A 56,681-nucleotide genomic window follows, 5' to 3' on the forward strand; every position below is an offset into this window, starting at 1 on the left:
CAACCGAGGTGGCCCGCCAGCTGGTCGAGGACTACTGCGCCGCCATGCCCGACGTCGCCGCCCGCCTGCACTGAGCCTGTCTCTGCCCCGATGAGGGGGCGGGTGGGGGTGGGCACAACAGCGCCCCGCCCAGCGGTGAGCAGCGGTCGACCGGACGCGCCGCAGCACGGTTCATCCGCGACGACGTCGCGCGTCGTCACAGGGCAAGGAACCCAGGATCCTCGTCGAGCATCTCGACGCGGGTGCTGAGGCCGGTGACGTCGAAGAGGAAGCGCACGAGCTCGTTCGGCCCGATGACGCGGACCGGTGAGGCCACCGCGAGCGTGAAGATGAGAGCGAGGACGGAGGAGTCCATGAAGGTGATGTTCCGGACGTCGAGATCGATCGGAAGGTCGTAGCTCTTGGCGTCCCGGCACGCCTCCTCGACCTCGGCGAGACACATGAGGTCGACCTCGCCGGCCAGGGCGAGGCGCACGCGGGCGGCGGAGAACAGGACAGCTGCCGTGCCGGATGCAGGCGTGTTCGATGACATCGGCCCTCCTCTACTGTGGGACAGAGCGGGAGTTTACACTGTACGCGCACGCCCGTTTACATCGTAAAGTGTCCTGGCAGTGCCGTCCAGCGCGTGGCACCGAGGCCCTCCGGCCGTCAGTCGCCGGGAGCGCCCCGTCAGGCCGCGCGCGATTTGCCGCAATAGTCTGAGCTGCGCGAGCGTAGGTGACCAGGAGATAGGGGTGAGCGATGGGCGGCACGGCAGACACACCAAGACGGGGCAACCTCGACCGCGATCTTGTTGTCGCGACGGCGATCGAGCTCGTCGGCGCGGAGGGGCTCAACGCGCTGAGCATGCGTCGTCTCGGTGCGGCGATCGGTGTGGAGGCGATGGCGCTGTACCGCTACGTCGACGGCCGGGAGGACCTCCTGGAGAGCATCGTCGAGGAAGTCACCAAGAAGGTCGAGCGTGCAGCCGACATGGACATCGGCCCTCACGGGGGCTGGCAGGCCTACCTGCAGCACGTCGCCCACGCGGTGCGGGACATCGCGTCCGACCACCCGCAGGTTTTTCCCCTCGTGGCCACCCGCCACCCCGCCGCGCCGTGGCTCCGTCCACCGCTCCGTAACCTCGCGGTCGTCGAGGACTTCTTGCGCACCCTGACATCGGCGGGCTTCAGCGAGGAGCAGGCGGTCACCGCCTACCGTGCGTTCACCAGCTTCTTGCTCGGCCAGCTGCTCCTCACCGTGACACAGCGGGGTGCGCAGGCGGCCACCGAGGAGGTCCTGGACGAAGGTGGGGCGACCGTCGCCCACAGCGACATCTCCATCGATGACTTCCCCACGATCGCGCGCCTGCAGCCCAAGCTCTCCATCGACCGCTCCGACGAAGAGTTCGAAGAGGCGCTGGAGCAGCTGCTCACCCGCATCGACGCCATGGTCAGCCAGTGACCCGCGCACGGCTGCACCGGGCAGGCGCCGCGGCATGCTCGACGGCACGGACGCCGTGACGTCCTCGACCAGCCCGCGAACCTGAGCGGACGCGGGGCTCCGGACGCGAGGTGCAGACCCGTGGTCGCACCCACTCAGGGACGATCGTGACCGCAGGCGGAGTGGGTCCCGGACAACGGAAATGGCCCGGCACGCCGTAGCGTGCCGGGCCCTGGGCGCGGGCCGTCATGCGCGTGGCAGTGACGCGTTGCGCACGACCGCGCGCGGCCCGATACCCGCCCAGCGTCCCTGACGACCCCGCAGGACGCGGGTGGCCGGACGGCGCTGGAGGTGGACGTAGTCCGCGAGCGGCATTCCCATGGCACTGGCGGACATGTCGCCGAGCATGAGGGAGGACATGGCTTACCCCTGACTCTTCTTGTGGGTGGAGTCCCCGGACGAGGGGACGACGGCATGGCCCGGCGCCCGGGCAGGGATCGCGACCTCGTCGTCGGGATCCCTTCGGCGACGAGGCCTGCTACGCGAGCAGATGCTTGGCCATGACCAGAACCCTGCCAGGGGCAGTGTCAGGGGCGCCACTCATTTATCGGCGGCGGTCACCCGGCCCGGTGCGCGGCATCTTCGCGGCGCGCCGCCGGCGACGCAGCCGGCGCGGGAGCAGCGGGACCGGCCGCTGCTGGAGATAGACGATGTCTGCCAGGGGGATGTTCATGCTGCGGGCGAAGTCGTCGCCGAGCATCCTCTGCATGGTGGTACCACGTCCCTTCATCAGGCCCGCCGGGTGGGCGGGCGCACCTGAGCACGGCCTCGTGGGCCGGGCTGCCGTGTGGGGGAGACGTCCTGCTGAGGACGTCCTCGCCACCAGATTCACCACCATTGTCTCACATCGTGGTCACTCAGCCGGGGGCGTCGTCGCCTCGGTGAGCCGCCTGCCGAAGTGCGCGAGGGCGCTCACCACCTCCTCTCCCCCGCTCACCGTCCACGTCACCTCGGGCGGGATCCACGCCGGACCGTAGACGAGGTCGGCGAACGAGCGACCGCCCACCGGCCAGTCGGTGCCGCCCGACTCGTTGGGCGCCGCACCAGTCGCCCACACCCCGAAGTGCTTGCGCATCTCCTCCAGGTCCAGGTCGAGGTGGACCACCGCCTCCAGCGGGTAGCTCCGACTGTCCGTGTCGGTCGCGAGGATCAGCTCCGCGGGGTCGTCCACCGGCAGCTCCCGCGGGGCGGTCCGCACCCCGGTGCGCAACAGCCCGGAGAGGCGGTCGAGGCGGAAGGTGCGCCAGTCCTCCCGGTCCAGGTCCCAGCACACGAGGTACCAGCGCAGCCCGTTGGACACGAGCGTGTGCGGCTCGACGTGACGGGCGGCCTCCCCGTCGAGGGCGGTGACGTAGCGGAAGCGGACCCGCTCGTGGTCACGGCAGGCGAGCGCCAGCTCGGCGACGACGTCCGGGTCCACGGTGCGGCCGCGCCGACCGGCCGGCACGGCGTACTCCTGGAGGGCGGCCACCCGCCGGCGCAGGTGCGGGGCGAGCATCTGCTCGAGCTTGACGAGCGCGCTCAGCGCGGTGTGCTCACCCAGTCCCTGGACGGCCGCCACCCGAAGCCCGACGGCGATCGCCACGGCCTCGTCGTCGTCGAGGAGCAGCGGGGGCAGGCGACCACCCGCCTCGAGCCGGTACCCGCCGTCGAGGCCGGGACGGGCGCTGACCTCGTAGCCGAGCTCGCGCAGCCGATCGACGTCGCGGCGCAGGGTGCGGGCGCTGACGCCGAGGCGGTCGCGCAGCTCCCGGCCGGACCACGAGCGGTGGGTCTGGAGCAGGGAGAGCAGGCGCAGGGCACGGGCGGTGGGATCGGCCATGGCCGAAATCTACCGATCGATGCGGTCAAGATCTGGCCGCATTGACTCGTAGTGTCCTCGCCATGACTCCGATCATCAGCACCAAGGGGCTCACCAAGACCTTCCACCGCAAGGGCGGTGAGGAGGTTGTCGCGGTCAGCGACCTCACGATGGACGTCGAGCCGGGCACCCTCACGGCCTTCCTCGGGCCCAACGGGGCCGGTAAGTCCACCTCCCTGCGCATGCTCACCACGCTCCTGCCGCCCACGAGCGGCAGCGCGACCGTCTGCGGCTTCGACATCAGCCGGCAGCAGGCCGACGTGCGCCGGTCGATCGGCTACATCGGCCAGAAGAACGGCGCGGCCCAGTACTACCGGGTGCGGGACGAGCTCGTCTCCCAGGGTGCCTTCTACGGGCTGGGCCGCGTCGAGCGACGCCGTCGCGCGGACGAGCTCATGGAGATCCTCGGCCTCACCGAGCTCGCCACCCGCACGACGATGACCCTCTCCGGCGGCCAGCGCCGGCGCGTGGACATCGCCCTCGGCCTCGTCCCCGCCCCGCAGCTCCTCTTCCTCGACGAGCCGTCCACCGGCCTGGACCCGCAGTCCCGCTCCCACCTGTGGGACCACATCCTCACCCTGCGCGAGCGCTACGGGATGACCCTGCTCCTCACCACCCACTACCTCGACGAGGCCGACCGCTTCGCCGAGCGGGTGATGATCGTCGACCAGGGCCGGCTCATCGCCGACGACACCTCCGCCGGGCTCAAGGCGAACCTCGCCGGGGACCGCATCCTCCTCACCCTGCGTGGCACCGGCCCTGACGACGGCGCCCTCGCCACCCTGCGGCGCGTCGCCGCCCGCGGTGACGACGTCGAGCGGACCGCCGTCACGGTGCCGGAGGGGCCGGCGGTGCGGTACGCCGTCGTCGTCGACCACGGCGACCGGGTGCTCCCCGGGCTGCTCGCCGACCTCGCCGCCGGCGGCCACCGGGTCCTCGCCGCGGAGCTCCACCAGCCCACCCTCGACGACGTCTTCCTCCGGCTCACCGGCCGCAGCCTGCGCGAGGAGCAGGCCACCGCCGGCGCCGACACCCCCGCCCAGCCCGCCCTCACCCCCGGAGGCCCTCAGTGAGCACCGTCGTCACCGACACCCGCAACGTCCTCGTCCGCGAGCTGTGGCCGGTCCTGCGCGACCCGTTCAGCGTCATCTTCTCCCTGCTCCAACCCCTCGTCTTCCTCGCGTTCTTCGGCCCGCTGCTCAGCGGCATGACCGGCCTGCCGCTGGCGGAGTCCTTCCAGTGGTTCGTCCCGGGCATCATCGTCATGAGCACCCTGTTCGGCACCGCGATGGCCGGGTCCAACCTCCTCTTCGAGCTCCAGTCCGGCTCCCACGAGCGGATGCTCGTCACGCCCGTGGCCCGCTCGGCCCTCATGGTGGGGCGCGCGCTGAAGGAGATGGTGCCGCTGGCCGTCCAGGCGGTGGTCATCACGCTCGTGGCCGCGATCTTCGGCTTCCGCCCGCACCTGCCCGGCATGGCGCTGGGGCTCGTCGTCCTCGCGGCCTTTGGGATCGGGCTCGGGGCGCTCAGCTACTCCCTGGGGATCGCCGCGCGGGAACGGGACTGGATGTTCTGGGCGGTCCAGCAGGCGCTCATCTTCCCGCTCATGATCCTGTCCGGGATGCTCCTGCCCCTGGAGGCGGCGCCGCGCTGGATGCAGGTGCTGTCCCAGCTCAACCCGCTCACCTACCTCGTCGAGGCAGAGCGGGCGCTGTTCAACGGGCAGCTCACCGAGCCGGCGGTGTGGCAGGGCGCCCTGGCCGCCGTCGTGCTCGCGGCGGTCGGGCTCACGGTGGGGATCAGGATGATGCGGCGCAGCATCTGAGTGTCACAGGCCGCGGTTACCGTAGGCGGGTGGACCTGACCGAGAACGACGTGCGGGCGCTGCAGAACCTCACGCTCCCGGACGACGCCACCCTCGCGCGGTGGTTCGACCACGGCACGGTGGAGCGCGGCACCGACTACGCGCGGCGCGGGATGGTCCAGCGGCTCCACGTCGACCCCGACGAGCGGGCCCTGTTCGCCACCGTCCGCGGTAGCGGGGCCGGCTCCTACCAGTGCTTCGTCGTCCTCTACCCCGGCGCGCAGGTCTCGGTCCACTGCACCTGCCCGGTGAAGCTGGGCTGCAAGCACGGCGTGGCAGTGGTCGTCGCGGCCCGGGAGGCGAGCATCACCGGCGTCCGTCCCGCCTGGGAACGCGCCCTGGACGACGCCGTCACCGACGCCGCCTCCGGCAGCGGGGACCCGCTCGGGCTCCAGCTCGAGCGGGTCGTCGCGCGCGGGGCGGCCGCGGCGGCGGCCGGGCGCAGCGCCGCCCGCATCCGCATGGCGCCGGTGACGCCCGGCGCCAAGGGTCAGTGGGTGCGCACCGGCGTGAGCTGGCAGACCGTGCGCTGGACGTGGAGCCGCTACGTCCCCGCCCACGCCGAGGCGCTGCGCGCGCTCATCGCCGCCCACCCCCACGCCTACGGCACCCACGTCTTCCTCGACGAGCTCGGCCCGGCCGTGTGGCCGCTCCTGCGACAGGTGGTGGACGCCGGCGTCGCGCTCGTGCCCCACCGCAGCGTCAAGGGCGAGGTCACCCTCAGCAGCACACCCGCCGACGTCACCCTCGACGTCACCACCCACCCCATCCACGACGGCGTGCGCGTGGCCCCGTCGGTGCGCGTGGCCGGCCGCGCGGCCGGGGCCCACGCCGTCGCCTTCGTCGGCCACCCCGTGCACGGGGTGGCCGTGAGCGACGACGGCCTCGTCCTCGCGCCGCTGGCCCGCCCGCTGCCACTCGGCGCCTCCGAGCTCGTCACCGGCGAGCCCCTCCACATCCCGCCCGACGGCGTCGACCGCTTCCGCCGCGACTTCTACCCGCGCCTGCGCTTGCTCCTGCCGGTGCGCTCCTCCGACGACGCCGTCGACCTCCCCGAGGTCCTCGCCCCTGTCCTCGTTCTCGCCGTGGAGCACCTGCCCGAGTTCGTCGTCCGCCTCGCCTGGTCCTTCCGCTACCAGTCCGGCGAGACCGTCGCCGACCTGCCCGTCGGCGCCGACGACGACGTCGCACCGGCAGCCGACTGGGTGCGCGACCACGCGGCCGAACGGCGCCTGCTCGACGGTCTCGACCTGCCGGCCGAGCTGCCCCGCCACGTCTCCGGGCGCGGGCCCGCGCCCGTCGCCGAGCTGCGCCGGCTCGACGCCGCCCGCTTCACCGAGGACGGCCTGGACCAGGTGCGCCGGGCCAACCCCGCCGTCGTCGTCGAGGTGAGCGGTGAGGTGCCCGACTACAAGCACGTCGACGTCGCCCCCACCATCTCGCTCACGGCCACCGACACCCCGCAGGGTGACTGGTTCGACCTCGAGGTGGCCGTCGAGCTCGAGGGCGAGCCGGTGCCCTTCGGCCACCTCTTCCGCGCGCTGGCCACGGGTGAGCCGCACCTGTTCCTGCCCTCCGGCACCTACGTCACCCTCGACCGTCCCGAGCTCGACCAGCTGCGCCAGCTCATCGCCGAGGCCGGCGGGCTCCACGACGAGGAGTCCGGCACGCTGCGGGTCACCGCCTACCAGGCCGACCTGTGGCAGGAGCTCGTCGCCCTCGGCGTCGTCGCCGAGCAGAGCGAGCGGTGGCGGCGCACCGTCGACGCGCTCGTCTCCGGTCCGCCGCCCGGTCAGGTCGACGTGCCCGCCGGCCTGCGCGCCGAGCTGCGCTCCTACCAGCGCGAGGGCTACGAGTGGATCTCCACGCTGTGGGAGGCCGGGCTCGGCGGGATCCTCGCCGACGACATGGGCCTGGGCAAGACCCTTCAGACCCTTGCCGCCGTCCTGCGCGCGAAGGAGACCGGCCGGCTCACCGCGCCGGTGCTCGTCGTCGCGCCCACGTCCGTCGTGGGCGGCTGGGCGAGCGAGGCGGCCCGCTTTACCCCCGACCTCACGGTGCAGACCGTCGAGCAGACCGCCGCCAAGGCGCGCGTGCCGCTCGCCGAGCACGTCGCGGGGGCCGACGTCGTCGTCACGTCCTACGCGCTGCTGCGCCTGGACTTCGCGTCCTACGACGCGCTGGACTGGTCGGTGCTCGTCCTCGACGAGGCGCAGATGGTGAAGAACCACCAGGCCAAGACGCACGTGTGCGCGCGGAAGATCGCCGCCCCGGTCAAGCTCGCGATCTCCGGCACACCGCTGGAGAACAGCCTCATGGACCTGTGGGCGCTGCTGTCCATCACCGCACCTGGCCTCTTCCCCGACCCCCGGGACTTCACGGTCGCCTACCGCAACCCGATCGAGCGGGAGCACGACTCCGCGGCGCTGGACCGGCTGCGCCGCCGCACCCGGCCCTTCATCCGCCGCCGCACCAAGGAGGAGGTGGCCCGCGAGCTGCCGCCCAAGCAGGAGCAGGTGCTCACCGTCCCGCTGACGGCGCGCCACCGGAAGATCTACGACACCCACCTGGCGCGGGAGCGGCGCAAGATCCTCGGTCTCGTGGACGACATGGACAAGAACCGCTTCACGATCTTCCGCTCCCTCACCCTCCTGCGGCAGCTGGCCCTGGCGCCCGCGCTGGTCGACCCGGAGTACGAGGGCGTGGGGTCGAGCAAGGCCGAGGCCTTCCTCGAGCAGCTCGCCGAGCTCGTCTCCGAGGGCCACCGGGCGCTGGTGTTCAGCCAGTTCACCGGCTACCTCGGGCTGGTGCGGGAGCGGCTCGAGCAGCAGGGCATCGACTACTGCTACCTCGACGGCAGCACGCGGGGCCGCGCGGCCCGCATCCGGGAGTTCAAGGAGGGGCAGGCACCGGTCTTCCTCATCAGCCTCAAGGCCGGCGGGGTGGGGCTCAACCTCACCGAGGCCGACTACTGCTTCATGCTCGACCCCTGGTGGAACCCCGCCGTCGAGGAGCAGGCGATCGACCGCACGCACCGCATCGGGCAGGACCGCACCGTCATGGTCTACCGGATGGTCGCCGAGGGGACGATCGAGGAGAAGGTCATGGCGCTGGCCGACCGCAAGCGTGAGCTCGCCGGGCGCGTCCTCGCCGGCGGGACCACGGCCGCCTCGGCCCCGCTGTCCGCGGACGACATCCGCGAGCTGCTGGGCTGAGCCGGCTCAGAGCCGGGCGGAGCTCAGCACATGCGGCACATGGGCGCTGTGGCCGGCCTCGCGCAGCGCCGCACGCAGGCGCTCCGCCGCGGCGTCGAGCTCCTCGGGCGGGACGTCGTCGCGGGCCCGGTCCAGGCGCAGGGCGGCCTCGTCCCAGGCCGGCAGGACGTGGACGTGCAGGTGCGGGACCTCGAAGCCGGCCACCATGACGGCGGCGCGTGGCGCGTCCCACGCCGCGCGCTGCGCGCGCCCGATCGTGGCCGCCACGACGGCCAGGTGGGCGACGAGATCGTCGGGCGCATCGGTCAGCTGGTCGACCTCGACCCGCGGAACGACAAGGACATGGCCGTCCGTGACGGGGGCGATGGTGGCGAAGGCGACGCACTCGTCGTCGGCCCAGACGAAACGTCCCGGGATCTCCCCGGCGATGATCCTGCTGAAGACGGTGCTCATGGCGCCAGGGTATCGACGACTACGATCGGTGGGACGAAAGGGACGAGGTGCCAGGACAGGACGAGCGTGCAGTGTCCACCCGGACGGCCGCCGAGGCGTGGGAGGAGCTCTTCCGGGCCCAGGTGACCCTCATGCGACGCTTCGAGGCCGGTGACGACTTCGCCCCGCTCACCTCGCGCGAGTACGACGTCCTGTTCCAGCTGAGCCTCGGGGAGGGCCGGGCGATGCGCATGCGGGACCTCACCGCGCTCATCCTCCTGTCCCAGCCGAGCCTCAGCCGCATGGTCGACCGCCTCAGCGCCCGCGGGCTCCTCGAGCGGCGCGCCGCCCCGGGCGACGCACGCGGCGTCGTCGTCGCCCTCACCGAGGAGGGGCTGCGCCTGCAGCGCGAGATCGGCCGCCACCACGTGCGATCGATCCGCCGCTACGTCGGCGGCGCGCTCGACGAGGACGAGCTGCGCACCCTGCAGCACCTGGCGCACAAGCTGCGTACCGCCCAGCGCCACCTGTGAGGGGTCAGGCGGTGACCCACACCGCCGCGACGGCGGGGTCCCCGAGCTCGACGGGCTCCCCGGCGGACTCCCCAGGAGGGGTGACGGTGAAGAGGGTCGTGCCGACGTAGGGCCGGGCCTCGAGGACGGCCACGTGTGTGTCCAGCCGCACCCCGACGTCGGCGAGGTGGCGCAGCACCTGCGGCTCGGCGTCGGAGATCCGTACGACCCGGCCGCCTTCCCCCGCGGGCGTCTGTGCCAGCGGGCGGGTGGGCGGCACGGTGACCTCCCCGCCGGCCGTGGGAATGGGGTCCCCGTGCGGGTCGCGGACGGGGTGGCCGAGGAGCCGGTCGATGCGCTCGACGAGGAGGTCGGAGACGGCGTGCTCGAGGACCTCCGCCTCGTCGTGGACCTCGTCCCACTCGTAGCCCAGGTGCTCGACGAGAAGCGTCTCGATGAGCCGGTGGCGGCGCACCATCGCCAGCGCCGCCTGCCGACCGCGGCCGGTGAGGGAGATGCCCCCGTAACGCTCGTGGTGGACCAGGCCCTCGTCCGCCAGGCGTCGGACGGTCTCCGAGGCGGTCGACGCCGAGACCCCCATCCGGGCCGCCAGCGCGCTGACGCTCGTGGCGGGCCCGCCCCACTCCACCGCGGCGTAGATCGCCTTGAGGTAGTCCTGGGTGACGTTCGAGGTGGGCAGCTGGCTCACAGGATCAGCATCCACTGGTCCCAGAAGACGACGGCGATGAGGAGGAGGACGACGGCGTACCAGACCGTGATGACCAGGGCGCGGTCCTGGACGAGGAAGCGCCGCAGCCCCTCGGGGGCCGGCAGGTGGCGGCCCTGGAAGCCGCGGGCGAGGACGTTGACGACGATCGGGATCGTCACCGCCCACACGACGAGGCAGTAGGGGCACAGGCCGCGGAGGCTGGTGAAGGCCTGGTACTGGAACCACGAGATCCACACGGCCGCGAGCACCGAGCCGGCCATGAGCAGGACCCAGTACACGCGCGGGAGCCGTCCCCCGCCGAGGAGCGCGACGCCGGTGGCGGTGACGATCGCGAAGCCGATCGTGCCGAGGACGGCGTTGGGCGGGCCGAGCACCGAGGCCTGCCACGACAGGACGAACTTGCCGCAGCCGATGAGCGGGTTGATGTCGCAGCCGAGGGCGGCGTTCGGGTCACGAAGCAGCTTCTGCGTCGACAGGATGAGCATGACCGAGGCCCAGGTGCCGAGCGCGCCACCGATGGTGAGGAGCCAGCCCAGGCCGCGGGTACCGCCGCCGGCGAGCTGGTGCTCGGTGGGGCGGGCGGGGTCGAGGGCCGCGAGGGCCTCCTCCTCGGCGAGCAGCTCCTCGTCGGTCAGGGCGTCCTCGTCCGCGGTGACGTCCCCGGCCCGCTGCTGCTGGCTCATCTGCGCTCCGTTCCCGCGGACGACTCCGCGTCGGTCGGGTCCCCGCTGGGCCCGCCGCTCTCAGTATCACCGCTCGTCGGCGCCGAGTCAGCAGGGTCCGGGAACCGGTACCAGCGCCCCAGCTGGACGGTCGTGTCGGTGCCGACCGTCACCACCCGGTAGTCGAGCGGGCGGCCGCTGGCGGAGTCGACGCGCAGCACGGTCATCTCCGCGGGCCCGTTGAGCGGGCCGACCGTCGCACCGCCCGACGCGCCGGCGGTGCTCGAGCTGACGTACCGAGTGCCGGCGCCGTGGACCTCCGGCCCCTCGCGCCGGTGCCAGTGACCCGACAGCGCGAGCGGCACACACCCCTGCTCGAGTGCCGGGAGCGCGGCGCGCGGGTTGTGGACGAGCACGACGTCGGCCCGGTCGGTGGAGCACGCCTCCTCGGCAAGGCGCTCCCCCATCTCCGGCACGGTCTCGTCGCGCTCCGGCCGGGTGCCCTCGCCGACGGCGGTGAGCGTCGGGTCGGTGTCGCCGATGATCCGCACGCCGTCGACCTCGACGACGCTCCCGCCGAGGACGACGTACCCGGCGTCGCGCATCTGCTCCGCGGTGGTGACGGAGTCGTGGTTGCCGGTGGACACGATCAGCGGGAGGTCGTCGGCGATCTCCCCGGCGAAGGCGTTGACGCAGTAGGACTCCACGGCCGTCCCGCTCATCACGGTGTCGCCCGCGTCGAGGACGGCACTCGCCCCGCTCAGGCGGGCTGCGCCGGCGATGACGGACGCCATCCCCACGTTGCAGTGGAGGTCGCTGACGAGGAGGAAGGTCACCGGCTCCACCCGCGCGGGCGCCTCGGTGGCCGCCTCCGACGCGGCCGCGACACCGTCGTCCGGTGAGCCGGTGGCCTCGGGCGAGGCGGCGCCGTCGTCGGCCGGGGCTGTGGCGTCGTCGACAGGCGCCGTGGCGTCGTCGGCCGGCGGGGCGACGCCGTCAGTGGCGGTGTCTGTGGGCGCGGGGCTGACGACGGGGATGCCGGGCGGGCGGGACGGGGCACGATCCTGCGCGTAGGCCGCCTCCAGGTTCTCGTTGACCGAGGCATAGAAGGCCTCGTTCTCCTCGTAGGCCTCCACGAGGTAGCCCCCGTAGGTGTCGATGAGCTGGGCCATCCGGCCGGTCATCCGCAGGTCCTCCATCGGCGTGCCCGCCAGCGCGCTGATGGTCCGGCCGGGCGCGGGACGATCACGCACGGTCAGGGCCGTGGGCACCGCCACGAGCGTGACGACGACGACGGCGGCGAGCGGCACCACGCCGGGGCGCCGCGCCGCGTGAGCCACCTCGCGGCGCAGCAGCCCGCGGGAGGCGAGCCGCGCGCCGGCGACGACGAGGAGGACGGACCCGGCGACCATCGCCGCGCGGCCCAGGGCGTCGCGGACCAGCGCGCTGACGGCGTCGGCGACGACGGCGTCGGGGTGGGCCACGACCTGCGCGTACGCGGCGACGTCACCGGCCAGGCCGGTGACCGGGCTGGCCTGCACGGCCGTCAGCTCGGCCGGGATCTCCTGGACGACGACCTCCACGCCCAGCGGCCAGGGCATCGGGGAGTCGAGGAGGACCGTGCCGAGCGGACCGAGGTCGACGACGATCTCGTGCTGCGCGGTCACCTCGTAGTGCGCGACGTGCGGGCCCAGGGAGGAGTCGGTCGAGGCGGTGAGCACACCGACGACGCCGGAGACCAGCAGCGTGACGAGGAGTAGGAGGCCGGTGCGGATGAGGCGCCGCGTCGTCGTCGTCTGCCGGTGCCACCACGGCCAGCGCCGTCGCGGCGCGTCGTCCTGCTCGTCGTCCACCATCGCCACCATTGTCGCCCACCCGGGCGCGCGTGCCGAGCGGTGCGTGATGTGGTTCGCTCACCAGCGAGTCGAGAGAAGGAGCAGGCGTGGGTGAGGACATCTCCGGGACGACGTTCACGCGCGCGGACCACGCGAAGTACCGCGCGAAGATCCGCCGGTGCCTGGACACGCTGGAGGCGATGCTCGACGCGGGCGTCTTCGTCGAGGACGAGTGGCGCACGGGCCTGGAGATCGAGCTCGGGCTCGCCGGCGCGGACATGCGTCCGTTCCACCGCAACGCCGAGGTGCTCGAGCGCATCGCCGACCCGCTGTACCAAACCGAGCTGGGCAAGTTCACCATCGAGCTCAACGTCGAGCCGCGGCGCATCGACGGCCAGTCCCTCGAGCAGCTCGAGGCGGCGCTGCGCCACAACCTCAACCGAGCGCGGGACCGCGCAGGGGACGCCGGCGCCGAGCTCGTCATGGTGGGAATCCTGCCGACCCTGCCGGCGCCCCCGGCCGGGCGCAGCTGGTTCACCGAGAGCGACCGCTACGTCGCGCTGGACGAGGCCATCATGAACTCGCGGCGCGAGGACATCACGCTGCGCATCAACGGTCCCGAGCCGCTCTCGCTGACGATGGACTCGATCATCGCCGAGGCCGCGTGCACCTCCACCCAGCTCCACCTCCAGGTCACGCCCCGGCGCTACGCCGACTACTGGAACGCCTCGCAGCTGCTCGCCGGGCCCCAGCTCGTCATGGGCGCCAACTCCCCCTACCTCTTCGGCCACCACCTGCAGGCCGAGACGCGCGTGGAGACCTTCCTCCAGGCGACCGACACCCGGTCGGTCGAGCTGCGCAACCAGGGCGTGCGGCCGCGGGTGTTCTTCGGGGACCGGTGGATCACCTCGATCTTCGACCTCTTCGAGGAGAACGTCCGCTACTTCCCCGCGCTGCTGCCGGTGAGCAGCGACGAGGACCCGGCCGCGGTGCTCGCTGCCGGCGACACGCCGTCGCTGGCCGAGCTGCGGCTGCACAACGGCACCGTCTACCGCTGGAACCGGCCGATCTACGACGTCCAGGACGGTCGCCCGCACCTGCGGGTGGAGAACCGGGTGCTGCCCGCCGGGCCGAGCGTCCTCGACACCCTCGCCAACGCGGCCTTCTTCTACGGGATGGTCGTCGAGCTCGTCACCGACGAGCGGCCGCTGTGGTCCCGGATGTCCTTCGACGGGGCACGCGAGAACTTCCACGCCGCCGCGCGGTACGGGATCGACGCCCGGCTGTACTGGCCCGGCCTCGGTGAGGTGTCGGGCACCGAGCTCGTCCTCGACACGCTGCTGCCGATGGCGGCGCGCGGCCTCGAGCGGCTGGGCGTGGACGCCCCGGTCGCGGGGAAGTACCTCGACATCATCGAGGCCCGTGCCCGGCTGCGCCGCAACGGCGCCACGTGGCAGGTGGCCGCCGTCGAGGCCTACGAGGGGCGCGGCAAGGACCGCCGCGACGCCCTCCACCTCATGCTCGCCGACTACGTGAGAAACATGAACGGCGGAGACCCTGTCCACACCTGGAACGTCCCCACCTGACCCCAACACCCGCATATGCGGGAAATCTGCGGCTCCCCATGCGGATCGGCTGCAGGTTTCCCGCATATGCGGGTGTGGGGGCGGGGCTTACAGGCGGGGCTGGGTCTCTAGCGTCTCCAGGTAGCTCTGGAGCTCGTCGTAGGCGCCCAGGAGGTGGGCGGCCCGGGCTCGCAGGCCGGAGTACGTGAGGCGGTCGGCCTCGGAGACGCCGATCGGGTCGGCAACCTCGCCGGCGGGGCTGAGCAGCTCGAGGCCGGCGGCCAGCGAGTCGACCTGCCCGGTGGCGTACAGCGCGAGAATCGCCGAGCCGAGCGCGGAGCCCTCGGCGTCGTCGGTCGGGACGAGGGGGCGGCCGATCGTCGCCGCCATGACCTGGCGCCACAGGTCCGCGCGGAAGACCCCGCCGGTGCAGCGCACCTCGGTGACGGGAGTGACCGTGTCGAGGACGTCGACGAGGCTGGACATCTGCAGCGCCACCCCCTCGATCGCCGCGCGGATGAAGTGCCCGCGGCCGTGGGCGTGCCGCACGCCGAGGTAGGACCCGGTGAGCTCGGGATCCCACAGCGGCGCCCGCTCACCGAGGAGGTAGGGCAGCATGATGAGCCCGTCGCTGCCGGCGGGCACGGCGCCGGCCATCGCCATCACCTGGAGGTCGCGCAGCGGCCCGGCGGGAACGTCCGGCGCGTAGACCTCACCGGCCCAGCGGGCCACGACTCCGCCGTTGCTGATCGCCGCGCCGACCACCCAGGCGTCGTCGGCGAGGGCGTAGCAGAACAGGCGCCCGTCGGCGTCGAGCTTGGGCGCGTCGACGACCGTCCGCACCGCGCCGCTCGTGCCCATCGACAGCCCCGCGATCCCGGGCTCGATCGCCCCGGTGCCGAGGTTGCCGAGCGGCCCGTCGGTCGCACCCGCGTTGACGGGGATGCCCCCGGGCAGTCCCACGCGCAGGCCCGCCTCACGGGAGAGGTCGAGCAGCGCCGTCGTCGCAAGCACCTCGGGCAGCTGCTCGCGGCGCACCCCGGCCAGCGCCAGGGAGGAGTCGGCCCAGGTGCGGGTGGACAGGTCGAGCAGCCCCGAGGCCGAGGCCGTGGACAGCTCGGTGACGAGGCGCCCGGTGAGGTGGAGCAGGACGAGGTCCTTGAGCCCGATCCAGCGGTGCGCACGGGCTGCCGTGACGGTGTCGTGGCGGGCGAACCACATGAGCTTGACGAGCGGGCTCATCGGGTGGACCGGAGTGCCGGACAGGTGGAGGAGCTCGCGTGCCCGCCCGGCGGCCCGCAGCTCGGCGGCCTCGGCGTGCGCACGCGTGTCCGCCCACGTGATGATGTCGGTGACCGGGTGCAGGTCCTCGTCGAGACCGACGAGCCCGTGCATCGCGGAGCCAACCCCGATGACGTCGATCGCGCGGCCGGCGCAGGCCGCGACGACCTCCGCCAGGGCGCCGTCGACGGCGTCGAGCACCATCCGCGGGCTCTGCACCTGCCAGCGGGGTTGCGGCTCCGCGAGCCGGTACTCACGGAAGGCGGCCATCCGCCAGCCGGAGGTCGCGTCGACGGCGATGACCTTGGTGGTCGTCGTGCCGACGTCGATACCGAGGACGACGCCCATGCTCAGCGCCCCGTGCCCGACTCGAAGGACCGGAGCTGGTCGACGACGGCGGAGCGCAGCTCGGCGTCGTCGGCGAGGTCGGGGGCGAGCTCGCCGAGCACGGTGCGCACGGCCTGTTCCTCGTCCCCGGCCGCCAGCTGCTGCCAGCGCTCGGCCGCGACGTCCTTGACCGGCACGCCCGCCCCGCGCAGGTGGGCGACCCAGGCGGCGACGGCGACGACGGCGCCGTGGGGCAGCCGCCCGGCACCGCGCTCGGTGCGCAGCACCGGGACGTGGCGCACGGGCAGCTTCTGCGAGCCGTCGGCGGCGATGCGGCCGAGGATGTCACGCATGCGGGGGTTGGCGAAGCGCTCACGCAGCGCCTCGCGGTAGGCGGCGACGTCCTCCGCGGGGACGTCGAGGCTCGCCTCGGCGTCGTCCCACAGGCGCTCGACCCACGCGCGGAGCTGCTCGTCGGCAAAGGCCTCGTCCACGGTCTCGTGGCCGAGGATCGGCCCGGCGTAGGCCATGAGGGAGTGCGCGCCGTTGAGGAGGAGGAGCTTGCGGCGCTCGTAGGGCTCGACGTCCTCGACCAGCGTGACGCCGGCGGCCTCCCACTGCGGCCGGCCGGCCGGGAAGCGCCCGGCGATGACCCACTCGGTGAAGGGCTCGGTCGCGACGGGCGCGGCGTCGACGACGCCGAGCTCGCGCTCGACGAGCTCGGCGGTCTCCGGGCCGACGGCCGGGGTGATCCGGTCGACCATCGAGCTGGCGAAGTCGACGTTCTCCTCGATCCACGGCAGCAGGTCCGGGTCGATGAGCCCGCCGAGGTCGCGCACGACGCGGCCCACGACCTCACCGTTGCCGGGCAGGTTGTCGCACGGCAGCACCGTGATGGCACCACCGTCGGCCGCCTGGCGGGCGATGAGCCCGGCGACGAGCTTGCCGGGCACCGTGGTGACGGGCGCGACCGGGTCGCGGCGCAGGGTCTCGACGTCGGCGAGGACGTCGGGGTTGTCCCGGTCCAGCCCGCCGTCGGAGCCGCGCAGGTAGCCCGCCTCGGTGACGGTCGCCGTGACGACGGCGACGGCGGGGTCGCGCAGGTACCCGAGCCAGGCCGCGTGGTCGGCGGCGGCGTGGACGGCGCTCACCGAGGTGACGACCTCGAGCTCGTCGCCCTCCGCGCCGCGCACGACGAGCGTGTACAGCCCGTCCTGCGGGGCGAGGGCGCGGGCGGCGTCCGGGCGGCGGCCGGTGAAGGCCGCGATGCCCCACTGAGCGCCGTCGGCGGCGTGCATCGTGTACCAGGCCTGGTGGGCGCGGAAGAAGTTGCCCAGGCCGAGGTGCGCGATGCGGACGGGCGGCGCCACCTGGTCGGGGCCGCGGCTGAGTCGCTCGCTCACAGCTTGAACACCTTCTTCGGGATCGTCGTGACGAGGTCGAGGGCGGTGGCCAGGGCCTCGTCCTCGGTGAGGCGGTGCTGCGCGACCAACTCTGCCAGGTACGCGGCGTCCAGTCGCCGGGACATGTCGTGTCGCGTGGGGATGGACAGGAACGCCCGGGTGTCGTCGATGAAACCCGAGGTCCGGTAGAAGCCGGCGGTCTCCGTCACCGCGCCGCGGAAGCGGCGGATCGCCTCCGGGGCGTCGATGAACCACCACGGCACGCCCACGTGCATCGATCGGTAGAACCCCGCCATGGGGGCCAGCTCACGGGAGTAGACGGTCTCGTCGATGGTGAAGACGACGAGGGTGAGGTTCGGGTGGTTGCCGTAGCGGGCGAGCAGCGGCTGCAGCGCCTTGGTGAACTCGACGCTCACGGGGATGTCCGAGCCGGCGTCGGCGCCGTAGCGCTCGAGGTTGTCGGTGTCGTGGTTGCGGTAGACGGCCGGGTGCAGCGTCATGACCAGACCGTCCTCGGTGGCCATGCGCGCGGTCTCGCTCATCATGTGGCGGTGGAAGGCGCGTCCCTCCTCGACAGTGGCCTCCCCGCGCAGCGCGGCGGCGTAGATCCGCTCGGCCTCCGCGAGCTCGAGCGGCTCGGTCCCGGCGTCGGCGTGCGAGTGGTCGGAGGAGACGGCGCCGTGCTCCTTGAAGTAGCGGCGGCGGCTCTCGAGGGCCGCGATGTAGCCGGCGTAGTCACCGGTGTCGACGCCGGAGACCTCGCCGAGCTGACGGGCGAGGTCGGCCCAGCCCGGGCGGGCGAGCTCGAGGAAGCGGTCGGGGCGGAAGGTCGGGATGACGCGCCCGGTGAAGGTGGGGTCCTCGGCCAGCGCCCGGTGCGGGGCGAGGTCGTCCAGGGGGTCGTCGGTGGTGGCGAGCACCGAGATCCCGAAGCGCTCGAAGAGCGCGCGTGGGAGGAACTCGGGCCGGGTGAGCGCCTCGGCGATCTGGTCGTAGATCGCGTCGGCCGTCTCGGCGCTGGGGACCTGGGTGATGCCGAAGACCTCGACGAAGGTCGTGTCGAACCAGTACTTCACGGGCGTGCCGCGGAAGAGGTGGTAGTTCTCGCACAGGATCCGCCAGGCCTTGCGGGCGGCGGCCTCGTCCAGCTCGACCGGGCCGTCCGGCCCGCGCCCGAGGTCGCTGAGCTCGGCGCCGCCCGCGTGGAGCATGCGCAGCACGTAGTGGTCGGGCGACAGGAGCAGCGACACCGGGTCCGCGAAGGGCTTGTTGTCCACGAGCCACTGCGGGGGCACGTGGCTGTGCGGGGAGATGATCGGAAGGTCCTTGGTCGCGGCGTAGAGCCGGCGAGCCACGTCCCGCACCTCCGGCTGCGTCGGGAGGAGGCGGTCGGGATGGACGTCGAGGGACGCCTGCGTGTCAGCGCTCATGGCGCCATCGTCCCGATACCCTCCGCCGTCGGCAATGAAGTTGCCAGCCCTTGCCACTCGGTTGCCAGCGGTTGCCGCCGCACCCCGGTTTCTGCGCCTCCCCACCTGACTGCACGCCACCGCAGGGCTACGGTCGAGCCATGACGTGGTTCAAGGAGGAGGCCCGGTTCATCTCGCGGCCCCAGATCGAGGCGATGTGCGACCGGCTGCTGGACGAGGCGAAGGAGCGGCTCGGCATCGCCGAGTACCGGCGGGTGCTGCTCCTGCCCCCGGACCTCACCCGGGCGCACTCGGGCACCGGCTGGATGACCGAGTACCTCTACCACCGCCTCGACGCGGCCGGTACCGAGGTGCACGTCATCCCCACGCTCGGGCAGCACGTCCCGCACACCCGTGAGGACAACGAGTGGATGTTCGGCTCGATCCCCGAGGAGCGCATCCACGCCCACGACTGGAAGAACGGCGTGACGAACGTCGGCACAATCCCCGCGGAGTTCGTCCGCGAGCAGACCGGTGGTGCGGTCGACTGGGAGATGCCGGTCGACCTCAACACGATGCTCGTCACCGAGCAGTGGGACCTCATCATCAACGTCGGGCACGTCGTGCCCCACGAGGTGCTGGGCTTCGCCAACCACAACAAGAACTACTTCATCGGGCTCGGCGGCAAGCGCCTGCTCGGCGCCTCGCACATGGCCTCGGCCGTGTACGGCATCGAGAACAACCTCGGCAACCTCCTCACCCCCGTGCGGGCCTGCTTCAACTACGCCGAGGAGCACTTCCTCGGCCACCTCCCCGACGTCTACCTCCAGGTCGTCATGGACTACGACGACGACGGGAAGCTCGCCCACACCGGCGTCTACGTGGGGGACGACCTCGAGACGTACTACGACGCCGCGCGCGCCTCCCGGGAGCAGAACTTCACGCTCTTCGACGAGCCGGCCGACAAGGTCGTCGCCGTCATGCAGGCCGACGAGTTCCGCGCGACGTGGGTGGCCAACAAGGCGGTCTACCGCACGCGCATGGCGATCGCCGACGGCGGTGAGCTGCTCGTCATCGCCCCCGGCGTCGAGCGCTTCGGCGAGCAGCCGGAGGTCGACGAGCTCATCCGCAGGTACGGCTACCTGTCCCAGGCCGAGGTCATCGACCTCTACCGGACGCAGGCCGACATGCAGGACATCCCGCACGGCACCGCGCACCTCGTCCACGGCTCCAGCGAGGGCCGCTTCACGATCACCTACGCGCCCGGGCACCTGGGCAAGGAGGAGATCGAGTCGGTCGGCTACCAGTACATGGACGTCGAGGAGGCCCAGCGCCGCTACGACCCGGCCGTCATGAAGGACGGCTGGAACACCATGCCCGACGGCGAGCGGGTCTTCTACATCTCCACGCCGTCCGCGGGCCTGTGGTCCACGCGGGAGAAGCTCGAGAACCGCGACACCGAGCTCCACACCGCCTGACCCACCACTTCGCCGACAGCTGACTTATACCGACTAGCGGGATTGTTTACACGCACCGGCCCCGCCATGGTCGCCCCTCCGGGTGACCATGGCGGGGCCAACTTCTACTTGGCTGAGCAATCCGGCAGCTGCACGCGTCCATCACTGACCAGGCCGTCCGGATCGTCACGTTGCCGAGAAGATTCCCGCTCTCGCGGACGATCCCTCTCTCGCGTGTAGTCCCGCTGTCGGTGACGGATGACGAAGGGCCCGCCAGCGGGTGCTGGCGGGCCCTCCTGACCTCAGGTCAGTGGCGGTCGAGCGAGGGTGCTCAGGCCCCGTTCGTCGTCGCTCGGCGACGGATGGCCACGAAGGCACCACCGAGCGCGAGCAGTGCCACGACGGCCAGGACGACCCAGCTGCCGATCTCGGCACCGGTCGAGGGCAGCGAGCCACCCGGAACCGCGGCGTCGTCCGAACCATCGTCGGTCGGGTCCGTGGCGCCGTTGTCGTCGCCGTCACCGGCGCCGTCCTCGTCACCGGAACCGTCGCCGTCGTCGTCCGGGGTTGTCGGCTCGGGGGCCGGCGTCGTCGGCTCGGGCCCGGGCGTCGTCGGCTCCTCGACGTCGTCGGCGTAGGTGAGGCCGTAGCCGAAGGGGTACAGGGCCCCGTCGGTGGTCTCGTCGTAGCCGGGGGTGTCGCTCTGCTGCTCGATGATCGCCTCGCGGGTACCCGCCAGGGCAAAGGGCATCTTGCCCTGCGGCGCGTAGTCCCCGGACAGGACGTCGAGCAGCGCGGTGTCGCTCATGCCGAAGCCGGCCAGGATGGCGCCGGCGTCACGCAGGCCGCTCGCCTCGTCCAGCACGTAGGGCTGGCGGAAGTAGACGTGGAGGATGACCTTGCTCGGGTCGTCGACCTCGGACATGACCTGCTGGATGGTGTCCAGCGAGGGCACGACCTCCCACGACTCTGCCCCCTCCATGCCGGAGAAGTCAAGGATGCTCGACTCCCACGGGTAGGAGCCGCCGAAGCGCAGGCCGTTGTCGGTGCAGGAGGGGTTCTCCGCGCCGGCAGCGTTGTGGACGCACGCGTCCGCCGCGCCCCACAGGCTCTCGCCGTCGAGGCCCGGGATCCCGTCGATGGCGCTCGGGTTGACGCCGTGCTCGGGGTTGAGGCCGGACTCCGCACTGTTGCTCACGTAGTCGCCGGCACTCGTGCGGGCCGTCATCGAGATGAGGACGTAGTCGCTGTCCTCGGCGCTCGGGCGGGTCTCGCCCTCCTCGACGTTGCCGTTGGTGACGCCGTAGCCGCGGGCGGCGACCGTCTCCTCGTTGAAGTCACCGAGGATGTAGACGTCGGAGCCGTCGGCGAGGGGCAGCACCGGGCCCTCCTCGGTCTCCGCGTTCTCGAGCAGGACGAGCGACTTGCGCTGCAGGTCCAGGCCCACCTCGCGGTTGGCCTCCGAGCCGATCGTCGCGGTGGCGACGTCCGGGTCGACGTAGGGGTTCTCGAAGAGGCCCATGAGGAACATCGGCTCGAGCAGACGCTCGGCGGCGAGGTCGATGCGCTCCTCGCTCACCAGGCCGTCGTCGACCAGGTCGATGATCGTCTGGACGTTGTTGAAGCCCGACAGCGTGTCGGTGCCACCGTTGACGGCCGCGGCGACGCGCTCGGAGACGCTGGCGCCCTCGAGGCCCCAGGCGCGGTCGTTGATGATGCCGGTGTCGGAGTTCACGTAGCCGCCGAAGCCGAGCTGCTCGCGCAGCAGGCCGTTGACGATGGAGTCGGAGAAGGCGAAGCCGGTGAGCGGGTAGTCGCCCGCGCCGCCAACCTCCGGGACGTCCACGGGCACGCCGTAGTACGGCATGATCGAGGAGACGCCGGCGTCGATCGCGGCCTGGAAGGGCAGCATGTGCTCCTCGAAGAAGCCGCCGGGGTAGACCTGGGCCTTGCCGAAGGAGTAGTGCGGGTCCAGACCCAGCTCCTGCGGGCCGCCACCCGGGAAGTGCTTGAGGGTGAGGGCGACGCGGGTCTCGGGGGTCAGCGCCAGGCCGTTGTCGTTGTTGTCGACGAGCGGGCCCTGGAGCGTCTGGACGAGGGTCTCCATGATCGCGGCCGCGTGCTCGGCGTCCTCGGTGAAGGTTTCGTGGGTGCGGTACCAGCGCGGCTCGGTGGAGAGGTCGGCCATGTAGCCGTACATGCCGCGCAGGCCGATGGAGGCCCACTCCTCGCCCATGACGCCGGCGAAGTCCTCGACGACGGCCATGTCACCCGTCGTGGGGACCTCGCCCGTCGCGAGGGACTCCTCCCCCAGCGCCGCGGCCGCGATGCCGGCCTCCTTGGGGAAGGCGCTGAAGGCGCCGGCCGACTCGTTGATGCCGGCGCGCGCGTCCGGGTCGATGTGGTTGCGCGCGTTGGACTTGAACAGCGCCGGGATGCCGAGGCGGGTGGCCTCGCTCATCTCCTGCACCGAGTTGGTGAAGCCGGCAGCCTCGGCGGGCGTCACCGACGTGGAGGCCTGGAACCCGCCGGCGGAGGCGCCGCACTGAGCGTCGTCCGGGCCCGTCACCGTGTTGCGGAAGACGAAGCGGTGCATGTGCTGGGTGTTGACGAAGTTGTCGGCGGAGGGCGGGACCGTGCCCCGGATGCCGTCCTCGCACGCCGCGTTGAGCGTGTCGATGAGCATGAGCCCGGCCTTCTCGTCCAGCTCCATCTGCGCGACCAGGTCGGCGACGCGCTCGTCGACGGGCAGGCGCCAGTCCTCGTAGGCGTCGAGCTCACCGTCCTTGCTGAGGTCGCGGAACTCGTAGCCGTCGACCTCGATGATGTCCGTGACCCGGCTCTCGAGCACGGGCTGGTCGAGCTCGGGCGCCGGGACGGTCGCCGCACCGGCGCCGACCGTGAGCGTCAGTGCCAGTGGCGCCGCCGCGGCGACGGCCACGGCGGTCCGCAGCCCCACACGTGGGCTTCGAGACATTCTTCCTCCTCATGTTCACGTCGTCGTTGACGATGTCGTCAGCGACGGGACGTCGCGCAGCTGCGCGACCCGGCCGACGGCGGCGCGTCCCCGCGCCCCCCGGCCATCGCTCGATCGTCGCTGTGGCCCGCGCCACCCGACGAGGAGTTGCCGGATGTTGCCGCCTGTTCAGACCAGCTCAGTGGCGGGATGCCGACGGCCCCGCCGAGCCGGGGCTCGACGGGGCCGTGAGGAGGGCCAGAGAGAGCGCGGGGCTAGGCCTGCGCGGTCTCGCTGCGGTCCCCGGACCACTCGGTGTGGAACGTCCCGGGACGGTCGACGCGGTTGTAGGTGTGCGCGCCGAAGAAGTCGCGCAGCCCCTGGACGAGGGACGCCGGCAGACGCTCGGCCCGCACGGTGTCGTAGTAGGCCAGGGCGGCGGAGAAGCCGGGGACCGGAACACCCGCCGCGACGGCGTGGGTGACCGCCGCACGCCATCCCTGCTGGCTCGACTCGAGCCCGGCGGCCACCGACGGGGCCTCGAGCAGGGTGGTGAGGTTGCCCGCGGCGTACTCGGAGCGGATGCGCTCGAGGAGACGGGCACGGATGATGCAGCCGCCGCGCCAGATCTTGGCGACCTCGGCGATGTCGATGTCCCAGCCGAACTCCTCGGAGGCGGTCCGGATCTGGTCCAGGCCCTGGGCGTAGGCGACGACCTTCGAGGCCCACAGGGCCTGGCGGACGTTCTCCACGAGCTCGGCGCGGACACCGGTGTCGACGGCGGAGCGGGCGGGGCCCTGCAGGGCGGCGCGGGAGGCCTCGCGCAGCGCGGTGTGGCCGGAGGTGGACCGGGCGAAGACGGACTCGGCGATCGTGTTGACCGGCACCCCGAGCTGGAGCGCGATCTGCACGGTCCACTGCCCGGTGCCCTTCTGGGCGGCGGCGTCGGCGACGACGTCGACGAACGGGCGGCCGGTCTCGGCGTCGACGTGACGGAGCACCTCGGCGGTGATCTCGATGAGGTAGGAGTCCAGGTCACCGGTGTTCCACTCGGTGAAGACCTCGGCGAGCTGCCCGGCCTCGAGGCCGGCGGACCGCAGGACGTCGTAGGCCTCGGCGATGAACTGCATGTCGGCGTACTCGATGCCGTTGTGCACCATCTTGACGAAGTGGCCGGCGCCGTCGGGGCCGATGTGGACGCAGCAGGGCTCGCCGTCGACCTTCGCGGAGATGTCCTCGAGGATCGGGCCGAGGGTGACGTAGGACTCCGCAGGGCCGCCGGGCATGATGCTCGGACCGTTGAGCGCGCCCTCCTCACCACCGGAGATGCCGGCGCCGACGAAGTGCAGGCCCTTGTCGCGGAGGTAGGACTCGCGGCGGCGGGTGTCCTCGTAGTGGGCGTTGCCGCCGTCCACGATGATGTCCCCCTCCTCGAGGAGCGGGATGAGGGACTCGATGACGGCGTCGGTCGGGCCGCCGGCCTTGACCATGATGATCATCTTGCGGGGGCGCTCGAGGCTGGCGACGAAGTCCGCCAGCTGCTCCGACGCGACGAAGGTGCCCTCGTCGCCGTAGGCCGAGACGAGCTCCTCGGTCTTGGCGAAGGTGCGGTTGTACAGCGCCACGGTGTAGCCGTGACGTGCCAGGTTGCGGGCGAGGTTGCTGCCCATGACGGCGAGTCCGATGACTCCGATCTGCGCGGAGGCAGTCGCCTTGTTGTCAGTCACGTGCTGGTCCTTTCATCGGCGGCTTTGTGACGCTACGGCCCCCAGTATGGCGGCAGGCCCGCGCCCGGCCGCAGTGGTGTCCATGAGTTGCCACGGCTCTCAGGACCGCATGAGCCGGCCCCTGCCGGCGCGGGCGGTGGAGTCCCGCGCGACGAGCTTGACCGGCAGCACGACGGGCTGCTCGCTCGAGCGCGCCCCTCCGATGATCGCGATGAGGTTGCGCACCGCCGTGGCGCCCTGGAGCGACAGCGGCGATGCGACGGAGGTGAGGGCCGGGACGGTGAGCGCGCCGGTGCGGCTGTTGTCGAAGCCGACGACGCTCACGTCGCCGGGCACCGACACCCCCAGGGCGCGCAGCCCGCGGACGAAGCCGACGGCCATGATGTCGTTGAAGGCGACGACGGCGGTGCTCGGGTTCTGCGCCCACCGCCGGGCTGCCTTGGCCCCGCCCTCGACCGTCGGGGAGTTCGGGCCGATCCGGCGCACCCGCAGCTCCAGCTCCAGTCCCGCCTCCTCCAGGCCGCGCCACCGCACGCCGTCGGCCCACGAGGCCTCGGGCCCGGCGACGTAGGTGATCTCCCGGTGCCCGAGCTGCCCGAGGTGCTCGGCCGCGCGCCGCACCCCGCGCGCGCCGTCGGTGAGCACGCTGGGCAGCCCGCTGACAACCCGGTTGAGGACGATGACCGGCCGCTGCTTGGCGATGGCCCGGATGCCGGAGTCGGAGAGCCGCGGACTGGTGAGGACGAGCCCGTCGACGGCGCCGAGGAACGTCGAGGCGGCCTCCCGCTCACGCAGGTAGGACTCCTGGGCGTCGAAGAGCAGCATCGTGTAGCCGGCCGCTTCCGCCGCGGCGGAGGCCCCGCGGATGACGTCGACGAAGAGCGGGTTGCCGATGTCCGCGACGACCATGGCGAGGAGCCGTGTGTTGACCGCGCTGAGCACGGGAGCCACCGAGGAGCGCCGATAGCCCAGCGTGGCGGCCGCGGCGCGGACCTTCTCGGCCGTCGCCGCGCTCACGCGCCCCGGCCGGGCCAGGGCTCGCGACACCGTGGACGGCGCGACCCCCGCGGCCTTCGCGACGTCGTAGATCGTCGGGGCCCGGCCAGAGTCGGTCTCTCCCTCGCTGTCCATACCGGCCAACGGTAAGGTCACAGGGCAACCGGTGGCAACGAGTTGCCACGCCGCCTCCCGGCTCGCACACACTGGAAGCTCACGTGCACGAAGGAGCAGATCCATGACGACGACGACGGCGGTACCCGGCCTGAGCGGACCGGCGGCACAAGCCGCGACGGCGGTCGGGCAGCTGCTCGCCGGCCACGCGCCCCTGGGCGTGGCGTACTCCGGCGGCGTGGACTCTGCGACGCTCCTCGCCCTGGCGGTGCGCACGCTCGGGCCGACGAACGTCGTCGCCGTGCTCGGCGTCTCCCCCAGCCTCGCCACCGACGAGCGGGCCAGGGCCCACGAGACCGCCGCCGTCATCGGCGCGCGCGTCGTCGAGATCGAGACCCACGAGGGCGAGTCGGAGGCCTACCGCGCCAACGGACCCGACCGCTGCTTCCACTGCAAGGACGAGCTCTTCGCGCGCATCGACGACGAGCTCGTCGCCGAGCTCGGACTCGCCGCCGTCGCCTACGGCGAGAACGCCGACGACGCCGAGCGGCCCGACCGGCCCGGTGCCCAGGCCGCGACGAACCACAGCGTGCTGCGCCCGATGGCCGAGGCGGGGATGACGAAGGCGATGGTGCGGGAGGTCGCGCGGGCCCTCGCGGTGCCGGTCGCCGACAAGCCCGCCGCACCGTGCCTCGCCTCGCGGATCCCGCACTTCGAGGAGGTCACCCCGGAGAAGCTGCGGCAGGTGGACCGCGCCGAGGGGGCGCTGCGCCGCCTCGGGTTCACCGACTGCCGCGTGCGTCACCACGGTGACGTCGCCCGGATCGAGCTGCTGCCCGATGAGCTCCTCACCGCCGTCCAGCGCCGCGAGGAGGTGGACCGCGCCGTGCGCGACGCCGGCTTCCGCTTCGCCGCGCTCGACCTGCGCGGCATCCAGTCGGGGGCCTTCACCCTGCCCCTGGTGTCCGTCCGTGGCTGAGGGCTGGGAGCCGGGCCCCGAGCTCGCGCGCGTCGCGCACCTCGACCACGACCGCGCCGCCCGGCGCGGCTACCCCGAGGCCGTGCTGTGCGAGCCGAAGAGCGTCGAGCAGGTCGCGCTCATCGCCGCGGAGGTCGCCGGGGCGGGCACGCCGACCCTCTTCACCCGCGCGACGCCCGAGCAGGCGGCCGCCGTCCTCGCCGCGCTGCCCGACGCGCACCACGACCCGGTCGCCCGGGTGGTGGCTTGGCCCGCCGCGGCGCCCGAGCCCACCGGGGGCCTCGTCGTCGTCGTCAGTGCGGGCACCTCCGACCTACCCGTGGCCCGCGAGTCCGAGCTCACCGCCCGCTACCTCGGCCGGCGGACCGAGCTCGTCGTCGACGTCGGCGTGGCCGGCCTGCACCGGGTGCTGGGGCACCTCGACCTCCTCCGCTCGGCGCGTGTCGTCGTCGTGGCCGCCGGGATGGACGGCGCCCTGCCGAGCGTCGTCGCCGGGCTGGTGAGCGCACCGGTCGTGGCCGTGCCGACGTCCGTCGGGTACGGCGCCGCCTTCGGTGGCGTCGCGCCGCTGCTGTCGATGCTCAACGCCTGCGCCCCCGGGGTCGCCGTCGTCAACATCGACAACGGCTACGGCGGTGGCCACCTGGCCGCTCAGATCGCCTCCTCCTGAAAGGCGCACGAAGCACGCCGATAGGCGAGAATCAACCAACAGATGGGCATGTGTGCCCGGGGGGAGGCACCCATGTCCCGACGAGCCACCGCCGCCGCCGCAGGCCTGACGCTGGTCGCGCTGGCCGCGTGCAGCGCCTCGCTCGAACCCGGCACCAACGACGGTGACGTGCTCCACCTCGCCCTCAACCAGACCGAGTCCCACCCCTCCTACATCGCGCTCAACGCCTGGGGCGAGTACATGGAGGAGCAGACCGAGGGCCGCTGGACCATCGACGTCTACCCCAACGAGACGCTCGGCGCCCAGGCCGAGGCGATGCAGCTCGTCTCCGACGGCTCGGTCGAGATGGCGATCGTCTCGGGCCCGCAGCTGGAGAACCTCAACCGCGACTTCATCGCCCTCAACCTCCCGACGACCTTCGACGACATCGACCACCAGATGCGCGTGGTCCACGACCCCACGATCGTCGGGGACCTGTACGCCTCCCTGGAGGAGACGAACAACTTCACCGTCCTCGGCGGCTTCACCCAGGGCTCACGCAGTGTCTACACGACCTTCGGGCGCGTCGAGACGCCCGAGGACCTCGCCGGGCAGAAGCTGCGCGTGCAGGAGTCCGAGCTCAACGTGGCGATGGCGCAGGCGCTGGGCGCCTCAGCCACACCGATGGCCTACGGCGAGCTGTACACGGGCCTGCAGTCCGGCGTCGTGGACGCCGCGGAGAACAACGAGGTCTCCTACGCCTCGCAGCGGCACTTCGAGGTGGCACCGTACTGGAGCTACACCAACCACCTCGTGGGCCTGGACTACCTGATCATCAATACCGACATGCTCGCCTCGATGACCGAGGAGGACAGGGCGGTCTTCGACGAGGGCTGGGAGCTCGCCCGGGCCGAGCACGTCGAGCTGTGGCTGCAGGCCACGCAGGACGCGGTCGCCACCGCGGAGGCCGGCGGTGCCACCTTCTACGAGGTCGACGACCAGGTCTTCTTCGAGGCGCTCGAGCCGCTGGCCGACCGCTTCCTCACGACCGACGACCAGTGGGCGATCTACGACGCGGCCCGGGCCGCCTCGACGGAGTCCGCAGGCTGATGGTGCCGGTCCCGACACGGCGAGGTGACGGACGGCAACTGGTGGCAACCGTTGCGGCCCTGGCCCCCGGACCTGAGTGAATGAGGCAACCCGAACGGGACCCCCGTCGGACGGCACGCCTCGTGACGAGGCACGGCACCGCCGCCCAGCCGCGAGGCTGGACCCCTCCCCCCACTGCACGGCGCAGCGCCGCACCACCGGACGACGAGGTCACTCACGACCGAAGGACGGAACACACCATGAGGCACCGGAAGAACACCGTGGTCATCGCTGGAGCGACCGCTGCGACCCTGCTCCTCGCCGCCTGCGGCGGCGGTGACGAGGGCGGCGCGTCCGCCGGTGGCGGCGAGGGCAAGACCATGCGCGTGGCCCTCAACCAGACCGAGGAGCACCCCTCGTACATCGCGCTCGACAACTTCGGTACCTACCTGGAGGAGAACACCGAGGGCTGGGACCTGGACGTCTTCCCGAACGAGACGCTCGGCGCCCAGGCCGAGGCCCTCCAGCTCGTCTCCGACGGCTCGGTCGACATGGCCATCGTCTCGGGCACGCAGCTGGAGAACCTCAACCAGGACTTCGTCGTCTTCAACCTGCCGAAGGTCTTCGACGACGTCGAGCACCAGATGCAGGTCATCAACGATCCCGAGATCACCGGCGACCTCTACTCCTCGCTCGAGGAGTCGAACAAGATCACCGTTCTGGGCGGCTTCACCCAGGGTGCCCGCTCGGTCTACAGCGACGCCCCGATCGAGACCCCCGCCGACCTCGCCGGCAAGAAGATCCGCGTCCAGGAGTCCGAGCTGCACATCGCGATGGCCGAGGCCCTCGGCGGCGCCGGCACCCCCATGGCATACGGCGAGCTCTACACCGGGCTGCAGTCCGGCGTCGTCGACGCGGCCGAGAACAACGAGGTCTCCTACTTCACCCAGCGCCACTACGAGGTCGCTCCCTACTGGAGCTACACGAACCACCTCGTGGGCCTGGACTACATGATCATCAACACCGACCTCCTCGACAGCATGTCCGAGGAGGACCGCGCGGCCTTCGACGCCGGCTGGACCGCTGCCCACGAGGAGCACACCCAGCTCTGGGCGGAGGCCACCCAGGAGGCCATCGACGGCGCCACGGCCGGTGGCGCCACGTTCTCCGAGGTCGACGACGCCGCCTTCGCCGAGCCCCTCGAGGCCCTGGCCGCGGAGTTCATCACCACGGATTCCCAGCAGGCGCTCTTCGACGCGGCGCGCGCCGCAGCGAACTGATGGACCGGCCGAGCCACACACAACTGGAGGTGAACCGTGGATAGCGCCAAGAAGGTCCTCGACACGGTCCTGTACTGGATCACCGTCGTCCTCTTCGCGCTGCTCGTCGTCATCGTGGTCTGGCAGATCTTCAGCCGCCAGGTCCTGGGCGACCCGAGCACGTGGACCGAGGAGGGGGCCCGGCTCACCTTCGTGTGGCTCGGCCTGTTCGCCTCTGCGTTCGTCTTCGGCGAGCGCGGGCACATCGCGGTCGAATTCGTCGCCCGCAAGCTCCCCACCGGCGGGGAGAAGGTGCTGGCGATCCTCGTCCAGCTCGTCGTCCTCGCCTTCGCCGTCATCGTCCTCGTCTGGGGCGGCTGGCGGGCGGCGGACAACGCGTGGCTCCAGAACCTCTCGGCGCTGCCGTTCACTCTCGGCCAGATGTATCTCGCGCTGCCGATCTCCGGTGTGCTCATCGCCTTCTACTCGCTGTACTACATCCAGGCGGTCGCCCGCGGCACACAGGCGCCCTACGGGGACCACAGCGACGAGGAGGACGGCGCCGCCGCCGGCAGCGAGCCGGAGGCCCTGCGCGCCGCGAACCTCGAGGTGGACAGCATCCTCCTCAAGCCCGACGACACCCCCGGTGACCGCCGGACCGACTCGAAGGAGGCGTGATGGACCCGGCAACGATCGCAGGTCTCATCCTGCTCGGCGGCATCGCCATCGGCATCGTCTGTTCCCTGCCGATCGCCATCGTGATCGGTACGGCCTCCTTCCTCGCAGCCATCCCGCTGCTCGGCCTCGAGCAGGCCGTGCTCGTCACCGCCCAGCGCATGTTCACGGGCATCAACTCCTTCCCGCTGCTTGCGATCCCGCTCTTTGTGCTCGCCGGCGTCATCATGAACAACGGCGGCATCGCCGGCCGACTGGTCGACGCCGCCAAGGTGCTCACCGGCCGTATGCCGGCGTCCCTGGCCCAGACGAACATCGTGGCCAACGCAATGTTCGGCGCCGTCTCAGGCGCCGCGGTCGCGGCAGCCGCCGCGGTGGGCAACGTCATGAACGAGCGCATGGTCAAGGAGGGCTACGACCGCCGCTTCGCGGCGGCCGTCAACGTCGCCTCCGCGCCCTCGGGCATGCTCATCCCGCCGTCGAACACCTTCATCGTGTACTCGCTCGTCTCGAGCACTTCGATCGCGGCACTGTTCATGGCCGGTGCGATCCCGGGCATCATGTGGGCTCTGGCCTGCATGGTCATCGTCTACGTCTATGCCAGGAAGCAGCCTGGAAAGCTCCGCTCCGCGGACCGGATCACCCCCAGGCAGGGAGTGCTCGTCATCTGGCGCGCCGTGCCCTCGCTGCTCATGATCATCATCGTCGTCGGCGGCATCCTCGGCGGCTACTTCACGGCCACCGAGTCCGCGTCCATCGCGGTGGTCTACTGCCTCGTCCTCTCGGCTGCCTACCGGAGCATCAAGGTTCGCGAGCTGCCCGGCATCCTCGTCGACGCGGGTCGCACGACGGCGATCGTCATGCTGCTCGTCGCGGTCTCCACAGCTCTGTCCTTCGTCATGAGCTTTGCCCGGATCCCGGACCTCATCTCCGACGCGGTGCTGAACTTCACCGACTCCGGCACCGTCGTGCTCATCATCATGATGATCATCCTGCTCATCGTCGGGACGTTCATGGACCCGACCCCGGCCATCCTCATCTTCGTGCCGATCTTCTTGCCGATCGTCACGCAGTTCGGGATCGACCCCGTGCACTTCGGAGCCATGGTCGTGATGAACCTGTCGGTCGGCGTCATCACGCCACCGGTCGGTAACGTCCTGTTCGTTGGGGCGCGCATCGCCCGGCTCCGCATCGAGCCGGTCATCACGAAGCTGTGGCCCTTCCTCGTGGCCATCATCCTCACGCTGTTCCTCGTGGTCTTCATCCCGCAGCTGTCGCTGTGGCTGCCCACCACGATGGGCCTCATGTAGCACCGACCGGTTCGGCCGGACACCCCGCTGTGGCCGGGAGGGCGCCCGCCCTCCCGGCCACAGCACCGTCCCGGTCCCGCCCGTAGACTTCCCGCCAGCGCCGCGTCCAGCCCGAGAGAGGCTCCTGCCCATGCCCACCCCGTCCACCACCCGCCGCGGTCCCGTCGGCGCGTACCGCGAGAAGCTGGGCAACGAGACGTTCGCGGGGATGGTGCTGCTCGTCGGCGCGCTCGTCGCGCTCGTGTGGGCCAACTCCCCGTGGCGCGAGGCCTACGCCTCGCTGTCGGAGACCACGGTCGGCCCGGCGGCGCTGCACCTCGACCTCACCCTGGCCGCATGGGCCTCGGACGGCCTGCTCGCCATCTTCTTCTTCGCCGTCGGCCTGGAGCTCAAGCAGGAGTTCGTCACCGGCTCGCTGCGCGACGCGCGCACGGCTGCCGTGCCCGTCATCGCCGCCTTCTTCGGGGTGCTGGGGCCCGTCGCGGTCTACCTCCTCGTCCAGGCGGTCACCGGCTCGGGGGTCTGGGACGGCTGGCCGGTGCCCGTCGCGACGGACATCGCCTTCGCCGTCGCCCTCCTGGGCATCTTCGGCCGGGGGTTCCCTCCCGCGCTGCGGCTCTTCCTCCTCACCCTCGCCGTCGTCGACGACCTCATCGGCATCGCCCTCATCGCCGTCGTCTTCGCCGACGGTCTCAACTACCTCCTGCTCGCCGCCGCGTTCCTCGCCGTCGCCGTCTTCGCGGTGCTCGTCCGTCGTCGCATCACCGCCTGGTGGGTGCTCATCCCCGTCGGCGTCGTCGCCTGGGCGCTCATGCACGCCTCCGGGGTCCACGCGACGATCGCGGGCGTGCTCCTCGGCATGGTGGTCCCCGCCGTCGCCCGTCCCGGTGAGGACGAGGACCTGTCCCACCAGTTCGAGCACAAGGTCAGCTGGGTCTCCTCCGGCGTCGTCCTGCCGGTCTTCGCCTTCTTCGCCGCCGGCGTCAACGTCGTCGACTCCGGTGGCCTGCTCGGCATCGTCACCGACCCGGTGTCCGTCGGGATCTCCCTCGGCCTGCCGCTCGGCAAGCTCATCGGCATCTGGGGCGGTACCGCGCTCCTCGTCACGCTCACCCCGCTCGCCCTCGGCAAGGGCCTCAACCTCAAGGACATGGTGGGGATGAGCCTGCTCGCGGGCGTGGGCTTCACCGTCTCCCTGCTCATCGCCCAGCTGGCCTTCGAGCCCGGCTCCGTCGAGAGCAGCCACGCCCGCGTGGGCGTCCTCCTCGGCTCACTGCTCTCGGCGGCGCTGGGCGGGATCGCGCTGCGGATCCGCGCACGCACCCGCGACGACATCGAGACCTGAGCCAGCCGGCTCAGTACATGAGCCGCCCGATCCAGCCCGCGATCGCGACGATGAAGGCGTAGACCCCGACGGCGAGCGCGGCGACGGCCGGCCAGCGCGGCAGGGCGCGCTGGGCGAGTGCGACGATGCCGAGGACGAGGGAGCCCACCGCGAGCACGAGGACGAGCATGAGCCCGATGGACTCGTAGGTGTCCCTGTTCGCCACGCTCTCCACGGTGATCGCGTAGACGATCTGCCAGGCCGTGAGCAGCCCCGCGACGGTGATGGCGATCCACCCCAGCCGGTTGCGGTCCGCCCGCTGCGGCTTGCGCGCCCCCCTGCCCGAGCTCCCCTGCGAGCCACCGGGTGTGGTGCCCTGTGGCGTCGTGCTTCCCGGCTCACGTGCGGCCATGTCGCATCTCCTCCCGAGACGGCACCGCGCCGCCTCCACCCAAGCCTGCCACCCCCGGCGGGTGATACCACTGGAGCATGACGACCTCTTCCCAGCCCCGCCGCACCCGCACCGCCTCCGTCGCCGTCACCGGTGGCTACGTCGTCCCCGTGGACGGTGAGCCCATCGAGAACGGCACCGTCCTCGTCGTCGACGGCGTCATCGCAGCCGTCGGGTCCGACGTCGAGGTTCCCGACGGCGTGCGCGTCGTCGACGCGACCGGCTCGTGGGTGCTGCCCGGCTTCGTCGAGTCCCACGCCCACATGGGCGTCCACGAGGAGGGCGAGGGCTGGGCCGGGGCGGACGTCAACGAGATGACCGACCCCATCGGCGCCGGGCTGCGCGCCCTGGACGCGATCAACATCGAGGAGGAGGGCTTCCGCGACGCCCTTGTCGGCGGGGTGACCTCCGCCGTCGTCAAGCCCGGCTCGGGCAACCCCATCGGCGGCCAGACGGTCGCGATCAAGACGTGGGGCGGGCGCACCGTGGACGAGCAGCTCCTCCGCGAGCGGGTCTCGGTGAAGTCCGCGCTCGGGGAGAACCCCAAGCGGGTCTACGGGGACAAGAAGGCGCTGCCCTCCACGCGGCTGGGCGTGGCCAAGGTGATCCGCGACGGCTTCGTCAAGGCGCAGAACTACGCCGCCACGCGCGACCACGCACTGGCCGAGGGCAAGCCGGTGGAGCGCGACCTCACCCTCGAGACGCTGGTCGCGGTGCTGGACGGCGAGCTCATCTGGGACCAGCACACCCACCGCCACGACGACATCGCCACCGCGATCCGGCTCGCCGAGGAGTTCGGCTACCGGCTCGTCGTCAACCACGGCACCGACGGTGCGCGCGTGGCCGACGTGCTCGCCGAGAAGGGCGTGCCGGTGATCTTCGGGCCGCTGTTCACCAGCCGCTCCAAGGTCGAGCTGCGCGACCGCGACATCGCCAGCCTCGCCCGCCTCGCCGAGGCCGGGGTGAAGGTCGCGATCACGACGGATCATCCTGTCGTCCCGATCAACTTCCTCGTCCACCAGGCGTCGCTCGCGGTCAAGGAGGGGCTGGACCGGGAGGTCGCGCTGCGGGCGCTGACGATCAACCCGGCCGAGATCCTCGGGCTCGACGACCGCGTGGGAGCGCTGCGCCCCGGGCTCGACGGCGACGTCGTCGTCTGGTCCGGCGACCCGCTCGACGTCTTCTCCCGCGTCCAGCGCGTCCTCATCACCGGCGCCGAGGTGTACTCCGCCGAGCACGGCGTCCACGAGCGCAGCGAGCGCTTCTGAGGCAGGGCGGCCGAGCCCGGGCCAGACTCGCCCGCCGCACCTTCCTTGCGTCGTACTTTTCACTCACCGCAGGGTGACGGAAAGGGCGACGCGTGATCGGGAAGGGCGACGCAACGAGGTGGGGGTTACGGTCGAGGGCATGGACGACGCGCACTCGACAGCCGGCAGCTACGTGGCCTCCGGGCAGGAGTTCACGCGGGACACGAACTACATCACCACCCGCATCACCCGCGACGCCGCGGACGGCTACCCGGTGGAGCCCGGCCGCTACCGGCTCGTCGCGGCGCGCGCCTGCCCGTGGGCGAACCGGACGATCATCGTGCGCCGCCTGCTCGGCCTGGAGGACGCGATCTCCCTCGGCCTGCCCGGCCCGACGCACGACGCCCGATCGTGGACCTTCGACCTCGACCCCGGCGGCCGCGACCCGGTGCTCGGCATCGAGCGGATCCAGGAGGCGTACCTCGCGCGCTTCCCGGACTACGCCCGCGGCATCACCGTGCCGGCGATCGTCGACGTCCCCACCGGGCAGGTGGTGACCAACGACTACGCCCAGATCACCCTCGACCTCTCCGCGGAGTGGCGCGAGCACCACCGCGAGGGGGCGCCGGACCTCTACCCCGAGCACCTGCGCGAGGAGATCGACACCGTCAACCGCCGCGTCTTCACCGAGGTGAACAACGGCGTGTACCGCTGCGGCTTCGCCGGCTCGCAGGAGGCCTACGAGAAGGCGTACGACCGGCTCTGGACGGCGCTGGACTGGCTGGAGGAGCGGCTCACGCACCAGCGCTACCTCGTGGGCGACACGATCACCGAGGCAGACGTCCGGCTGTTCACCACGCTCGTGCGCTTCGACCCCGTCTACCACGGACACTTCAAGTGCAACCGCAACAAGCTGAGCGAGATGCCGGCGCTCTGGGGCTATGCCCGCGACCTCTTCCAGACCCCCGGTTTCGGCGACACGATCGACTTCGAGCAGATCAAGCAGCACTACTACGTCGTCCACACCGACCTCAACCCCACCCAGATCGTGCCCGTCGGCCCGGACCTGTCCGGCTGGACCACCCCGCACGGCCGCGAGGTGCTCGGCGGGCGGCCCTTCGGCGACGGCACCCCGCCCGGGCCGGTGCGCGAGGGTGAGCGGGTGGACCCCGCCCACACGCCGCTGCGCTGAGGTAGCACCCGTCCGCCCGATCCCTCCCGACGGTCTCCCTCGCCAGGACCCGGCTCGCCTCCCTCCCTACGCGCCGGCATACCACACCTCCCGCCGGGCGACTGATGCACGTGCGTACCCAGACTGTCTACCTAGACAACCTGACTAGTTAGTGCCACCATCTAGTCATGAGCGCGAGACCCTCACGCAGCGAGTGGCTCCGCGGAGTCCTCGAGCTCTGCGTGCTCCGCACGCTGTCCCACGGGCCCACGTACGGGTACGCCATCGCCGCCGACCTCGCCGTGGCAGGCTTCGGCGACATCAAGGGCGGCACCCTCTACCCCCTGCTGGGGCGGCTGGAGAAGAACGCGCTCGTCACCGTCGAGTGGCGCGCGGGTGAGGGCGGCCCCGGGCGCAAGTACTTCGCCCTCACCGACGCCGGGCGCGAGGCGCTCGAGCAGGGCACCGCCCAGTGGCACGCCTTCGCGGCAACCGTGGCCGCGCACCTGTCGTGCGCGCCCGTCCCGACCACCTGACCCACGACTACACAGGAGACGACATGAGCAGCACGCCGAGCAGCGCCGCCGCCGAGGTGTGGCAGCGGCCCTTCGTCCGCGCCCACCAGCACTGGTGCGACGACTTCGTCCTCGAGCTTCGGATGCGTGACGTCCCGGGCCCGGTCATCGGAGACCGGCTCGCCGAGGTCGAGGCGCACTGCGTCGACAGCGGGGACAGCCCCGAGGAGACCTTTGGCAACCCCACCGAGTACGCCCGCCGGCTCGACCAGGACCGCTCACCGGAGCTCGTGGCGGGCGTGTGGCGGGTGGCGATCATCGCCGCGGTGCAGGTCGTCGCCCTCCTCGTCGGCACCTCCGCCGCGTCCGCGTGGGCGCGGGGCGAGGCGCTGTCCTACAACGCCGTCCAGCTCGGCGCCGTGGTCCTCCTCGGGGCCGTCCTGCTCGCCCTGCCCGTCCTCCTGCGCCCGCTCGTCGCGCGACCGTGGGCAGTGGGGGTGCCGCTGGCGCTTCTCACGACGACGGCGGGCGTCGGCGCGGCCGTGGCCGGACGGCTGGACCTGCCGGCGCTCGTCACGCTGCCGCCCGCAGCAGTCGCCGTCGCGCTCTTCGTCGTCGTCGTGGTCCTCGCCGTCCTCGAGCACCGCGAGCTGACGAGCGACGACGACACAGTCACCTCGCCGCTCCCGCCGGCGGACGCGCCCGCGGCACCGCGCCGCGGCCGCTTCGCCGCCCTAATGCCCCCCGTGCTCGTCCCGCTCGCCTACGTGGTCTTCGCTGCCCTTCCGTGGGTGCTGCACTGAGCTACTGGTAGGTGATGAAGTGGGGCACGGGGTCGACCTGGGAGATGGTCTGCTCCGGGGTGAGCATCGGGGAGTCCTCGTCGTAGAAGTTCTTCCAACCCCACCACTGGATGTCCGGGCCGTGCTCGTGGAGCGTGCGCCACGTGTCCTGCTTGGCGCCCTGGCCGCCCTGGCCGTCGGCGTGGACGAGGACGGCGAGCTCGCTGCGTGAGAGGTCCACCTCGGGCACGGTCTGGATCATCCGCACCTGGAACTGGTGGAGGACGAGCATCTTCTGCGGCAGGTCACGCTCGCGGGTGAAGTCGGCCAGCCAGTCGACCACCTCGTTGACCTCCTCGGCTGTCACCGAGCCGATGCGGACCATGTGCTGCTCGTCGGGCCCGAGGTTCCACTCCGGGTCCAGCGCCAGGCCGACGTGGGGCAGCTCGAGGAGCTCGGCGTAGAGCTGGGCCTGCTCGAGGAAGGAGGAGCGGCCGGGCTGGAGGTCGAGGACGACGTACTGGCCGGCCTCCCCCGCCGCCTCGACGAGCGGGCGCAGGTCCTCCGCGGGCCACTCGTTGGAGTAGTTGCCGTCGTCGCCCGCACTGGAGGAGGCGACCGTCGCGATGATCTCCAGGGCCGGGACGACGGTGTCGTCCACGAGCTCCTCGTAGGGCTGCGCGTGCTCCTGCGCGCGGGCGATCGTCTCCTCGGGGGCCTGCTCGCCCAGCACCCCGAGGGCGGGCGTCACCGGGCTGCCGTACAGCGCGACGTAGCGCTTGCCGGGGAAGACGAGCTGCCCGCCGCCGGGCAGCTCGACGCCGGTCACCGCGGTCGCGGCGCGCCAGGCGAGGGTCTCGTCGTCACCGAAGGCGTCCCCGAGCCCGACGACGTGCTCCGGTGCCGCCTCGCTCAGCGCGGTCACCGACTCGCTCGTGGCCCGCGGGTCCCCGCCGGGCACGACGGCGACGTCCGCACCGGCAGCGCGTGCGGTCGCCGTGGCCAGCAGCTCCCCGGGCGCGCCGGTCGTGAGGGCGAGGGTCCCGGTCACGGGCTCGGGCAGCTCGGTCGCCGGCAGCTCCTCGCCGTCGGCGGCCGGCTCGGACGTCGCCTCGGCGGCGGTCGCCTGTTCGGCGGTCGCGTCGTCCGCCGTCTGCTCGTCGGCGTCGTCCGTCGCGTCTGCTGCGGGGGCGAGCGGGGTGAGCGTCCCGCGCTCGAGCCCGACGACGGCGGCCACCTCCCCGCCGTCGGCCACCTCCACCGGCTCTCCCGCCTCAAGGCCGAGATGCTCGGCGAGCGCGGCGTCGTCGGCCGGGGCGGGGACGGCGACGACGTCGCCCAGCTCCTCGGGCAGGGTGGCGTCACCGACGGTGAGCACCCAGCCCGCGTCGAGGCGGTCGAGCTCCTCGGCGAGGGCGGCGGCGTCGTCGTCGAGGAGGACGGGGGCGCCGAGGGCGAGGCTCGCGCTGCCCGCCCGCAGCCGGGAGGCCGGGTCGGCGTCGTCGGCGAGGACGACGACGGGCGCGTGGGCGAAGAAGGTGCGGCTCGCGGCGAGGGCGAGCTCGCCGTCGGCGCCGGGAAGGACGTCGGTGGGGGCCGGCTGCTGGACCGACCCTCGCTCGGGGGTCGGCTCGGCGGTCGGGGACTCGGCGTCGTCGGAGCCGTCCTCGCTCGAGCAGGCGGCAAGGACGAGGCACACGCTCACGGCGAGGGCCGCGGCGCGGGTCGGACGTCGGCTCACGGGGAGGCCTCCAGGGGTCGGGTGCCCGACCACCCTACGTGGGGCACCCGGCCGCGGCGCGAGGCCGCTGGAGGCTCCGTAGAATCGGCGGGTGACCTCCTCCTCCCTCACCGCGGACGCACTCGGACTGTCCGGGCCGCTCGGTGAGCGGGCGACCCTGCTCCAGATCTCCTCGGGGTTCTGCGCGCCGTGCCGGGCCGCGCGCGGCCTGCTCGCGCGGGTGGCGGAGACGACGCCGGGGGTGCGCCACCTGGACATCGACGTCGCCCACGACACCGACCTCGCGGCGCGCCTCGAGATCACCCAGACCCCCACCGTCGTTGTCCTCGACGCGGGCGGCACCGTCGTCACGCGCTACGAGGGGGTCCCGCGACTGGCCGCTGTGCGCGAGCTGCTCGACCGGCTCGCGCCCGCTGGAGCCTAGGCACGTCGGACAGCGCCCGCGCCCAGGTCAGCGACATGGCAGCAGAGTAGAACAGGCTGAGTCTGCGCGATGTATTGACACGTAACACACTGTGTTGCCACAATCAAGCCAACACCCTCTCCCGATGGAGGCCCGCCGTGATCGTCGATGCCCTCGCACTTCTCGCCCTGGGCGCTCTCGCGGTGCTGGCGCCGGCGAGCCCCCGCTTCCGCTCCCACCTCACCCGCCGCCTCGCCACCCAGACCGGCGGCAGCGTCCCGGCGCAGTACGCCCCGGCGCTCGAGGCACGCATGACCCGCCGGGCCCGGGCCGTCGGCTCGGGCATCCTGCTCGCCGGGGCGGCCCTCGTCATCCTCGCCCTCCTGTGGCCGGCCGGCGCCGACGCGCCGTCCGGGGGCTACGTCGTCGTGTCGCTCGCCTTCGTCTTCGGCGCGGCGGGTCTGGCCGTGGTGGAGATCGCCCGGCCCGGCACCGTCGGGGACGCTCCCCGCACCGCCCGCGCCACCGCGCCGACGATGAGCGACTACGTCCCACCCGCGGATCGTGCGCTGTGCTGGGCCTTCGCCGGCGTCGGCCTCCTCGTCCTCGTCATCACCCTCGCGCTCGGTGGTGGCCGCTGGTTCGACGCGGACACGCTGTGGCGCAGCCCGCTGCCGGTGCTGGCCGTCGCGCTGCCCGTCCTCACCGCCCTGTCGGAGCTGGCCATCCGCCGCGTGCTCGACGCCCCGCAACCCAGCCGGGGCCGGACCGAGCTCTACTGGCAGGACGCCGTGCGCGCCAGCACGCTGTCCTCGCTCATGGCGCCGCCGGCTCTCGTCGGCCTCCTCGCGCTCGTCGTCACCGGCGCGGTGCTCGACGACGCCGCCTCCGTCGCCGCCGTGGCCACCGGCGAGGTGGGCCCGGCATGGAGTCTGTGGCTGCTCGTCGGCGGGTACGTCCTGCCGTTCGTCCTGCTAGCAGTCGCGCTCGTCGTCGCGACGAGACGCGGTGGCTCGGCGCCGCAGCGCTTCCGCGAGCGACTGTGGGACGGGCAGCAGCTCGGTGGCCCGGCCGCGGCGGGGGCATGATGCTCAGCATCGACCCCGCGTCTCCTGCCGCACCGTTCGCGCAGATCCGGGCGCAGCTCACGGCGCAGATCACCACCGGGACGCTCAAACCGGGGGACCGCCTGCCGACCGTGCGCCGGCTCGCCGGCGACCTGGAGATCGCGCCGAACACGGTGGCCCGCGCCTACCGCGAGCTCGAGGCGGACGGGCTCATCGTCGGACGGGGCCGGTCGGGGACGTTCGTCATCGACCCCGCGGCCGAGCGTGCGGGTGGCGACCACGCCGCCGCGACGCGAGCCGCAGAGGCCTACGCCCAGACCGTCCGCTCGCTCGGCATCGACTCGCGGGAGGCGCTCACCCTGGTGCGGCAGGCGCTCGGCGTCTGACTCAGTCGACGAGCCGGCGCAGCAGCGAAGCGAGCTGCTCGCGCTCGCTCGCGCCCAGCCGGCTGAAGAACTCCTCGGCCGCCGCGCCGCGCAGCTCGTCCGCCGCCGCGTGCACCGTGCGGCCCTCGTCCGTGGCGACGACGAGGACGGCCCTGCGGTCGTCGGGGTCGGGCTGCCGGGCGACGAGACCGCGGGCCTCGAGGGAGTCGACGACCTCGGTGGCCGAGCGCGGGGCGATGCGCAGGTGAGCGGCGACCTCGCTGAGCCGGGCGCCGTCGTGTCCGCACACCGTCCGCAGCGCCCGCGCCTGGTGCGGGGACAGGTCCCAGTCCTCCAGCGAGGACCACGTGCGGCGGCGCAGCGCGCGGCTCGCGTGCATGAGTGCTTCGCTGAGCTCGGGGTCGGCCATGCCGTCAACAGTAGCGCGCACCCACATAGTGAGGTAACCTCGCTATTGCGTGCGGCGCGACGGTCACGTCAGGACATCGCCGGCCAGTCCCGCGCCCCGCCCCTGAACCGGTCCGACGGCACCCAGCCGTCGCCACTCGAGAAAGCGAGGTGGCGCTCATGTCGAGCCCCTCATTCCGCCCCCACGGCCCCACCCGCCGCGACCCGGCCGACGCCGCCCAGCTCGAGTCGCACCCCGTGAGCGTGCGGCGTATCGCCGCCCTCTTCGGGCCGCACCGCCGTCGGCTGCTCGTCGTCGTCGCGCTCATCGCCGCGAGCTCCGTCATGGGCCTGGCGACCCCGTTCCTCACCCGGCACGTCATCGACATCGCCCTGCCCGAGCAGGACGTGCGCCTGCTCCTCGTGCTCGTCGGCGCGATGCTCGTCGTCACCGTCGTGACGGCGGCACTCGGCGTCCTGCAGACGTGGATCTCCACCGACGTCGGCCAGAAGGTCATGCACCGGCTGCGCACCGACGTCTTCGTCCACCTCCAGCGCCAGCCGATGTCCTTCTTCACCCGCACCCGCGGCGGTGAGGTGCAGTCGCGCCTCACCCACGACATCGGGGCGATGCAGTCCGTCGTCACCGGCACCGCCACGGCGATCACCGCGAACGTCACGACGGCGATCGCGACGATCGTCGCGATGATCGCACTCAGCTGGCAGCTCGCGCTGCTCTCCCTCGTCGTCCTGCCGCCCGCCATCTGGCTCACCCGCCGCGTCGCGCAGATGCGCCGCGAGGTGACGGCGAAGCGCCAGAAGGCGCTGGCCGGCCTCCACGGCCAGGTGGAGGAGTCGCTGTCCGTCAGTGGCGCGCTCCTCGCCAAGACCCTCGGCGCCGGCCCGGAGCTGAGCCGCCGCTTCGCCGACTCCTCCAGCGAGCTCGCCGACCTCGAGCTGCGCTCGGAGCTCGCCGGCCGCTGGCGGATGGCGACGACAAGCGTCATCTTCTCCGCTATCCCCGCGCTCATCTACCTCGTCGCGGGCCTGCCGGGCTCCGGCGACATCACGATCGGCACGCTCGTCGCCTTCATCGCCCTGCAGTCCGGGCTGTTCCGCCCGCTCATGGGCGTGCTCAACACCGGCGTGCAAGTGACCGCGTCACTCGCGCTGTTCAGCCGGATCTTCGAGTACCTCGACCTGCCCGTGGAGATCGACGACCCCGTGGCGCCGGTGGCACTGCCCTCCGGCGGCGGTCCGGGCGCCGTCACCTTCGAGGGCGTCACCTTCCGCTACCCCGACGCGGACGCCGACGCCGTCACCGGCCTCGACCTCCACGTCCCCGCCGGCACCCGGCTGGCCCTCGTGGGTGAGTCCGGGGCGGGCAAGACGACGATCGCCGGCCTCGTGGCGAGGCTCCAGGACCCGACGTCCGGGCGCGTGCTGCTCGACGGCGTCGACCTGCGCGACCTCACCCTGGCCGACCTCGCCTCCCAGGTGGGTGTCGTCTCCCAGGAGACCTACCTGCTCCACACGACCGTGCGCGAGAACCTGCGCTACGCCCGGCCCGAGGCGACCGACGAGGAGATCGAGGCCGCGGCCCGCGCTGCCCAGGTCCACGACGTCATCCTCGCCCTGCCGCATGGCTACGACACCGTGGTCGGCGCGCGCGGGCACCGCTTCTCCGGCGGCGAGAAGCAGCGCCTGGCGATCGCCCGCACGCTGCTGCGCGACCCCCGGGTGCTTGTCCTCGACGAGGCGACCAGCGCCCTGGACACCCGCACCGAGCACGCCGTCCAGCAGGCCCTCGACGTGCTGAGCCGGGGCCGCACGACGATCACCATCGCCCACCGTCTCTCGACCGTCCGGAGCTCCGACCTCATCGCCGTCGTCGACCACGGCCGCATGGTCGAGGTGGGCAACCACGAGGAGCTACTGGCGGAGGACGGCCACTACGCCGCCCTGGTCGCGGCGGCGGAGCGCCAACCCGCCCTGGTCCCCTGACCGCGCCAGAATCCCGCCACAAAGCCGCGGTCCGGCGTCATCAGGCAGGCTTGGACAAGCCTTAGGCCTTGATTCACTCAGTGACGTGGGGCCTTTGTGACGGGATGCGAAGGAGGCGTCGTGTCACCGACGTCCCACAACCAGGGAGCGCCTGCTCGCGGTGGTCTCCCCGCCGACCTCCGGCCGCGCCACTCAGCGGGCCGCCGCCGCGACCTCGGCCACAAGAGTGCGGACCGTCCGGGCGGTCTCCTCCCAGCCCTCCACGGCGATGCACGGGACACCCATGGCCTTGACCGGGTAGTCGTTGCCGCCCTCGTCGAGGCGGTCGCCGATGAAGAGCATATCGGCGAGGTCGATGCCGGTGTGCTCGGCCAGGCGCGTCATCCCGTAGGCCTTGTCGACGCCCTGGCGGGTGATGTCGATCGACGTCGAGCCGCCGGAGCGGACCTCGAGCTCGGGCAGCAGCGGGGCGACGGCGGCGCGCAGCTGCTCCTTCTTCTCCCCCGTCGGGTCCCAGGCGCGCTTCGCGTCCAGCGGGGCCTGCTGCCCGAGGGCGGAGAAGGTGATCTGCGAGCCGCGGTCCTCGAGGGCCGGCCCCCAGGTCTGCTCCTCCCACAGCCCCAGCCGCCGCGCCTCGCGCTGAAGCACGGCCAGTGCCTCGGCGCGCTCCGCGGCGGCGAGGTCGTGGGCGTAGATCTCCTGCAGGTCGCCGCCGTCGTCGTAGCGGTAGTAGCGCGTGCCGCAGGTGGGCATGAGGTGCAGACGGGATCGTGCGGCGTCGTCGAGCTCGAGACGCTCGGTCACCTGGGTAGTGAACTGCTCGAGCTGCCCGCCCGAGATGATGCACACCGGAACGACCGCGAGCAGCGCGGTGAGCGCGTCCGCCATCTCCGGGTGGATCGGGGACTTCGAGGGCGTGAGGGTGTCGTCGAGGTCGAAGGCGACGAGTCGCGCGGCAGGCATCGGCTCAGGATACAAGCGCGCCCGGTGACGACTCAGAACTCCTCGTGCGTGTCCGGGTCGTGGCTCTGCCGGCCGCGCTCGAGGCGGCTGATCTGGGCCATCTCCGACTCGCTCAGCTCGAAGCCGAAGACGTCGAGGTTGAGGCTCTGCCGGTCCGGGCTGGCGGACTTGGGGATCGGAAGGACGCCGAGCTGGATGTGCCAGCGCAGCACCACTTGCGCGGTCTCCACGCCGTGCCGGCCGGCGATCTGCTCAAGGGCCGGCTCGGTGAGGAGCGAGGCGCTGCGGGCCAGCGGGCTCCACGACTGGGTGAGCACCGTGCGCTCGGCGTCGGCGGCGCGCATGTCGGCCTGGGTGAAGTAGGGGTGCAGCTCGATCTGGTTGACGGCCGGCGCGACGTCGGTCTCGGCGATGATCCGGTCCAGGTGCGCGGCCGTGAAGTTCGAGACGCCGATCGAGCGGACGACGCCGTCATCACGGAGCTTGACGAGCGCGCGCCAGGAGTCGACGTACTTGTCCAGGCGCGGCAGCGGCCAGTGGATGAGGTAGAGGTCGACGTACTCGAGGCCGAGCTTCTTCCGCGAGGCCTCGAGGGCGCGCAGCGCCTCCTCGTAGCCCTGGTCGCTGCCGCGAAGCTTGGTCGTGACGACGATCTGCTCGCGCGGGACGCCGGACTCCGCGATACCGCGGCCCACGGCCTCCTCGTTCTCGTACTTCGCGGCGGTGTCGATGAGCCGGTAGCCCATCTCGAGCGCCGTCCGCACGGCCTCGGGGGCCTCCTCGCCCATCGGCCAGGTGCCGAGGCCGATCGCGGGGATCCGGTTGCCGTCGTTGAGCGCGAGAGTCGGGATCATGCCCTCCATTGTGGCGGTGCTCGGCCGAGCTACGCACCCGCGATCGCCCACTCTCCCGCTCCCCGAACACGACCTCCCCGGTTCTCCTCGTGGCGATGTGCTGTGAGAGGGAAGTTCACAGGGCAAGCGGGGAGCCCGTTGGAAAGGGAGCCAGAGCGGTCCGGCTGTCGGCGCAGGGGTGGGGCGGAGGAATCCGGCTGTCGGCGCGGGGGTGGGGACTCAGGCGCGACGGTAGTGCTCGGCGAGCCTTGCGAGGCCCTCGTCGATGCTCACGGCGGGCTCCCAGCCGAGCACCTCGCGGGTGCGGCGCTGGTCGAACCAGTGCGCCGTGGAGAGCTGCTCGGCGAGGAAGCGGGTCATCGGCGGCTCGTCGCGGCCCGGGCGCACCGCCCACACGGCCTCGACCAGTCCGCCGGCGATCTTCGCGAGCCGCGCCGGCACGCGCCAGGCCGGCGCCGGGGCCCCGGCGGCGAGCGAGATCCCGGCGATGAGGTCACCGATCGCGCGCGGTTCCCCGTTGGTCACGACGAGCGCCTGCCCGTGCGCCTGCGGCGCCCGCTCGAGCGCGGCGACGAGCGCGTCGGCTGCGTTGTCGACGTAGACCGAGTCGACGAGCACCGCGCCGTGGTCGAGCAGCGGCAGCCGCCCGCCCCGGGCACGCTCGACGATCCGCTCGACGAGCTGCGTGTCCCCCGGCCCCCACACGAGGTGCGGGCGCACGGCGACGACGGCGAGGTCCGGCCCGTCAGCCCCCAGCGCGAGCAGCTCGGCGGCCGCCTTGGTCCGGGCGTAGTTGCCGCGCGCGTGCTCCGGCTGCGCCGGTCCGGCCTCCTCACCGACGAGGGACCCTCCCGTGTGCGCGACCGACGGCGAGGACACCTGGACGAAGCGCCGCACCCCCGCGGCTCGTGCGGCCGCGAGCAGCGTGCGCGTCCCCTCGACGTTGACCTGCTCGTACTCGTGCCGCGGCCCGCTCACCGACACCTTCGCGGCGAGGTGGACGACGGCGTCACGCCCCTCGACGGCGCGCATCACCGCTGCGGGGTCGGTGAGGGACCCGAGGGAGTCGCTCGCCCCCTCGACGCCGGCGGGGCGCCGCTGGAAGGTCCGCACGTCGTGGCCCGCGGCCACCAGCCGCTCCGCGGTGCGCCTCCCGAGCATGCCGCTGGCCCCGGTGACGAGGACGCGCAGAGCCTCAGGCGCCGCGGTCTCGGTCGTGGTGGCGGGGGCGTCGACGCGGCGGCGACGGCGCTGCCGGGTCACGGCTCCCCCATCCGCCCGCCGGCCAGGGCGCGCTCGGCCCACCGGCCGATGCGGCCGCGCTCGATCTTCGCGTTGTGCCGCACGTCGGTCGGCAGCTCCCGCACGCGCAGGACCGCGGCGACCGGGACGTCGCACGCCTCGGCGACGGCGCGGCGCACCGCGCTGGCGAGACCGGGCGTCGCGAGGGAGGCGCCGGCGCGGGCACGGCGGTCGACGGCCGGATCGGTCTCGAGGACGACGACGAGCTGCTGGGTCCCCGGGGGGCCCACACCCACGGCGGCCGCACGCAGGACACCGGGCACCCGCTCGGCGGCGTGCTCGACGGCCACGGGCGTGATGACGCCCCCGGGTGCCGTGACGACGTGCGACAGGCGCCCCTCGACCCACAGCCGTCCCTCGGCGTCGAGGTGCCCGACGTCGCCGGTGCGGTGACGGCCGGGATGGTCGGCGCTGACCTCCTGCGTCGCCCACAAACGGTCGTAGGTGCGCTTGAGGTGCGGCGCGGCGACGAGGATCTCCCCCGTCACGCCCGGTGCGTCGGTGGGCTCACCCGTGGCGGCGCCGTCGTCGAGCGGGATGATCGCGACCTCGGTACCGGGCACGGGGCGGCCCACGCAGGTGCCGCCGCCTGCGCCAGGCACGGTGCCGACGTCGGCGAGGGCGCGGTGGATCTCCTCGAGGTCGATGTCGGTGACCGGCAGGACCTCGGTCATCCCGTAGGGCGTGCGAGCGCTGGCGCGGGGCATGACCTCGGCGACGCGGGCGAGGAGCTCCGGCGGGATCGGCGCGCCCGCGGACAGGAAGAGCCCGACGCCGGAGAGCGCCTCACGCTGCTCGGCGGACAGCTCGCCGGCGGTCGTGAGGACATTGCGGAGGGCGGAGGGCGAGGTGAAGACGGCGGTCGCACTGCTCGCGCGGACCGCCTCGGCGAGCGCGGCCGCGGTGAGGGTGGCCGGCGAGGTGACGTCCATGTCGGGGACGACGGCGAGGGAACCGAGCGCGGTCCCGAGCAGGGCGAAGGGCGCGAAGCCGGCGACGAAGGAGGACTCGCGGCCCAGGCCGTAGGTCGCGGCGAGGGTGTCGCGCATCCCGCCCAGGCCGCGGTGGGTGTAGACGACACCCTTGGCCGGGCCGGTGGAGCCGGACGTGAAGAGGATGGCGGCGTCGTCGTCCGGTCCGGGCAGGGGCGGCAGCTCGGTGCCGGCGCGCTCGAGCTCGGCGCCGCGGGCGGTGAGCCCGGGAAGGGTGTCGGTGACGCCGAGCGCACGGGCCTGCGCCGGCGGGAGCTCGCTCACCGCGACGCGACGGCCGGGCCACGACAGGAGCCGCGCGCCGACGAGGCCGCGGTCGATGCCGATGACGACGTCCGGGGATGCCCCGCGGATCGCGCGGCTCATCCCGCGCAGTCCAAGGCCCTGGTCGGCGATGACGGCGACGGCGCCGAGGCGCAGGCAGGCGAAGAGCGCGGTCGTGAGGTCGACGCCGGGGGTGACGAGCAGGCTGACGCGCTGCCCGGGCCGCACGCCGGCGTCGTGCAGGCCGAGGGCGAGGTGGCGCACGCGGGTGGCGAGGTCGCGCCACGTCACGGTGTCGGTGCCGCCGGGGTGGAGGGCGACGACGGCGGGGGCGTCGTCGTCGCGGCGCTCGTCGAGGACCGCCGCGAGCGGGCGGACCGGAGCCGCGCCGGCCGGAGGAATCCGGCTGTCGGCGGGGAGGGGGGTGGCGGCGGGAGCGGGGAGGGGGGTGGGGGCGGGAGCCGCGCCGTCGGGCGAGATCCAGCTGTCGGCGGGGAAGGTGGACTCGAGCCAGCGGGTGACGGTGCCGGCGACGTCGACGTCCTCGGCGAGGAGGTGGCCGGCGCCCTCGAAGCGGTGCACGTCGGCGTGCGGCAGGCGGCGCAGGAGGTCCTCGAGGTAGCGACGCTGGAAGATCGGGTCGCGCGGTCCCCACAGGACGAGGGCCGGCACCTCAAGGCTGGCCACGCCGTCGGCGATGGCGTCGAGGGCGGGGCGGCTCGGGTGGCTCGGGTCGGCGGGGATGTCGGCGACGAAGTCGGCGACGGCGCGGCGGTCTTCGTCGTAGGGCGCGAGGTAGGCGGCGCGCACCTCCCGGCTCAGCGGCGGGTGGGCCAGGGCGAGGGTGGCGCGCAGGAAGGTGCGGGTCCCGCTCGTCGCCCAGGCGTGCACGCTCGGGTTGCCCGCCAGCCGCAGCAACGCGGGGAGCTCGCCGTCGTCGTCGTGGTGGACGGCGGTGTTGGTGAGGACGACGCCCGCGAGCAGCTCGGGGTGCGCGACCGCCCAGCCCAGGGAGACGACGCCGCCCCAGTCGTGCCCCACCGTGACGACGGGGCCGGTGAGGCCGAGGTGGTCGGTGAGCTCCCCCAGCTCGGCGACGCGGTCGGCGAGGCGGCGGAAGCGCCCGTCACGCTGGGACCAGCCCATACCGAGCTGGTCGACGGCGACGACGCGCCAGCCGGCCGCCGCGGCCGCGGGCAGCAGGGAGCGCCACAGGTAGGACCACGTGGGGTTGCCGTGGACGGCGAGGAGCGTGCCGCGGGCCTCGCCGGTGAGGTCGGGGGCGTTGTCGAGCAGGTGCCAGGTGACCGGGGGGTCCTCCCCCGTAGCAGGGACGGTGACGCGGCGGCTCCAGCGAGGGTCGAGGCCGGGCAGCTCGGGCAGGTCGGTGCCCGGGCTCACCACTGCAGCTCGAGCATCGCCGTGTTGAGGCCCGACCCCACCCCCAGGCACAGCACCCGGTCCCCCGGCGCGAGGGTGTCGGCCTGGGCGGCGAGGGTCATCGGCAGCGACGCCGGGCCCACGTTGCCCCAGTAGCCAAAGGTGATCGGCACGCGGTCCTCGGGGAGGTCGATCGCGTCGATGACGGCCTTCGTGTACGGCGTGGAGATCTGGTGGGTGACGTAGCGGTCCATGTCGCCCCACTGGAAGCCCGCGCCGTTGTTCGCCTCGGCGAAAGCGGCCGTGACGAGCGGCAGACCGCCGTCGAGCAGGCCCTTGGTGTCGGTGAACATGCCGTCGAGGCTGCCCACGCACAACTCGTGGTGCTCGGTGCCGGCCCGCGAGACGCCGCCGACGACGCGGTGGCCACCGGGGTGGAGGTCCGCGCGGCCGATGACGGCAGCCGCCGCGCCGCTGCCCAGGGTGAGGGAGGCGAACTCGCGGCGGTAGTCCTCGCGGGTGACCTCGGGCCGCGCGAGGCGACGCAGGGTCGTCTCCTGGGTGCCGCGGGCGTCCTCGCTGTTGACGATGACGGCGTAGTCGATCTGCCCGGCATCGATCATCGTCGCGGCGAGCATGATGCCGTTGACGAAACCGAGGCAGGCGTTGGCGATGTCGAAGTTCACCGCCGAGGACGGCAGCGACAGCCCGTGGTGGATGCGCACGGCCACGGAGGGCTCGAGGTGGGTGCGCGTCACGGAGGTGTTGACCAGGAGCCCCACGCGGGCCGGGTCGACGCCGGCCTCGGCCAGCGCCTTGGCGCCGGCCTCGATGGCTGCGTCGTCGAAGCGGGTACCCGGCTCCCACCAGCGCCGCTCCACGACCCCCGAGACCCGCTCGAGGAGGTTGTCGGGAAGACGCAGCCGCCGACGCGTCGGCGCCAGCTCCTCCTCGAAACGCGACGACGGCACCCGCACGGGAGCCTCGATGTGCGTGACAGCAAGGAGTGCCGCATTCGAGTAGCGGAAGGTCGCGTTACCAGCGGGAGTCACCAGACGACTTTATCCGGAGCACGTCGAGAGGCGCACACCGGGGCGACGGCGGCTGTCAGTGGGACCGCTCACCCTGGCGCTCGCCCGCGCGGTCGAGGAAGTACTCGAGCCAGAAACGGGCAAAGGCGACGAGCACGAAAGCGCCGAGCGGTCCGGTGGCGAGGAAGAACAACCCGTAGAGGCTCCACTGACTCCCGCCCACGAAGGGGTTCCTCGCCATCCCGAAGGCACCGATCGCGCCGATGACGGCGACGATGAGGCCGAGCAGCGCGAGGACGAGGACGGCGACGTAGACGATCCGTGCGAGGCCGGGTGTGATCCGGCGCGTGAAGCCGAGGTCGGCGAGCCCACCGAGGGCGGAGGGTCGCTGCTGCGGCTGGGAGTAGCCCTGACCGAAGCCCTGTCCCGGTCCGGCCTGCTGCGCCGGGTAACCCGGCGCGAACCCCTGCTGCGGGTGACCGGACTGCTGCGGGTACCCCGGCTGCTGCGGGTAGCCGGGATAGCCACCGAGCTGCGGCTGGCCCGACGCCGGCTGGGCCGGCTGGCCGCCGGGCGGCTGAGCGCCCCAGGGGGCCGGCGGCGGCGGAACAGGGCCGTCCTGCGGCGCGTGCTCGCTGTGCTGGTCGGACATCGTGGCCCCTGACGTCGGCGGGTGGAGTCACGGCGAGCCTAGTGCCCGGTCCCCCGATCCGGGCGAAGTGGCGTGGCAGCATGGGTCCACCCGTCCGTACCCCTGGAGGTCCCTGTGCCCACGCCCCACATCGCCGCCGCCCCCGGCGACTTCGCCCCCGCTGTCCTCATGCCGGGCGACCCCCGGCGGGCACAGCGCATCGCCGAGCAGCTCATGCCCGACGCCCGCCTCGTCAACGACGTGCGCGGCATGCTCGGCTACACCGGCACCGTGGACGGCAAGCCGCTGAGCGTCATGGGCTCGGGAATGGGACAGCCCTCGGCGACCATCTACGCCACCGAGCTCTTCCGCGAGTACGGCGTCCAGCGCATCATCCGCGTCGGCACGGCCGGGGGCATCTCCCCGAAGGTCAAGGTCGGCGACGTCCTCGTGGGCCTGGGCGCCCACACCGACTCGGCGATGAACCAGCACCGCATCCCAGGGATCAACTTCTCCGCCGTCGCGTCCTTCGAGCTGGCGGAGGCCGCCGTGCGCGCTGCCCGGGAGCAGGGCATCGAGCGTTACCACGTCGGCACGATCGTCTCCCGGGACCACTTCTACCTCAAGGTGCCCGGGCAGACCGAGGCACTGGGCGCCTACGGGGTGCTCGGCGTCGAGATGGAGGCCGCCGCCCTCTACGGCGTGGCCGCCGAGCTCGGCCGCCAGGCCCTCACCGTCCTCACCGTCTCCGACCACCTGCTCGACGGCTCCCAGGACATGAGCGCCGAGGAGCGCGAGACGACCTTCCAGGGCGCGCTCTCCCTCGCCGTCGCCGCCGCCCTCAGCGAGTAGCCCCGGCGCCCGCCCGCCCGGTCTCCGGCGAGGCGGCCGGTCGGGTGATCGAGGACGACGACGCCGGACCGTCCCCGACCGCCCAAAATGTGCGGTTGGGGGCGGGGTGGGCTTCTAGACTGGCTGGCACGACGGGCGTTGACAGGGACGGGGGGTCCTATGTGCCCCACAGGTGGCGAGCCGGACGGCGCCCTGCGCGCCGGGGTTCCCCGCGCCAGCACCGCCGCCCCGCAGGTCTCCGGGCTGCGCCGCCCCCAGCTGCTGCGGGCCCTGGACGCCGTCGCCCGCGACCGCATGGGCCTCGTCGTGGCCCCGCCGGGCACCGGCAAGACGACGCTCATGGCGCAGTGGGCCACCGCCAGCGGTCTGCCCGTCGCGTGGTGCCGGCTCGACGCGGGGTCCACCGGCCGCCTCGTCCCCCTCCTGCACCGGGCGCTGGCCCCCCACCTCCCCACCGACGACGCCTTGGCCACGCCCGAGCAGCTGGCGCTGGCCCTGGAACGGCTGCCCGGCCCGGTGCTCCTCGTCCTCGACGACCTCCACGTCCTCGCCGGCCAGCCCGCGGAGGCAGAGCTGGAGCAGGTGCTCCTGCTGGCCCCGCCGCAGCTGCGGGTGCTCATCGGCTCCCGGCGCATGCCCGGCTTCAACCTCGCCCGCAGCGAGCTGGCCGCGCTCGTCGTCCTCACCGGGGAGGACCTGCGCTTCCGCACGTGGGAGGTCGAGACGCTCTTCCGGCGGGTCCACCGCGCCCCGCTCCCCCCGCACGACACCGCCGCGCTCACCCGGTACACCCAGGGCTGGGCGGCCGCCCTCCAGCTCTTCCACCTGTCCACCCTCGACAGCCAGCCCGCCGACCGGCACCGTGCCGTGCACGCGCTCGCCGGGCGCGCTCGTTACGCGCAGGACTACCTCACCGGTCAGGTGCTCGCCGGGCTGCCGCCGGAGACCACCGCGTTCCTCGTGCGGACCTGCGTCTTCGACGCCCTCACCGCCGACCGGTGCAATGCCCTCCTCGGCACGACGGACGCGCAGCGGACGCTGCGGGACCTCGTCACGCGCCAGGCCCTGACGACGACGACGGACGGCGGTGACACCTTCAGCTACCACGAGGTGCTGCGCCGCCACCTCGAGACCGCGCTGCGCGAGGAGCTCGGTCCCGCCGGTACCGCCGAGTGGTACGTCCGCGCGGCGGCGATCCTCGAGGATGAGGGGGACCTCGTCGAGGCGCTACGTGCGCGGGCCCGGGCCGAGGACTGGCCAGGCGTGCGTGCCCTGCTCCACGAGTCCGGTGAGCGGGTGTTCGTCGCCCCGCACCAGGCTCGGTCGCGCGACCAGACATGGGCGGGGCTGCTGCCGGCGTGGCTCACCGCCTCCGACCCGTGGTGCTGCCTGGCCGACGCCCGCCGGCTGCTCGGGGACGGGCGGCTCGACGACGCCGCGGCGGCCGCCGAGCGCGCGCGGGCCCAGTTCACCGACGCGGGCGGCCAGCGGCTGTGCGACGAGCTACGGGCTGACATCACCGCGTGGCGCGGCGGGCCGGTACCGCCACGGCCCCGGTGGCCCGACCTCCTCCTCGCCGCCACCCGCCGTCATCCGCTCGACGTCGCGCGTCGCGCCGCCGGGGCGGAGGACGCCCTGGTGCGGGACGTCACGGGCTTCGCCCACCTCCTCGGTGGGGATCGCCGGGCGGGCAGCAGGGAGCTGCGCACCCTCGCGGATCAGCCCGAGGGCACCGCCCCGGGCCTGGCCCTCACCGCGCGCCTGGTCCTCGCCACGCTCGGGACGATCGTCCCCGGCGGCGCGGGCAGACGCGCCGAGGTGCGCACCGGCCCCCTCACCTCCCCGCAGTCCTCGCCCTTCGACCAGATCTACCTGGAGGCGGAGCGTCACGGCCTCACCTGGCTGGCCCGACTCACCTCGGCGATCGCCGTTGCCGGGCACGGGGGTGACCGCCGGCCGATGGCCGCCGTCATCGGGGACCTCGACGCCCGCGGCGACCGGTGGGCGGCCGCCATCGTCGCCCTCGTGTGGTGCTTCATCCGGCTGCCGTCAGGGACGGTCGACTCCCGCACCCTGGACCAGCTGCGCCGCCGCCTGCGCGACCTCGACGCCGGTGTCCTCGAGGCCTGGGTGAGCGCGATCGGCGCGTTGCTGGCCGCGGCGCAGCAGCTGCCCGACGCCGCCGAGCAGGCCCGCCTCGCCGAGGCGCACTCCCGGTCCGCCGGCGTCCCGGGCGCCTGCGCCCTCGCCTACGCCGCCCTGGCCGCGGCGCGCACCGAGGACCGCGAGGAGCTCCTCACGCTCGCCCGGACTACCGCCAGCACCACCGGCCTGGACTGCCGCCCGTGGGCGTGGCTGGCGGACATGTCCCCGTGGTCGCACGAGCCGGCCGGCCCGCGGCCGACCGTCCCGGATCCGGGCGACCCCGCCCTCCCCACCCCGTCGGCGGCCCCCACTGCTGCGGCAAGCCCTTCGACGAGCGTCCCGTCGGCGGCCAGCCCTCCCGATCCGGGCTCCGGCCCCGCCCCCGTGCTCACCGTCCGCTGCTTCGGTGAGCTCCAGCTGCTCGTCGACGGCCGGGTGCCCGACCTCAGCGGGATCCGTCCCCGCGCCCGGACGGTGCTGCGCTTCTTCGCCGTGCACGCCGGCCGCTCGGTCCACCGCGAGCTCATCGCCGACGCCCTGTGGGGTGAGCTCGACCCGGCGGCGGCCATGCACAACCTCCAGGTGAGCGTCTCGAGTCTGCGCGCGGCGCTCGAGCCCGGCGTGCCCGGGCGGCACAGCCGGATCGTCGTGCGGGACGGTGAGTCCTACATGCTCGCCCTGGGCCCCGGCTCCACGAGTGATGTCGTCGAGGTCGACGAGGCGCTGTCCGCGGCCGCGAGGGCCGCTCGGCGCGGTGACGTCACGGGCCAGCGCGCCGCGCTGAGCACGGCGCTCGCCGTGTACACCGGGGACGTCCTGCCCGAGGAGGGCCCCGCGGACTGGCTCGTGCCCACCCGCGAGCGCTACCGCACCCGGGTGGCGGAGGCCGCCGCCCTGCTCGCCGAGCTCGCCCTCGCTGCGGGCGACCACGCCGAGGCCGTGCGTGCGGCACAGCGCAGCGTCGACGTCGACGAGTACCGCGACGACGCCTGGCGCACCCTCGTGGCCGCGCTCCGGGCCGCTGGGGAGCCGGCCGCCGCCGAGCGCGCCGCCCGCTCCTACTCGCAGGTGCTCCGCGAGCTCGGGGTGGCCGAGGACCTTAGCCCCGCCCCCGGAGCTCCACCTCCGCCAGCGCGACCGGCGCCCCCAGCTCCTCCCCGTACACCGAGAGGATCGTGAGGCGGACCGACTCGACGTCGCTGAGACCCACCGACACCGGCTGCGGCTCCCCGGTGTCGGTGAGCTCGACGTCCTGGACCTCCTCGCCCTCCGGCGTCGTCATGGTGAGGCGCAGCCCACGAGGCCGTGCCTCCAGGAGCCGCTGCTCCTCCTCCCCGCCGTTGCCGGCGACGACGAGCACGGTGACGAGGCGCGCCGGTTCGGGAAGGACGAGCTCGACCGACTCCCCGATCCCGTCGCCCTCCGGGGCCCACGAGCGGTCGAGGATCCCGTCGCGCACCTGGGACGCGGGACGGTCCGCCCGCGCGCTCGAGGCCACCACCTCGGACGGGTTGATGGGCTTGTCGCCCGCCACCCTGTCCACGACGGCGGCGTAGGCACCCGCGAGGGAGTCGCGGGCGTACCAGGCACCTGTCCCGAGCAGGCCGAGGATGACGATGGTGACGACGAGCCTCGTGGGGAACCGACGACGACGGCGCGCACGGGGCCGCGTCCCCGCCGCCGGTCCCTGGCGGGGCTCGGGGCGCAGCAGGCGCCGCCACCACGAGCGCTCCGGCTGGACCGGGGCGTCGGTGAGGTCGGCGCCGCAGCGGCGGCAGAAGTGCCGGTGCGGTGCGTTGCCCACCCCGCAGGCGCCGCAGACGAGCTCGCCCGGGCGCGGGGGCGGCTCCTCCTCCTCGGCCCGTGGCACCGGGCGGCGCTGCACGGGCGCGCCGGGCTTGCGCGCCGCGGGCTGGCGAGGGGCCGGCCGGCCCGGTTTGGCGGGGCTGGGCTGCGCGGCGGCGGGTGCCTCCGCGACGTCGGCCGGCCGCGCCGACGCCCCCTGCTCCCGCGGCTCCGCCGACGGCGGTGCCGCCGCGGCAGCGGCACCCGCCCCCGCGGCGCCGGAGGGCCCGCCGGCGGCGGCACCGCCTCGTGCCGCCTCGGTGCCCTCGCGCGCGGCGGCAGCCGCCGCCTGGGCGAGCGGACCGCCCCCGGCCGCCCGGACCGCCTGGTCTGCTGCCGTCCGGCCGGGTGCCCGCGTGGCACCGCGTGCCTCGGACCGGGCGCGGGAGGCGGTGCTGCTCGCCGTCGACAGCGCCCCGCCCGTGGCCTGGTCGGCGGCCCGGCGCGCCGCCCGCGCCGCCCGTCCGCCGAGCCCACCGAGCGCGCCCGAGCCGGCTGCAGTGACCGTGGGCGGCGCAGCCGATGCCGCAGCCGGTACGGCGCGCGGTGCGGAGGGGGCGACCGGCTCCTCGCCCGGCGCGGCGTGCGGGGGCCCGGCTGCCGACGCCGGCTCGTCGGTCGCCGCACGGACGCCGTCGTCGGCTCGCGCGGCCCCGCCCGCGCCGGCGCCGTCCGACCCCGCGGCACCGCCCGCCCTGCCACCGTCGGCTGTCTCTGCGCGACCTGCCCCGCCGTGGTCGCTCCCCACGGGCGCAGCCCCGCTGCCGCCGTCGCCTCCCGCGGGCGCACCCGCGCCGCCCCCCGCGACCTCAACTGTGCCGGCAGCGCCGGTCCTTGCGCCGTCGGCGACCGCGACCTGCGTCTCCTCCCACTCGAGGTAGGTGCCGCAGCTGCCGCAGAACAGCTCGCCGTCCTCGTTGCGGCTTCCGCACTCAGGACATGTCTGCATCGGAGTCCTCCACGACATCGATGGTGTGGGCCACGTGCGCCGGCTTGACGGTGGTGACGACCCGCTCGAGGCGGGTACGGTCCACGGCCCCCGGTTCGCGCACGTGCACGACCACTCGCAGCAGCGGCTCCGGGGAGCCCGGGAGCGCGGCGCCCGGCTGCGCGGACCAGCTGCTCGCACCGTTCTCCTCCACCTCGACCCGCCCG

At 73.0% G+C, this 56,681-nt stretch carries 50 protein-coding genes (2 of these 50 cut by a window edge); 25 read left to right on the forward strand and 25 right to left on the reverse strand.

The genetic code is table 11. The features are described from left to right. Positions 1-74: the final stretch of a family 4 glycosyl hydrolase gene (locus tag M3148_RS11130; protein WP_251304772.1), read on the forward strand. Its footprint begins 1,288 nt before the window's first position; the window shows 74 of its 1,362 coding nt (coding positions 1,289-1,362); its start codon lies off the left edge, out of view; its stop codon occupies positions 72-74. Positions 75-196: 122 nt separating this feature from the next. On the opposite strand, the gene M3148_RS11135 is transcribed toward M3148_RS11130, so the two are convergent. Continuing rightward, positions 197-532: an STAS domain-containing protein gene (locus M3148_RS11135; protein WP_251304773.1), complete on the reverse strand. Its 336-nt coding sequence runs from the start codon at positions 530-532 to the stop codon at positions 197-199. Positions 533-741: 209 nt separating this feature from the next. Here M3148_RS11135 and M3148_RS11140 point away from each other — a divergent pair, with 209 nt between their 5' ends. Continuing rightward, entirely contained in the window at positions 742-1,443 is a 702-nt protein-coding gene (locus M3148_RS11140) for a TetR/AcrR family transcriptional regulator C-terminal domain-containing protein (RefSeq protein ID WP_251304774.1), read from the forward strand. Positions 1,444-1,668: 225 nt separating this feature from the next. Here the strand turns inward: M3148_RS11140 and M3148_RS11145 are convergent, their stop codons facing one another. From M3148_RS11145 to M3148_RS11155, 3 genes are all read right to left on the reverse strand, one after another. Beyond that, positions 1,669-1,842, reverse strand: coding sequence for a hypothetical protein (locus tag M3148_RS11145; protein ID WP_251304775.1), 174 nt, complete (start codon positions 1,840-1,842; stop codon positions 1,669-1,671). A 184-nt stretch (positions 1,843-2,026) separates the two neighbouring features. After that, a complete protein-coding gene (locus tag M3148_RS11150; RefSeq protein WP_251304776.1) occupies positions 2,027-2,182 on the reverse strand; it encodes a hypothetical protein in 156 nt (51 codons plus the stop codon). Positions 2,183-2,335: 153 nt separating this feature from the next. Further along, positions 2,336-3,304 (reverse strand): helix-turn-helix transcriptional regulator, encoded by a 969-nt coding sequence (locus M3148_RS11155; protein ID WP_251304777.1) that lies wholly within the window; start codon positions 3,302-3,304, stop codon positions 2,336-2,338. A 62-nt stretch (positions 3,305-3,366) separates the two neighbouring features. Between M3148_RS11155 and M3148_RS11160 the strand changes: the two genes are divergently transcribed. The 3 genes from M3148_RS11160 to M3148_RS11170 are packed head-to-tail and all read left to right on the forward strand — an operon-like array spanning position 3,367 to position 8,422. Beyond that, a complete protein-coding gene (locus M3148_RS11160) occupies positions 3,367-4,416 on the forward strand; it encodes an ATP-binding cassette domain-containing protein (protein ID WP_251304778.1) in 1,050 nt (349 codons plus the stop codon). After that, complete coding sequence (locus tag M3148_RS11165; RefSeq protein ID WP_251304779.1) at positions 4,413-5,168, forward strand: ABC transporter permease; 756 nt, start codon at positions 4,413-4,415, stop codon at positions 5,166-5,168. The genes M3148_RS11160 and M3148_RS11165 overlap by 4 nt, the downstream gene beginning before the upstream one ends. A gap of 29 nt (positions 5,169-5,197) precedes the next feature. Continuing rightward, positions 5,198-8,422: a DEAD/DEAH box helicase gene (locus M3148_RS11170; protein ID WP_251304780.1), complete on the forward strand. Its 3,225-nt coding sequence runs from the start codon at positions 5,198-5,200 to the stop codon at positions 8,420-8,422. A 6-nt stretch (positions 8,423-8,428) separates the two neighbouring features. Here M3148_RS11170 and M3148_RS11175 read toward each other — a convergent pair whose 3' ends face one another. Continuing rightward, on the reverse strand, positions 8,429-8,875 hold the full coding sequence (locus M3148_RS11175; protein ID WP_251304781.1) for an HIT family protein: 447 nt from the start codon (positions 8,873-8,875) through the stop codon (positions 8,429-8,431). A gap of 71 nt (positions 8,876-8,946) precedes the next feature. Between M3148_RS11175 and M3148_RS11180 the strand changes: the two genes are divergently transcribed. Next, positions 8,947-9,387: a MarR family winged helix-turn-helix transcriptional regulator gene (locus M3148_RS11180; protein WP_251304782.1), complete on the forward strand. Its 441-nt coding sequence runs from the start codon at positions 8,947-8,949 to the stop codon at positions 9,385-9,387. A 4-nt stretch (positions 9,388-9,391) separates the two neighbouring features. Here the strand turns inward: M3148_RS11180 and M3148_RS11185 are convergent, their stop codons facing one another. From M3148_RS11185 to M3148_RS11195, 3 genes are read right to left on the reverse strand one after another with little or no spacing between them, the layout of a single operon-like run. Beyond that, entirely contained in the window at positions 9,392-10,075 is a 684-nt protein-coding gene (locus tag M3148_RS11185; protein ID WP_251304783.1) for a metal-dependent transcriptional regulator, read from the reverse strand. Further along, the gene (locus tag M3148_RS11190; RefSeq protein WP_251304784.1) at positions 10,072-10,779 is read right to left on the reverse strand and encodes a vitamin K epoxide reductase family protein; all 708 of its coding nucleotides are present in this window, start codon (positions 10,777-10,779) and stop codon (positions 10,072-10,074) included. The genes M3148_RS11185 and M3148_RS11190 overlap by 4 nt, the downstream gene beginning before the upstream one ends. Then, the gene (locus M3148_RS11195) at positions 10,776-12,614 is read right to left on the reverse strand and encodes a metallophosphoesterase family protein (protein WP_251304785.1); all 1,839 of its coding nucleotides are present in this window, start codon (positions 12,612-12,614) and stop codon (positions 10,776-10,778) included. The genes M3148_RS11190 and M3148_RS11195 overlap by 4 nt, the downstream gene beginning before the upstream one ends. Positions 12,615-12,700: 86 nt before the next feature. Here M3148_RS11195 and M3148_RS11200 point away from each other — a divergent pair, with 86 nt between their 5' ends. Further along, positions 12,701-14,179, forward strand: a complete 1,479-nt coding sequence (locus tag M3148_RS11200) for a glutamate--cysteine ligase (protein ID WP_251304786.1) — start codon at positions 12,701-12,703, stop codon at positions 14,177-14,179. An 87-nt stretch (positions 14,180-14,266) separates the two neighbouring features. Here the strand turns inward: M3148_RS11200 and M3148_RS11205 are convergent, their stop codons facing one another. From M3148_RS11205 to uxaC, 3 genes are read right to left on the reverse strand one after another with little or no spacing between them, the layout of a single operon-like run. Further along, complete coding sequence (locus tag M3148_RS11205; protein WP_251304787.1) at positions 14,267-15,787, reverse strand: gluconokinase; 1,521 nt, start codon at positions 15,785-15,787, stop codon at positions 14,267-14,269. Positions 15,788-15,789: 2 nt separating this feature from the next. Next, positions 15,790-17,169, reverse strand: coding sequence for a mannitol dehydrogenase family protein (locus M3148_RS18335; RefSeq protein WP_251304788.1), 1,380 nt, complete (start codon positions 17,167-17,169; stop codon positions 15,790-15,792). Further along, positions 17,166-18,599, reverse strand: coding sequence for a glucuronate isomerase (gene uxaC, locus M3148_RS11215; RefSeq protein WP_251304789.1), 1,434 nt, complete (start codon positions 18,597-18,599; stop codon positions 17,166-17,168). The genes M3148_RS18335 and uxaC overlap by 4 nt, the downstream gene beginning before the upstream one ends. Before the next feature lie 140 nt (positions 18,600-18,739). Here uxaC and M3148_RS11220 point away from each other — a divergent pair, with 140 nt between their 5' ends. Beyond that, positions 18,740-20,056, forward strand: a complete 1,317-nt coding sequence (locus M3148_RS11220) for a lactate racemase domain-containing protein (protein ID WP_251304790.1) — start codon at positions 18,740-18,742, stop codon at positions 20,054-20,056. Positions 20,057-20,366: 310 nt separating this feature from the next. Here the strand turns inward: M3148_RS11220 and M3148_RS11225 are convergent, their stop codons facing one another. The 3 genes from M3148_RS11225 to M3148_RS11235 form a co-directional block, all read right to left on the reverse strand. Beyond that, positions 20,367-23,012, reverse strand: a complete 2,646-nt coding sequence (locus M3148_RS11225; RefSeq protein ID WP_251304791.1) for a glycoside hydrolase family 3 protein — start codon at positions 23,010-23,012, stop codon at positions 20,367-20,369. Positions 23,013-23,266: 254 nt separating this feature from the next. Beyond that, the gene (gene gndA / locus M3148_RS11230; RefSeq protein WP_251304892.1) at positions 23,267-24,661 is read right to left on the reverse strand and encodes an NADP-dependent phosphogluconate dehydrogenase; all 1,395 of its coding nucleotides are present in this window, start codon (positions 24,659-24,661) and stop codon (positions 23,267-23,269) included. Between the two features lie 156 nt (positions 24,662-24,817). Next, complete coding sequence (locus M3148_RS11235; RefSeq protein WP_251304792.1) at positions 24,818-25,849, reverse strand: LacI family DNA-binding transcriptional regulator; 1,032 nt, start codon at positions 25,847-25,849, stop codon at positions 24,818-24,820. Positions 25,850-25,952: 103 nt separating this feature from the next. Here M3148_RS11235 and larE point away from each other — a divergent pair, with 103 nt between their 5' ends. The 7 genes from larE to nhaA all read left to right on the forward strand — a co-directional run bounded on the left by larE (position 25,953) and on the right by nhaA (position 33,134). Next, positions 25,953-26,807, forward strand: coding sequence for an ATP-dependent sacrificial sulfur transferase LarE (gene larE / locus M3148_RS11240; protein ID WP_251304793.1), 855 nt, complete (start codon positions 25,953-25,955; stop codon positions 26,805-26,807). Further along, on the forward strand, positions 26,800-27,477 hold the full coding sequence (gene larB, locus M3148_RS11245) for a nickel pincer cofactor biosynthesis protein LarB (protein WP_251304794.1): 678 nt from the start codon (positions 26,800-26,802) through the stop codon (positions 27,475-27,477). Before larE ends, larB begins: the two co-directional genes overlap by 8 nt. Before the next feature lie 72 nt (positions 27,478-27,549). After that, positions 27,550-28,566 (forward strand): TRAP transporter substrate-binding protein, encoded by a 1,017-nt coding sequence (locus M3148_RS11250; RefSeq protein ID WP_251304795.1) that lies wholly within the window; start codon positions 27,550-27,552, stop codon positions 28,564-28,566. Between the two features lie 239 nt (positions 28,567-28,805). Continuing rightward, complete coding sequence (locus M3148_RS11255; RefSeq protein WP_251304796.1) at positions 28,806-29,825, forward strand: TRAP transporter substrate-binding protein; 1,020 nt, start codon at positions 28,806-28,808, stop codon at positions 29,823-29,825. Between the two features lie 36 nt (positions 29,826-29,861). Then, positions 29,862-30,482, forward strand: a complete 621-nt coding sequence (locus M3148_RS11260; protein ID WP_251304797.1) for a TRAP transporter small permease — start codon at positions 29,862-29,864, stop codon at positions 30,480-30,482. Then, positions 30,482-31,789, forward strand: coding sequence for a TRAP transporter large permease (locus M3148_RS11265; RefSeq protein ID WP_251304798.1), 1,308 nt, complete (start codon positions 30,482-30,484; stop codon positions 31,787-31,789). The genes M3148_RS11260 and M3148_RS11265 overlap by 1 nt, the downstream gene beginning before the upstream one ends. A 130-nt stretch (positions 31,790-31,919) precedes the next feature. Beyond that, complete coding sequence (nhaA, locus tag M3148_RS11270) at positions 31,920-33,134, forward strand: Na+/H+ antiporter NhaA (protein WP_251304799.1); 1,215 nt, start codon at positions 31,920-31,922, stop codon at positions 33,132-33,134. Between the two features lie 10 nt (positions 33,135-33,144). Here the strand turns inward: nhaA and M3148_RS11275 are convergent, their stop codons facing one another. Continuing rightward, positions 33,145-33,525 carry a hypothetical protein gene (locus M3148_RS11275; RefSeq protein ID WP_251304800.1) on the reverse strand — a complete coding sequence of 127 codons (381 nt, stop codon included), beginning with the start codon at positions 33,523-33,525 and terminating at the stop codon, positions 33,145-33,147. 77 nt (positions 33,526-33,602) lie between these two features. Here M3148_RS11275 and M3148_RS11280 point away from each other — a divergent pair, with 77 nt between their 5' ends. From M3148_RS11280 to M3148_RS11295, 4 genes are all read left to right on the forward strand, one after another. Continuing rightward, the gene (locus M3148_RS11280; protein WP_251304801.1) at positions 33,603-34,832 is read left to right on the forward strand and encodes an amidohydrolase; all 1,230 of its coding nucleotides are present in this window, start codon (positions 33,603-33,605) and stop codon (positions 34,830-34,832) included. 139 nt (positions 34,833-34,971) lie between these two features. Then, on the forward strand, positions 34,972-36,003 hold the full coding sequence (locus M3148_RS11285; protein ID WP_251304802.1) for a glutathione S-transferase family protein: 1,032 nt from the start codon (positions 34,972-34,974) through the stop codon (positions 36,001-36,003). A gap of 167 nt (positions 36,004-36,170) precedes the next feature. Next, a complete protein-coding gene (locus tag M3148_RS11290) occupies positions 36,171-36,518 on the forward strand; it encodes a PadR family transcriptional regulator (protein WP_251304803.1) in 348 nt (115 codons plus the stop codon). Positions 36,519-36,541: 23 nt separating this feature from the next. Beyond that, the gene (locus M3148_RS11295) at positions 36,542-37,300 is read left to right on the forward strand and encodes a hypothetical protein (RefSeq protein ID WP_251304804.1); all 759 of its coding nucleotides are present in this window, start codon (positions 36,542-36,544) and stop codon (positions 37,298-37,300) included. A gap of 1 nt (position 37,301) precedes the next feature. Here the strand turns inward: M3148_RS11295 and M3148_RS11300 are convergent, their stop codons facing one another. After that, entirely contained in the window at positions 37,302-39,020 is a 1,719-nt protein-coding gene (locus M3148_RS11300; protein WP_251304805.1) for a hypothetical protein, read from the reverse strand. 91 nt (positions 39,021-39,111) lie between these two features. On the opposite strand from M3148_RS11300, the gene M3148_RS11305 reads away from it, so the two are divergent. The 3 genes from M3148_RS11305 to M3148_RS11315 all read left to right on the forward strand — a co-directional run bounded on the left by M3148_RS11305 (position 39,112) and on the right by M3148_RS11315 (position 40,876). Continuing rightward, positions 39,112-39,444, forward strand: a complete 333-nt coding sequence (locus tag M3148_RS11305) for a thioredoxin family protein (RefSeq protein ID WP_251304806.1) — start codon at positions 39,112-39,114, stop codon at positions 39,442-39,444. Positions 39,445-39,581: 137 nt separating this feature from the next. Next, positions 39,582-40,511, forward strand: coding sequence for a hypothetical protein (locus tag M3148_RS11310; protein WP_251304807.1), 930 nt, complete (start codon positions 39,582-39,584; stop codon positions 40,509-40,511). After that, entirely contained in the window at positions 40,508-40,876 is a 369-nt protein-coding gene (locus M3148_RS11315; protein WP_306469956.1) for a GntR family transcriptional regulator, read from the forward strand. The genes M3148_RS11310 and M3148_RS11315 overlap by 4 nt, the downstream gene beginning before the upstream one ends. Position 40,877: 1 nt before the next feature. On the opposite strand, the gene M3148_RS11320 is transcribed toward M3148_RS11315, so the two are convergent. After that, positions 40,878-41,285 carry a MarR family winged helix-turn-helix transcriptional regulator gene (locus M3148_RS11320; RefSeq protein ID WP_251304808.1) on the reverse strand — a complete coding sequence of 136 codons (408 nt, stop codon included), beginning with the start codon at positions 41,283-41,285 and terminating at the stop codon, positions 40,878-40,880. A 158-nt stretch (positions 41,286-41,443) separates the two neighbouring features. Between M3148_RS11320 and M3148_RS11325 the strand changes: the two genes are divergently transcribed. Continuing rightward, entirely contained in the window at positions 41,444-43,267 is a 1,824-nt protein-coding gene (locus tag M3148_RS11325) for an ABC transporter ATP-binding protein (protein ID WP_251304809.1), read from the forward strand. A gap of 192 nt (positions 43,268-43,459) precedes the next feature. Here M3148_RS11325 and M3148_RS11330 read toward each other — a convergent pair whose 3' ends face one another. From M3148_RS11330 to M3148_RS11355, 6 genes are all read right to left on the reverse strand, one after another. Then, positions 43,460-44,230, reverse strand: coding sequence for an HAD-IIB family hydrolase (locus M3148_RS11330; RefSeq protein ID WP_251304810.1), 771 nt, complete (start codon positions 44,228-44,230; stop codon positions 43,460-43,462). A 32-nt stretch (positions 44,231-44,262) separates the two neighbouring features. Further along, positions 44,263-45,084 (reverse strand): aldo/keto reductase, encoded by an 822-nt coding sequence (locus M3148_RS11335; RefSeq protein ID WP_251304811.1) that lies wholly within the window; start codon positions 45,082-45,084, stop codon positions 44,263-44,265. Positions 45,085-45,303: 219 nt separating this feature from the next. Then, the gene (locus M3148_RS11340; protein WP_251304894.1) at positions 45,304-46,275 is read right to left on the reverse strand and encodes an NAD-dependent epimerase/dehydratase family protein; all 972 of its coding nucleotides are present in this window, start codon (positions 46,273-46,275) and stop codon (positions 45,304-45,306) included. Positions 46,276-46,343: 68 nt separating this feature from the next. Then, positions 46,344-49,043 carry an alpha/beta fold hydrolase gene (locus tag M3148_RS11345; RefSeq protein ID WP_251304812.1) on the reverse strand — a complete coding sequence of 900 codons (2,700 nt, stop codon included), beginning with the start codon at positions 49,041-49,043 and terminating at the stop codon, positions 46,344-46,346. Continuing rightward, complete coding sequence (locus M3148_RS11350; protein WP_251304813.1) at positions 49,040-50,074, reverse strand: 3-oxoacyl-ACP synthase III; 1,035 nt, start codon at positions 50,072-50,074, stop codon at positions 49,040-49,042. The genes M3148_RS11345 and M3148_RS11350 overlap by 4 nt, the downstream gene beginning before the upstream one ends. A 55-nt stretch (positions 50,075-50,129) precedes the next feature. Then, positions 50,130-50,705, reverse strand: a complete 576-nt coding sequence (locus M3148_RS11355) for a DUF4282 domain-containing protein (RefSeq protein ID WP_251304814.1) — start codon at positions 50,703-50,705, stop codon at positions 50,130-50,132. Between the two features lie 114 nt (positions 50,706-50,819). On the opposite strand from M3148_RS11355, the gene deoD reads away from it, so the two are divergent. Together deoD and M3148_RS11365 are read left to right on the forward strand one after the other, a co-directional pair. Next, complete coding sequence (deoD, locus tag M3148_RS11360) at positions 50,820-51,536, forward strand: purine-nucleoside phosphorylase (protein ID WP_251304815.1); 717 nt, start codon at positions 50,820-50,822, stop codon at positions 51,534-51,536. 159 nt (positions 51,537-51,695) lie between these two features. Then, entirely contained in the window at positions 51,696-54,860 is a 3,165-nt protein-coding gene (locus M3148_RS11365) for a BTAD domain-containing putative transcriptional regulator (RefSeq protein WP_251304816.1), read from the forward strand. Here the strand turns inward: M3148_RS11365 and M3148_RS11370 are convergent. Further along, the gene (locus M3148_RS11370; RefSeq protein WP_251304817.1) at positions 54,781-56,475 is read right to left on the reverse strand and encodes a zinc ribbon domain-containing protein; all 1,695 of its coding nucleotides are present in this window, start codon (positions 56,473-56,475) and stop codon (positions 54,781-54,783) included. The two genes, M3148_RS11365 and M3148_RS11370, sit on opposite strands and share 80 nt — an antisense overlap. Further along, a protein-coding gene (locus tag M3148_RS11375; protein WP_251304818.1) for a phage tail protein crosses the window boundary here: on the reverse strand, positions 56,459-56,681 show its 3' portion. Its footprint extends 335 nt past the window's final position; 223 of the gene's 558 nt are visible here — the last part of the coding sequence; the start codon falls outside the window, past its right edge; its stop codon occupies positions 56,459-56,461. Before M3148_RS11375 ends, M3148_RS11370 begins: the two co-directional genes overlap by 17 nt.

The sequence above is a fragment of the Georgenia satyanarayanai genome, from assembly GCF_023715365.1.
GTDB classification, from domain to species: Bacteria; Actinomycetota; Actinomycetes; order Actinomycetales; family Actinomycetaceae; genus Oceanitalea; species Oceanitalea satyanarayanai_B.

Bases quoted from the DNA above. Each gene is read 5' to 3' on its own strand.
- M3148_RS11280 (WP_251304801.1), top strand. From the start codon at position 33,603: ATGACGACCTCTTCCCAGCCCCGCCGCACCCGCACCGCCTCCGTCGCC.
- M3148_RS11355 (WP_251304814.1), bottom strand. From the start codon at position 50,705: ATGTCCGACCAGCACAGCGAGCACGCGCCGCAGGACGGCCCTGTTCCG.
- M3148_RS11265 (WP_251304798.1), top strand. From the start codon at position 30,482: ATGGACCCGGCAACGATCGCAGGTCTCATCCTGCTCGGCGGCATCGCC.
- M3148_RS11190 (WP_251304784.1), bottom strand. From the start codon at position 10,779: ATGAGCCAGCAGCAGCGGGCCGGGGACGTCACCGCGGACGAGGACGCC.
- M3148_RS11255 (WP_251304796.1), top strand. From the start codon at position 28,806: ATGAGGCACCGGAAGAACACCGTGGTCATCGCTGGAGCGACCGCTGCG.
- M3148_RS11285 (WP_251304802.1), top strand. From the start codon at position 34,972: ATGGACGACGCGCACTCGACAGCCGGCAGCTACGTGGCCTCCGGGCAG.
- M3148_RS11295 (WP_251304804.1), top strand. From the start codon at position 36,542: ATGAGCAGCACGCCGAGCAGCGCCGCCGCCGAGGTGTGGCAGCGGCCC.
- M3148_RS11275 (WP_251304800.1), bottom strand. From the start codon at position 33,525: ATGGCCGCACGTGAGCCGGGAAGCACGACGCCACAGGGCACCACACCC.
- M3148_RS11135 (WP_251304773.1), bottom strand. From the start codon at position 532: ATGTCATCGAACACGCCTGCATCCGGCACGGCAGCTGTCCTGTTCTCC.
- M3148_RS11175 (WP_251304781.1), bottom strand. From the start codon at position 8,875: ATGAGCACCGTCTTCAGCAGGATCATCGCCGGGGAGATCCCGGGACGT.
- larE (WP_251304793.1), top strand. From the start codon at position 25,953: ATGACGACGACGACGGCGGTACCCGGCCTGAGCGGACCGGCGGCACAA.
- M3148_RS11330 (WP_251304810.1), bottom strand. From the start codon at position 44,230: ATGCCTGCCGCGCGACTCGTCGCCTTCGACCTCGACGACACCCTCACG.
- M3148_RS11320 (WP_251304808.1), bottom strand. From the start codon at position 41,285: ATGGCCGACCCCGAGCTCAGCGAAGCACTCATGCACGCGAGCCGCGCG.
- M3148_RS11220 (WP_251304790.1), top strand. From the start codon at position 18,740: ATGACGTGGTTCAAGGAGGAGGCCCGGTTCATCTCGCGGCCCCAGATC.
- gndA (WP_251304892.1), bottom strand. From the start codon at position 24,661: ATGGGCAGCAACCTCGCCCGCAACCTGGCACGTCACGGCTACACCGTG.
- M3148_RS11370 (WP_251304817.1), bottom strand. From the start codon at position 56,475: ATGCAGACATGTCCTGAGTGCGGAAGCCGCAACGAGGACGGCGAGCTG.
- M3148_RS11155 (WP_251304777.1), bottom strand. From the start codon at position 3,304: ATGGCCGATCCCACCGCCCGTGCCCTGCGCCTGCTCTCCCTGCTCCAG.
- M3148_RS11235 (WP_251304792.1), bottom strand. From the start codon at position 25,849: ATGGACAGCGAGGGAGAGACCGACTCTGGCCGGGCCCCGACGATCTAC.
- M3148_RS11150 (WP_251304776.1), bottom strand. From the start codon at position 2,182: ATGCTCGGCGACGACTTCGCCCGCAGCATGAACATCCCCCTGGCAGAC.
- M3148_RS11205 (WP_251304787.1), bottom strand. From the start codon at position 15,787: ATGGGCGTCGTCCTCGGTATCGACGTCGGCACGACGACCACCAAGGTC.
- M3148_RS11315 (WP_306469956.1), top strand. From the start codon at position 40,508: ATGATGCTCAGCATCGACCCCGCGTCTCCTGCCGCACCGTTCGCGCAG.
- M3148_RS11365 (WP_251304816.1), top strand. From the start codon at position 51,696: ATGTGCCCCACAGGTGGCGAGCCGGACGGCGCCCTGCGCGCCGGGGTT.
- M3148_RS11195 (WP_251304785.1), bottom strand. From the start codon at position 12,614: ATGGTGGACGACGAGCAGGACGACGCGCCGCGACGGCGCTGGCCGTGG.
- M3148_RS11145 (WP_251304775.1), bottom strand. From the start codon at position 1,842: ATGTCCTCCCTCATGCTCGGCGACATGTCCGCCAGTGCCATGGGAATG.
- nhaA (WP_251304799.1), top strand. From the start codon at position 31,920: ATGCCCACCCCGTCCACCACCCGCCGCGGTCCCGTCGGCGCGTACCGC.
- M3148_RS11335 (WP_251304811.1), bottom strand. From the start codon at position 45,084: ATGATCCCGACTCTCGCGCTCAACGACGGCAACCGGATCCCCGCGATC.
- uxaC (WP_251304789.1), bottom strand. From the start codon at position 18,599: ATGAGCGCTGACACGCAGGCGTCCCTCGACGTCCATCCCGACCGCCTC.
- M3148_RS11225 (WP_251304791.1), bottom strand. From the start codon at position 23,012: ATGTCTCGAAGCCCACGTGTGGGGCTGCGGACCGCCGTGGCCGTCGCC.
- M3148_RS11160 (WP_251304778.1), top strand. From the start codon at position 3,367: ATGACTCCGATCATCAGCACCAAGGGGCTCACCAAGACCTTCCACCGC.
- M3148_RS11325 (WP_251304809.1), top strand. From the start codon at position 41,444: ATGTCGAGCCCCTCATTCCGCCCCCACGGCCCCACCCGCCGCGACCCG.
- M3148_RS11250 (WP_251304795.1), top strand. From the start codon at position 27,550: ATGTCCCGACGAGCCACCGCCGCCGCCGCAGGCCTGACGCTGGTCGCG.
- M3148_RS11140 (WP_251304774.1), top strand. From the start codon at position 742: ATGGGCGGCACGGCAGACACACCAAGACGGGGCAACCTCGACCGCGAT.
- M3148_RS11290 (WP_251304803.1), top strand. From the start codon at position 36,171: ATGAGCGCGAGACCCTCACGCAGCGAGTGGCTCCGCGGAGTCCTCGAG.